This is a genomic window from Vibrio sp. 10N.247.311.49 (genome assembly GCF_041467655.1).
GTDB classification, from domain to species: domain Bacteria; phylum Pseudomonadota; class Gammaproteobacteria; order Enterobacterales; family Vibrionaceae; genus Vibrio; species Vibrio crassostreae_C.
Window position 1 is genome coordinate 57672 of the sequence record NZ_JBFSVA010000010.1, and the last position, 57671, is coordinate 115342.

General features: G+C 46.2%; 51 protein-coding genes (2 of these 51 cut by a window edge). 28 read left to right on the top strand and 23 right to left on the bottom strand.

Annotated features, from left to right (window positions below):
* The 3 genes from yihI to hemN all read left to right on the top strand — a co-directional run.
* A protein-coding gene (gene yihI, locus AB6E54_RS11845; protein ID WP_017060163.1) for a Der GTPase-activating protein YihI crosses the window boundary here: on the top strand, positions 1-493 show its 3' portion. The gene continues 65 nt to the left of window position 1, outside the view; only the last 493 of its 558 coding nucleotides appear in the window; its start codon lies off the left edge, out of view; its stop codon occupies positions 491-493.
* Between the two features lie 6 nt (positions 494-499).
* Entirely contained in the window at positions 500-988 is a 489-nt protein-coding gene (locus tag AB6E54_RS11850) for a DUF2489 domain-containing protein (protein WP_017060164.1), read from the top strand.
* Positions 989-1272: 284 nt separating this feature from the next.
* The gene (gene hemN, locus AB6E54_RS11855; protein ID WP_017065810.1) at positions 1273-2664 is read left to right on the top strand and encodes an oxygen-independent coproporphyrinogen III oxidase; all 1392 of its coding nucleotides are present in this window, start codon (positions 1273-1275) and stop codon (positions 2662-2664) included.
* 83 nt (positions 2665-2747) lie between these two features.
* Here hemN and AB6E54_RS11860 read toward each other — a convergent pair whose 3' ends face one another.
* The 5 genes from AB6E54_RS11860 to glnA form a co-directional block, all read right to left on the bottom strand.
* Complete coding sequence (locus tag AB6E54_RS11860) at positions 2748-5330, bottom strand: EAL domain-containing protein (protein ID WP_372105863.1); 2583 nt, start codon at positions 5328-5330, stop codon at positions 2748-2750.
* 108 nt (positions 5331-5438) lie between these two features.
* Positions 5439-6842 carry a nitrogen regulation protein NR(I) gene (gene glnG / locus AB6E54_RS11865; RefSeq protein WP_372105865.1) on the bottom strand — a complete coding sequence of 468 codons (1404 nt, stop codon included), beginning with the start codon at positions 6840-6842 and terminating at the stop codon, positions 5439-5441.
* 121 nt (positions 6843-6963) lie between these two features.
* Positions 6964-8040, bottom strand: a complete 1077-nt coding sequence (gene glnL / locus AB6E54_RS11870; RefSeq protein WP_019826501.1) for a nitrogen regulation protein NR(II) — start codon at positions 8038-8040, stop codon at positions 6964-6966.
* A 168-nt stretch (positions 8041-8208) separates the two neighbouring features.
* Complete coding sequence (locus tag AB6E54_RS11875; protein WP_372105867.1) at positions 8209-8772, bottom strand: DUF4124 domain-containing protein; 564 nt, start codon at positions 8770-8772, stop codon at positions 8209-8211.
* Positions 8773-8986: 214 nt separating this feature from the next.
* The gene (glnA, locus tag AB6E54_RS11880; protein WP_017059221.1) at positions 8987-10396 is read right to left on the bottom strand and encodes a glutamate--ammonia ligase; all 1410 of its coding nucleotides are present in this window, start codon (positions 10394-10396) and stop codon (positions 8987-8989) included.
* A gap of 562 nt (positions 10397-10958) precedes the next feature.
* Here glnA and typA point away from each other — a divergent pair.
* On the top strand, positions 10959-12794 hold the full coding sequence (gene typA, locus AB6E54_RS11885) for a translational GTPase TypA (protein WP_102394310.1): 1836 nt from the start codon (positions 10959-10961) through the stop codon (positions 12792-12794).
* A gap of 144 nt (positions 12795-12938) precedes the next feature.
* On the opposite strand, the gene AB6E54_RS11890 is transcribed toward typA, so the two are convergent.
* Entirely contained in the window at positions 12939-13469 is a 531-nt protein-coding gene (locus tag AB6E54_RS11890; RefSeq protein WP_065585028.1) for an AAA family ATPase, read from the bottom strand.
* 31 nt (positions 13470-13500) lie between these two features.
* A complete protein-coding gene (locus AB6E54_RS11895) occupies positions 13501-14142 on the bottom strand; it encodes a DUF2959 domain-containing protein (protein ID WP_029235101.1) in 642 nt (213 codons plus the stop codon).
* Between the two features lie 204 nt (positions 14143-14346).
* Here AB6E54_RS11895 and AB6E54_RS11900 point away from each other — a divergent pair, with 204 nt between their 5' ends.
* From AB6E54_RS11900 to AB6E54_RS11910, 3 genes are read left to right on the top strand one after another with little or no spacing between them, the layout of a single operon-like run.
* Positions 14347-15288 carry a virulence factor BrkB family protein gene (locus AB6E54_RS11900; RefSeq protein WP_229648024.1) on the top strand — a complete coding sequence of 314 codons (942 nt, stop codon included), beginning with the start codon at positions 14347-14349 and terminating at the stop codon, positions 15286-15288.
* Entirely contained in the window at positions 15260-15694 is a 435-nt protein-coding gene (gene dtd / locus AB6E54_RS11905; RefSeq protein WP_004735590.1) for a D-aminoacyl-tRNA deacylase, read from the top strand. The genes AB6E54_RS11900 and dtd overlap by 29 nt, the downstream gene beginning before the upstream one ends.
* Positions 15695-15710: 16 nt before the next feature.
* Complete coding sequence (locus tag AB6E54_RS11910) at positions 15711-16646, top strand: bifunctional GNAT family N-acetyltransferase/hotdog fold thioesterase (RefSeq protein WP_102332597.1); 936 nt, start codon at positions 15711-15713, stop codon at positions 16644-16646.
* A gap of 44 nt (positions 16647-16690) precedes the next feature.
* On the opposite strand, the gene AB6E54_RS11915 is transcribed toward AB6E54_RS11910, so the two are convergent.
* The 4 genes from AB6E54_RS11915 to hslR all read right to left on the bottom strand — a co-directional run bounded on the left by AB6E54_RS11915 (position 16691) and on the right by hslR (position 22077).
* Positions 16691-18661, bottom strand: coding sequence for an AsmA family protein (locus tag AB6E54_RS11915; protein ID WP_102332598.1), 1971 nt, complete (start codon positions 18659-18661; stop codon positions 16691-16693).
* Between the two features lie 154 nt (positions 18662-18815).
* Positions 18816-20441: a phosphoenolpyruvate carboxykinase (ATP) gene (pckA, locus tag AB6E54_RS11920; RefSeq protein WP_017062492.1), complete on the bottom strand. Its 1626-nt coding sequence runs from the start codon at positions 20439-20441 to the stop codon at positions 18816-18818.
* Between the two features lie 337 nt (positions 20442-20778).
* Positions 20779-21672 carry an Hsp33 family molecular chaperone HslO gene (gene hslO / locus AB6E54_RS11925; protein ID WP_017063067.1) on the bottom strand — a complete coding sequence of 298 codons (894 nt, stop codon included), beginning with the start codon at positions 21670-21672 and terminating at the stop codon, positions 20779-20781.
* An 18-nt stretch (positions 21673-21690) separates the two neighbouring features.
* Positions 21691-22077: a ribosome-associated heat shock protein Hsp15 gene (gene hslR / locus AB6E54_RS11930; protein WP_017062490.1), complete on the bottom strand. Its 387-nt coding sequence runs from the start codon at positions 22075-22077 to the stop codon at positions 21691-21693.
* Between the two features lie 331 nt (positions 22078-22408).
* Between hslR and gspC the strand changes: the two genes are divergently transcribed.
* From gspC to AB6E54_RS11990, 12 genes are all read left to right on the top strand, one after another.
* On the top strand, positions 22409-23290 hold the full coding sequence (gene gspC, locus AB6E54_RS11935) for a type II secretion system protein GspC (protein ID WP_017062489.1): 882 nt from the start codon (positions 22409-22411) through the stop codon (positions 23288-23290).
* Between the two features lie 41 nt (positions 23291-23331).
* Positions 23332-25356 carry a type II secretion system secretin GspD gene (gene gspD, locus AB6E54_RS11940; RefSeq protein ID WP_065585033.1) on the top strand — a complete coding sequence of 675 codons (2025 nt, stop codon included), beginning with the start codon at positions 23332-23334 and terminating at the stop codon, positions 25354-25356.
* Positions 25356-26858 (top strand): type II secretion system ATPase GspE, encoded by a 1503-nt coding sequence (gspE, locus tag AB6E54_RS11945; RefSeq protein WP_372105870.1) that lies wholly within the window; start codon positions 25356-25358, stop codon positions 26856-26858. Before gspD ends, gspE begins: the two co-directional genes overlap by 1 nt.
* Position 26859: 1 nt before the next feature.
* Entirely contained in the window at positions 26860-28080 is a 1221-nt protein-coding gene (gspF, locus tag AB6E54_RS11950) for a type II secretion system inner membrane protein GspF (protein WP_017070113.1), read from the top strand.
* Between the two features lie 88 nt (positions 28081-28168).
* Positions 28169-28612 carry a type II secretion system major pseudopilin GspG gene (gspG, locus tag AB6E54_RS11955; RefSeq protein WP_004741459.1) on the top strand — a complete coding sequence of 148 codons (444 nt, stop codon included), beginning with the start codon at positions 28169-28171 and terminating at the stop codon, positions 28610-28612.
* Between the two features lie 78 nt (positions 28613-28690).
* Positions 28691-29284 carry a type II secretion system minor pseudopilin GspH gene (gene gspH / locus AB6E54_RS11960; protein ID WP_017062484.1) on the top strand — a complete coding sequence of 198 codons (594 nt, stop codon included), beginning with the start codon at positions 28691-28693 and terminating at the stop codon, positions 29282-29284.
* On the top strand, positions 29271-29666 hold the full coding sequence (gspI, locus tag AB6E54_RS11965) for a type II secretion system minor pseudopilin GspI (RefSeq protein ID WP_048612449.1): 396 nt from the start codon (positions 29271-29273) through the stop codon (positions 29664-29666). The genes gspH and gspI overlap by 14 nt, the downstream gene beginning before the upstream one ends.
* Complete coding sequence (gene gspJ, locus AB6E54_RS11970) at positions 29653-30420, top strand: type II secretion system minor pseudopilin GspJ (protein ID WP_017063073.1); 768 nt, start codon at positions 29653-29655, stop codon at positions 30418-30420. The genes gspI and gspJ overlap by 14 nt, the downstream gene beginning before the upstream one ends.
* Positions 30404-31453, top strand: a complete 1050-nt coding sequence (gene gspK, locus AB6E54_RS11975; protein ID WP_017062481.1) for a type II secretion system minor pseudopilin GspK — start codon at positions 30404-30406, stop codon at positions 31451-31453. Before gspJ ends, gspK begins: the two co-directional genes overlap by 17 nt.
* Entirely contained in the window at positions 31422-32651 is a 1230-nt protein-coding gene (gene gspL / locus AB6E54_RS11980) for a type II secretion system protein GspL (RefSeq protein ID WP_102332601.1), read from the top strand. Before gspK ends, gspL begins: the two co-directional genes overlap by 32 nt.
* Before the next feature lie 20 nt (positions 32652-32671).
* On the top strand, positions 32672-33160 hold the full coding sequence (locus tag AB6E54_RS11985; protein ID WP_102332602.1) for a type II secretion system protein M: 489 nt from the start codon (positions 32672-32674) through the stop codon (positions 33158-33160).
* A gap of 1 nt (position 33161) precedes the next feature.
* Positions 33162-33941 (top strand): type II secretion system protein N, encoded by a 780-nt coding sequence (locus tag AB6E54_RS11990; RefSeq protein ID WP_372058093.1) that lies wholly within the window; start codon positions 33162-33164, stop codon positions 33939-33941.
* Positions 33942-34060: 119 nt separating this feature from the next.
* Here AB6E54_RS11990 and cysQ read toward each other — a convergent pair whose 3' ends face one another.
* The 4 genes from cysQ to AB6E54_RS12010 form a co-directional block, all read right to left on the bottom strand.
* On the bottom strand, positions 34061-34888 hold the full coding sequence (gene cysQ, locus AB6E54_RS11995; RefSeq protein WP_017062477.1) for a 3'(2'),5'-bisphosphate nucleotidase CysQ: 828 nt from the start codon (positions 34886-34888) through the stop codon (positions 34061-34063).
* Between the two features lie 36 nt (positions 34889-34924).
* Entirely contained in the window at positions 34925-35476 is a 552-nt protein-coding gene (gene nudE, locus AB6E54_RS12000; RefSeq protein WP_019826462.1) for an ADP compounds hydrolase NudE, read from the bottom strand.
* A 298-nt stretch (positions 35477-35774) separates the two neighbouring features.
* A complete protein-coding gene (gene nfuA / locus AB6E54_RS12005) occupies positions 35775-36359 on the bottom strand; it encodes a Fe-S biogenesis protein NfuA (RefSeq protein ID WP_102332663.1) in 585 nt (194 codons plus the stop codon).
* A 109-nt stretch (positions 36360-36468) separates the two neighbouring features.
* Complete coding sequence (locus AB6E54_RS12010) at positions 36469-37182, bottom strand: ComF family protein (protein WP_170962812.1); 714 nt, start codon at positions 37180-37182, stop codon at positions 36469-36471.
* 93 nt (positions 37183-37275) lie between these two features.
* Here AB6E54_RS12010 and bioH point away from each other — a divergent pair, with 93 nt between their 5' ends.
* Positions 37276-38052 (top strand): pimeloyl-ACP methyl ester esterase BioH, encoded by a 777-nt coding sequence (bioH, locus tag AB6E54_RS12015; protein ID WP_017063077.1) that lies wholly within the window; start codon positions 37276-37278, stop codon positions 38050-38052.
* A 355-nt stretch (positions 38053-38407) separates the two neighbouring features.
* Complete coding sequence (locus tag AB6E54_RS12020; protein ID WP_017063078.1) at positions 38408-38881, top strand: hypothetical protein; 474 nt, start codon at positions 38408-38410, stop codon at positions 38879-38881.
* A gap of 126 nt (positions 38882-39007) precedes the next feature.
* Here AB6E54_RS12020 and AB6E54_RS12025 read toward each other — a convergent pair whose 3' ends face one another.
* Positions 39008-41338, bottom strand: a complete 2331-nt coding sequence (locus AB6E54_RS12025) for a Tex family protein (RefSeq protein WP_102332604.1) — start codon at positions 41336-41338, stop codon at positions 39008-39010.
* 663 nt (positions 41339-42001) lie between these two features.
* Entirely contained in the window at positions 42002-42484 is a 483-nt protein-coding gene (gene greB, locus AB6E54_RS12030) for a transcription elongation factor GreB (protein ID WP_017062470.1), read from the bottom strand.
* Positions 42485-42662: 178 nt separating this feature from the next.
* Here greB and ompR point away from each other — a divergent pair, with 178 nt between their 5' ends.
* Both ompR and envZ read left to right on the top strand, forming a co-directional pair.
* Positions 42663-43382, top strand: coding sequence for a two-component system response regulator OmpR (gene ompR, locus AB6E54_RS12035; RefSeq protein WP_008218409.1), 720 nt, complete (start codon positions 42663-42665; stop codon positions 43380-43382).
* A gap of 153 nt (positions 43383-43535) precedes the next feature.
* Entirely contained in the window at positions 43536-44831 is a 1296-nt protein-coding gene (envZ, locus tag AB6E54_RS12040) for a two-component system sensor histidine kinase EnvZ (RefSeq protein ID WP_102332605.1), read from the top strand.
* A 276-nt stretch (positions 44832-45107) separates the two neighbouring features.
* Here envZ and recG read toward each other — a convergent pair whose 3' ends face one another.
* The 4 genes from recG to gmk all read right to left on the bottom strand — a co-directional run bounded on the left by recG (position 45108) and on the right by gmk (position 50545).
* Positions 45108-47186 carry an ATP-dependent DNA helicase RecG gene (gene recG / locus AB6E54_RS12045; RefSeq protein WP_372105872.1) on the bottom strand — a complete coding sequence of 693 codons (2079 nt, stop codon included), beginning with the start codon at positions 47184-47186 and terminating at the stop codon, positions 45108-45110.
* Between the two features lie 177 nt (positions 47187-47363).
* On the bottom strand, positions 47364-49490 hold the full coding sequence (gene spoT, locus AB6E54_RS12050) for a bifunctional GTP diphosphokinase/guanosine-3',5'-bis pyrophosphate 3'-pyrophosphohydrolase (protein WP_017062467.1): 2127 nt from the start codon (positions 49488-49490) through the stop codon (positions 47364-47366).
* 39 nt (positions 49491-49529) lie between these two features.
* Positions 49530-49802, bottom strand: a complete 273-nt coding sequence (gene rpoZ, locus AB6E54_RS12055) for a DNA-directed RNA polymerase subunit omega (RefSeq protein ID WP_009848003.1) — start codon at positions 49800-49802, stop codon at positions 49530-49532.
* Positions 49803-49921: 119 nt separating this feature from the next.
* The gene (gmk, locus tag AB6E54_RS12060) at positions 49922-50545 is read right to left on the bottom strand and encodes a guanylate kinase (protein WP_017062466.1); all 624 of its coding nucleotides are present in this window, start codon (positions 50543-50545) and stop codon (positions 49922-49924) included.
* 766 nt (positions 50546-51311) lie between these two features.
* Between gmk and AB6E54_RS12065 the strand changes: the two genes are divergently transcribed.
* The 3 genes from AB6E54_RS12065 (at position 51312) to AB6E54_RS12075 (ending at position 53852) form a co-directional block, all read left to right on the top strand.
* Entirely contained in the window at positions 51312-52682 is a 1371-nt protein-coding gene (locus tag AB6E54_RS12065) for an NCS2 family permease (protein WP_102332606.1), read from the top strand.
* A gap of 221 nt (positions 52683-52903) precedes the next feature.
* Entirely contained in the window at positions 52904-53329 is a 426-nt protein-coding gene (locus AB6E54_RS12070; RefSeq protein WP_102332607.1) for a phosphate-starvation-inducible protein PsiE, read from the top strand.
* Positions 53330-53639: 310 nt separating this feature from the next.
* On the top strand, positions 53640-53852 hold the full coding sequence (locus AB6E54_RS12075; protein ID WP_004735656.1) for a cold-shock protein: 213 nt from the start codon (positions 53640-53642) through the stop codon (positions 53850-53852).
* A gap of 327 nt (positions 53853-54179) precedes the next feature.
* On the opposite strand, the gene AB6E54_RS12080 is transcribed toward AB6E54_RS12075, so the two are convergent.
* Complete coding sequence (locus tag AB6E54_RS12080; protein ID WP_048618554.1) at positions 54180-55046, bottom strand: YicC/YloC family endoribonuclease; 867 nt, start codon at positions 55044-55046, stop codon at positions 54180-54182.
* A gap of 248 nt (positions 55047-55294) precedes the next feature.
* On the opposite strand from AB6E54_RS12080, the gene rph reads away from it, so the two are divergent.
* Together rph and pyrE are read left to right on the top strand one after the other, a co-directional pair.
* Entirely contained in the window at positions 55295-56011 is a 717-nt protein-coding gene (rph, locus tag AB6E54_RS12085; RefSeq protein WP_009847983.1) for a ribonuclease PH, read from the top strand.
* A gap of 107 nt (positions 56012-56118) precedes the next feature.
* Positions 56119-56760 carry an orotate phosphoribosyltransferase gene (pyrE, locus tag AB6E54_RS12090; protein WP_017059267.1) on the top strand — a complete coding sequence of 214 codons (642 nt, stop codon included), beginning with the start codon at positions 56119-56121 and terminating at the stop codon, positions 56758-56760.
* A gap of 138 nt (positions 56761-56898) precedes the next feature.
* On the opposite strand, the gene lpxL is transcribed toward pyrE, so the two are convergent.
* Positions 56899-57671 carry the 3' portion of an LpxL/LpxP family Kdo(2)-lipid IV(A) lauroyl/palmitoleoyl acyltransferase gene (gene lpxL, locus AB6E54_RS12095; RefSeq protein ID WP_102332608.1) on the bottom strand. Its footprint extends 208 nt past the window's final position, so only the last 773 of its 981 coding nucleotides appear in the window; its start codon lies beyond the right edge, outside the window — the gene reads right to left on this strand; the stop codon is at positions 56899-56901.

A 57671-nucleotide genomic window follows, 5' to 3' on the forward strand; every position in this document is an offset into this window, starting at 1 on the left:
TAACCGTAGTGAATCTGATGTTGAAGGTCGTGAACGTAAGCGTGTTAAAAAGCGTAAAGGCCTTAAGTCTGGCAGCCGTCACTCAGATGGTAGCGAAGCAAAACAGCGTAAAGCTGCACAAGCTCGTGATCCACGTTTAGGCAGCAAGAAAAAAATTCCGCTGATCGTTGAACCAGCGAAGAAGCCGACTAAACAAGAGCGCAAGCTATCTAACGAACAAGAGTTAGAGATGCTTGAGAATGACGCTCAACTGAACACACTCCTAGATCGTATCGAAAATGGTGAAAACCTAGGTGCTGGTCTACAGAAGTTTGTTGATGAGAAACTTGATCGTATCGAACACCTAATGGGCCGCTTAGGTCTACTAGAGCCAGAAGACGATGAAGAAGAGATCTTCGAAGAAGCACCGGTTGCCTCTAAGAAGAAAGCGAGCTCTGACGAAGACTTGCTATCTCAATTCGAAGATTTCGATTTAGACAGCTTTAAAGGTTAATAGCCAGTGAACGTAACCTTATTAGCAATTGCTGGTGGAATTATCATTCTCGGCTTGGGCTCTTACGCAGGTTACCTTCTACTTCAAGTGAAGAAGCAGACGGAGTTGCAAAAGCAGCATCAAGCACTAGCCATTGAAAAACGCAACGCGACGATTTACGAAAACGTAAATACTTTGTGCTTAGCGGGCATTCAAGGGCAATGTGACTTACCTGAGATCAGTATCCGAGTGTGTATCATTATGGATAATGTTCAGGGTGATGAGCGTGTCGATTTTGATTCTGAGTATCCTGCTCTTTCTGAGCTGTACCATATCGTAAAAGATATGGCTCGCGGAGAGGCAAGACAGGAACTGACGAAGAAAGAGCGCATGCAGCAGAATCTCACGCGCCATAAGGCAGAGACTCGCTTGAATGATGCGGTCATTGAAGATCTGAAAAGGTTGCAAGAGAAGGTTAAACCTCTCAACAACCAAATCAACATTCAGATGATCTAGTCGCTAAGACTATTTAAAATAGAGGCTTGTTTAATACAGGGTGTTCTTGAGACACCTTATCTTTATAGATAGTGTTAAATGAGCCTTCTTACCTTTTGCGTCTCGTTAATCCCGACGCTTTGTTAGTGATCAAGCTAGCAGTTCTGAGTTTTTGTCTAAAAAATTGATTTTGTCTTGGAACGACCTTACAGGTCGTGTGGCAAAATAACCCGTCTATATTTTAATGTATGTAAAATGATTTGAGAGACCTTAGGTTCTCGCGGATCTAAATTGGAAATACCGCTATGTCGAGCAAGCCAGTAACAACGAATCAGCAAATCGTTTGGGATCAAGAGATCTTAAACAAGTACAACTATTCGGGACCTCGTTACACCTCATACCCAACTGCGTTGGAGTTTCATGAAGCGTTTACCGTCGCTGATTACGACATGGCGTGTACTCAGTACCCTGAGCGTCCACTCTCTCTTTACGTGCATATCCCGTTCTGCCACAAGCTTTGTTACTACTGTGGTTGTAATAAAGTCATTACTCGTCACTCGCATAAAGCGGATGAGTACCTTGATGTGATTGAACATGAAATCCGCCAACGCGCCTCTTTATTGAATGGCCGTGAAGTGACGCAATTGCACTTCGGTGGTGGTACGCCAACGTTCTTGACCAAAACACAAATCACTCGTTTGATGAGTATTTTGCGTGAAGAGTTTAACTTCACCGCTGACGCTGAAATCAGTATTGAAGTTGACCCGCGTGAGATTGAGCTAGACGTACTTGACCACCTGCGTAACGAAGGCTTCAACCGCCTGAGCATTGGCGTGCAAGACTTCAATAAAGAAGTGCAGAAACTGGTTAACCGTGAGCAAGATGAAGAGTTCATCATTGCGATGGTTAAACGAGCGAAAGAGCTAGGCTTCCGTTCAACTAATCTGGATTTGATCTACGGCCTACCAAAGCAGACTCAAGCTTTGTTCGCTGAAACATTGAAGCAAGTGTTAGAAATGAAGCCGGGCCGTTTATCGGTATTTAACTACGCACACATGCCTCAGCTGTTTGCGGCGCAGCGTAAGATTAAAGACGAAGATCTACCTGAAGCGAAAGAGAAAATGGCTATCTTGCAAGATACCATCGAGACGCTAACGGGAGCGGGTTACCAGTTCATTGGTATGGATCACTTCGCACTACCTGAAGATGAGCTAGCCGTAGCACAGCGTGAAGGTATTCTGCATCGTAACTTCCAAGGCTACACCACCCAAGGTGAAGCTGACTTAATTGGTTTCGGTGTTTCTGCGATTTCTATGGTTGGTGATGCTTACGCACAAAATCAGAAAGAGCTGAAGAAGTACTACGCTCAGGTGAATGACCTGCGTCATGCACTTTGGAAAGGTGTTGCTCTAGACAGTGACGACCTTCTACGTCGTGAAGTGATCAAGCAGCTGATTTGTAACTTCAAGCTTGATAAAACAATGATCGAATCTGAGTTCTCGGTTAACTTTAATCGCTACTTCAAAGAAGATTTAGAGCTTCTACAAACTTTTATCAACGATGAGTTGGTTGAAGTCGATGATAAAGAAATCCGCGTGACTTTGCGTGGCCGTTTGCTGATCCGTAACATCTGTATGTGTTTTGATAAATACCTACGTGCCAAGGCTCGCCAACAGCAATTCTCTCGCGTTATCTAATCGCTCGATAGAGAATAGAACAATAAAAAATGCCAGCATCATGCTGGCATTTTTGTATCTGACTCATTCGATTTCTGCCTGGTTTAGGTGAGACTCTCAGTGGTATTTTGTTTGACCTTGGCACTTTGCTTGGAGTTGATGAGGTCGGTAGGCCATTGGTCAAACGGAACTGGGCGACTGTATAAGAAGCCTTGAGCAAGCGGGCACTGCAGCTGCTTGAGAAGTTCAGCCTGTTGCTGTGTTTCAACGCCCTCTGCCACCAAGCTTACTTTGAAGCCCTTAGTGATGTTAACGATGGCCGCGACGATGGAGCTATCTAGGTTCTCTTTATCAAGTTTGCTGACAAAGCTGCGGTCGATCTTAAGGCAGTCGAATGGCAGTTTGTGTAAGTAAGCCAGTGACGAATAGCCGGTACCAAAGTCATCAATCGCAATTGATATCCCTAGTGCTTTTAGAGTCAGCATGTTATCGATGATGGTCGGGTCGTTGTCGACGATGCGTGATTCGGTGATCTCTAGTGTCAGGTTGCTTGCTGGCAGATTTGTGTCTCGCAACGTGCCTTTTACTTGTTCCACAAAGCCACTTTCACTCAGTTGATCGACCGACAGGTTGACGTGAATCGAGAAGTCCTTGCTCCACTTTCCTGATTCAATCGCGATGGCAGTATCTCGACACGACTTATGTAGAATTTGCTTGCCGATATCGTCAATGAGCCCGCTCTCTTCCGCGAGAGGAATGAACTCGAGTGGCGAGATCACCCCTTCATCCGTTATCCAGCGAGCTAAAGCTTCTGCTCCTATGGTCGAGCCAGATTCCAGATCAATAATAGGTTGATAAAACGGTTCGAACTGTTGAAGCTCAATCGCTCGGTTCATCCGCGCTAACATCTTGGTGCGATGTCTCGATGCTTTGCCCATTTCAAGGCTATAAATACAGACACTGGTTTTGTCTTGTTTCGCATTGCTCAATGCAATGCTGCTGCTGCGTAGCAGGAGTGTAATGTCGTGAAGATTCGAGACATTCACTATCCCCATCGATACCTTAATCACCACGCTTTCCGATTCCATTGAAAATGGGGAAGCGAAGGTTTGAAGTAAGCGGTTAGTCAGCAGCTGAACATCATCGCTTTGCGTTACGTTTGGCGCGTAGATGGCAAACTCATCACCACCAGTGCGAGCTAATAGGTACTCGGATGGCAATGTGCCTCTTAAACGAGCGGCCGCAATGATAAGCAATTGGTCACCATTGTAATGACCAAGGCTGTCATTGATGTCTCGGAAGCGATCAATACCCACTAAATAAAGTGTGCCTTTTTCGTTTGCAGGGTTTTTCTTGGCAGCGTCGATAAAGCCTTCGCGGCTGTATAGCTTGGTTAATGAGTCATAGGTAAGCTGAGACTGTAATGCTTGAAAGGAAGCCTTTAAGTTGTTGGCCATTTCATTGAATGACGCCACCAACATGCTGGTTTCATAGATATGCCCTGTCTTTGGCATGCTCGTGTCCCAATCGCCTTTAGCAAGACGCTTTGCCGCATCCGCTGTTGAAGTGATGGGTTGGGTTACGCGATTAAAGGCAATTAACCCAGCAATGACACCAATGCAACTCAGCGCTAGCCCGAGCAACCAACTGTTTCTTTGGTTTTCAGGTAATTCACCGAGTAGGTTGCTTTCAGGGATCGACATACCAATAAACCAAGTGATGCCGTGCTCATCTTCATAAGGGGTGATCTGGTTGAAGTATCGTTCGTTGTCTAGGCGAAAGCTAAAGCGCTGCACGCCCAAATTATCGATTAGGTGAAATTGGTCTACGTAGCTCGCACTTTCACGTATTACCGGGTTAGCACTCTCTGATGCCAGTAAGCGTTGGCCCTTATTAGTTTTCCCTGTTCCCCAAGAGACCACGCTACCTCCGCCCGAGTGAGCGACCAAGCGTTGCTGTTTATCAATGATATAAACAGAGGCATCCGTTTTATCTTTGAGTTCTTTGAGAAATGCATTGAAGGTATTGATCTTAATGTCGCTAACGACGACGGCTTTGAATTCGTTGTCATCATAGATAGGGGCGAGGGCAGATAAGGTGATCTCTTGGCGTTCATCTGCATTGGCATAAATTGGCGACCATGCAGCCTTTTTTTGCGTCGCAACGGGTGTGTACCAAGGGCGGACTCTCGGGTCGTAACCTGAAATCACAGATCGAATGTCTTCGCTGATCTTGCTGCCACGGTAAATGACCAGCTGATCGCTAGTACGCTCGTCTTGTACCATCAAGGTATAGCCGTTGTTAGCTTCTTTACGAAAACCGACATAGTTACCATCTTCAGAACCAAAGCCGATCACATCGAGTTGAGGTATAGCAGTGAAATGGTCTGAAAACGTATAAAGAATGTAGTCTTGGACCTTGCTAAGGTTTCCCGCTTGGTAAAGGTGGTGGTAGCCGATGTTATGGCTGAGCGAGAGGTTCGCGTGAAATGGCTTTTCTAAAAAGTTGGACAGGCTTTGATGAACATGGTCAGTAAGTGATGTTAGTTGGCGTGCACTAACATCACTCACCATCTCTTTGTAGCTTTGCTTTTGAGTGAAAACCATTACGCTCATAGTGAACAGAAAAATCATCACGAATGGCAGAACCACAGCAGTTCTCAAGGTAATTTGTGTTTTCAAAGACATCTTTAGCTACAACTTTAGTGAATGACATACCTTAATTGTACCGACACTATTCAAACCAAGCGACCCTTTTTTGGTTAAAAAAGTAGCCGCATCGAGAGTCATATCAGGTCAGTACAGTTCTTTTAGTTTACGAGTTAGGGTGTTTCTTCCCCAACCTAAAACCTTGGCTGCATCCTGTTTATGACCATTGGTATGGTTGAGTGCAGCCTCTAGCAGTATACGTTCAAACTCTGGCAGCGCATAAGTTAGTAGCTCTTTTTCTCCTGAATCAAGCGCACACTTTGCCCAATTAGCGAGCAGTTGTTGCCAGTTGTCTCCCGTCCCTGAGGTCGTCACCACTTTTTCTTCCAACAGTTCTGGAGGCAAGTCTGAAGGGAGTATTTCACTGCCGCTCGCCATGACTGTGAGCCAACGACAGATGTTCTCAAGCTGACGTACGTTACCCGGCCAATTTAGCTGGTTGAGCTTCATGATGGTCTCAGAGTGCAGTGTCTTCACTTCTACACCAAGCTCTTCAGCGGCGGATGCTAGGAAGTGGTGAGTCAGCTTTTCAATGTCCTGTTTACGTTCGCGCAGTGCCGGAATATGGATTCGGATAACGTTGAGTCGGTGGAAAAGGTCTTCACGGAAGTCGCCTTCATGCACCAAGCGCTCAAGATCTTGGTGGGTTGCTGCAACGATACGAACGTCTACCTTAACTGCAGAGTGACCGCCGACACGATAGAACTGACCATCAGAAAGTACACGCAACAAGCGAGTTTGGATATCGAGTGGCATGTCACCGATCTCATCCAGAAATAGGGTGCCGCCGTTGGCTTGTTCAAAGCGTCCTTGGCGAACACTGTTAGCGCCAGTAAAGGCGCCTTTCTCGTGGCCAAACAGCTCTGATTCGATCAAGTCTTTAGGGATTGCCGCCATGTTTAACGCAATGAATGGCTTTTTAGCTCTTGGGCTGTGACGATGCAGCGCGTGCGCGACTAATTCTTTACCAGTCCCCGATTCACCATTAATAAGAACCGAAATGGATGAACGAGACAAACGGCCAATAGCTCGGAAAACTTCCTGCATTGCCGGTGCTTCACCGATGATTTCTGGTGCGTTGGTTTCTTCGGCTACTTCGCTGGCTTGCTCGCGTTTCTGCTCTTGGCTGTGTGCGATGGCTCGCTCTACTAGAGTCAGTGTCTCATCAATATCGAACGGCTTTGGTAGATATTCAAAGGCGCCTTTTTGATAAGCATTCACCGCCGCATCGAGGTCTGAGTGCGCGGTCATAATGATCACTGGCAGGTCGGGAGAGCGCTGGTGAACTTGGTGTAACAGCTCAATCCCGTCAATTCCAGGCATGCGAATGTCGGACACCAAAACGTCCGGTGTCTCGCGCTCAAGCGCAAGCAACACGCTCTCAGCATCAGCAAATGTTTCACACTTAATATCCGCAGATGAAAGTGTTTTCTCTACTACCCAGCGGATAGAGCTGTCGTCATCGACGACCCAAACGTATCCCTTACTCATAATTCAATTCCTTTACAGCCAAATCTATTGTGATAATCATTGTTGTTTTTATGATCTCTTAATCTTTGTGTTACCGAGCTAAGCCTTTCATCTCGCTGTCCAATAGCGAGGTTCTTATGACCTAAATCGGTAGATAAATCGTGAATGTGGTGTTGCCTGGCCAGCTTTCAACATCAATTTTCCCATTGTGTTGATCGATCAGGTTTTGAGAAATCGATAGCCCCAGCCCTGTTCCACCTTCTCGTCCGCTGACCATTGGGTAAAACAGCGTGTCTTTTAAATCATCGGGGATGCCCGGACCGTTATCGCTGATCTCAATACGAGCCGCGAGTTTGTGTCGCTGCCCGTGAATATTTGCTTGATGCACCGTTCTGGTGCGAATGGTGATTTTGCCAGAATCTTGAGTCTTTAGAATCTGCGCTGCATTGCTCACGATATTGAGCATCGCTTGTTCAACCTGTGCCGAATCCATCAAGATGTCCGGTAGGCTCGGGTCGTAATCCCTTTCGATGGCGAGCGTTGAACCCGATTCGAGCTCTACGAGCTGCCTGACTTTCTCAAGTATCTGGTGAAGGTTCTCTTCTGATTTAGTCCCCGGCTTCTGTGGGCCAAGCAGACGGTCGACTAATGCTCTTAAGCGGTCGGCTTGCTCAATAATGATCTGCGTATATTCATTAAGAGACTGATCAGGAAGCATTTTCCCAAGTAACTGCGCCGCACCTCTTAAGCCACCGAGTGGATTTTTGATCTCATGTGCTAACCCGCGTACCAGCAACTTAGCCGCTTGTTGTTGTGCATGTTGGTTGAGCTCTTGGCTAAGGCGTCTTTGCTGGTCTATCTTGCGCATCTCAACCAATAACAGCGTCTCTCGCTGCCAAGATATTGGGCTAACCGTGACTTCAAGCATCAGTGGGCGGTTATCAACAACGAAGGTAACGTCACTGTCGGTAATGCTCTGGCCACTTTGTAGCGGTTGCGTCAGAAGCGCCAAATCAAGTGAAGCGTGTTGGATAAGTTGGCTCAGTGGATGATCAACGATGCGTCGTGCGCTCTGTGAAAAGAGCTGCTCAGCCGCCGGATTTGCGTATCGGACATACAATTGCTCATCGAGCATTAATGTCGAAGTCACCATATTGTCGAGAATGGCGCTGGAAAGATGGTGTGTATCTATGCTGTCGCTTTTGGCTGATCGATTCACTATTTCGTCCTTGAACTGGTGTTTTTCTCACTGCACCAAATTGGTGCGTAGCTAAGTTCAAGTATGGCGCATATCAACCAGAAGCTAAAGATAATTCATTAGAGTCGCTGAAAGCTGCTTCGATTAGGTGAAAAGTAGAGGTTATTTGGCCTCTTTTAACACATTGGCCTACTTGAGCGTCGCTCGATGTAAATACACGGTGACTGGACTAGTAGATGCAATAAGCTTGCCGCTTCTATGTGCTTGAATTGCAATGGTGTGAGTACCTCGATCGATACCTTTTAATTCCCAAATAGGCTGGGTCTGTGGGGCGCCATATCGACGGCCATCAAGCATCAATTGTAATTGCTCACCTATACCAAGCTTTCGGTTGAGTTCTATCTGAATCGGGATTAAGCCGCGATTACTACGAATGGTTTGATCATGAACTGGAGTCAACATGGTGAGGGCTAATTGAGTAGGAACCTCGCGCTTTGTGGTTTCGGTTTCTGCCTGAGTTTTAGCTGGCGTTTTAGTTGTAGAGGAAGCTGCGGCGTCAACCGGAGTCGAGGCCTCAAATTTAGGGGCGGGTGCTGAAGCTTGCACATCTGGCAGGCGAAGAGCCTCGGCATCTTGAGCGCTAGGGTTATCACTAAAGTGGAGCACGCCATCTTCATCTACCCAGGTATACACAGTTTGAGCAGAGCACGAGAGCGCGACTGTTAACCCGATTAGGAACAGTATGTTTTTCATATCTTTAGCCTCTTTTCACCGCTAGGTGATTTCACGTTTGGCGTTGGTTTTATTGTATTTAGCGCGACAGCCTCTGAGGGCTTTTGTCTAAGGTATGGTACGAGGAAGCGGGGGGAGGGAGAATATAAAAAAGGCCCGCCTGCGAGGCGAGCCTAATATTTAGTCAGCGATTCTTACAAGGTTGCAGTAAGAAATGGCTTATCTCTACAGGAGATTAAACTGAGTAGTACAGTTCAAACTCAAGTGGGTGTGTAGCCATGTTCACGCGTTGTACGTCGTCAGATTTCAGAGTGATGTAAGAATCGATGAAATCGTCAGAGAATACGCCGCCAGCTGTTAGGAACTCACGGTCTTCGCTAAGCGCTGCTAGAGCTTCTTGTAGAGATTCTGCAACTGTTGGGATTTCAGCTGCTTCTTCTGCAGGAAGGTCGTATAGATCTTTATCCATAGCTTCGCCTGGGTGAATCTTGTTCTTGATGCCGTCAAGGCCAGCCATAAGCATTGCTGAGTAGCATAGGTATGGGTTAGCTGCTGGGTCACCAAAACGTAGCTCGATACGACGTGCTTTAGGGCTTGGTACTACTGGGATACGGATAGAAGCAGAACGGTTACGTGCTGAGTAAGCAAGCATTACAGGTGCTTCGAAACCAGGTACAAGACGCTTGTACGAGTTAGTTGATGGGTTAGCAAACGCGTTGATTGCACGAGCGTGCTTGATTACACCACCGATGTAGTAAAGAGCCATTTCAGATAGGCCGCCGTACTTATCACCAGCAAACAGGTTAACGCCGTCTTTTGCTAGAGATTGGTGAACGTGCATACCAGAACCGTTGTCACCAACTAGTGGCTTAGGCATGAATGTCGCTGTTTTACCAAATGCGTGAGCAACGTTGTGTACAACGTACTTGTAGATTTGAGTTTCATCAGCTTTCGCTGTTAGCGTGTTGAAGCGAGTAGCGATTTCGTTTTGACCCGCAGTTGCTACTTCATGGTGGTGAGCTTCAACAACTAGGCCCATCTCTTCCATTACTAGACACATTGCTGAACGGATGTCTTGAGATGAATCTACTGGAGCTACTGGGAAGTAACCGCCTTTAACGCCAGGACGGTGACCTTTGTTACCGCCTTCGAAGTCAGAACCTGTGTTCCAAGCTGCTTCTACGTCATCGATCTTGAAGAAAGAACCAGACATGTCGTTTGAGAACTTAACGTCGTCAAATAGGAAGAATTCTGGCTCTGGACCAACTAGAACTGTGTCTGCGATACCTGTAGAACGTAGGTACTCTTCAGAACGTTTAGCGATAGAGCGTGGGTCACGGTCGTAGCCTTGCATTGTTGCAGGCTCAAGGATGTCACAACGGATGTTTAGTGTTGCGTCTTCTGTGAATGGGTCCAGTACAGCAGATGCTGCGTCTGGCATCATTACCATGTCAGATTCGTTAATGCCTTTCCAACCAGCTACTGAAGAGCCGTCAAACATTTTGCCTTCTTCGAAGAAGTCTGCATCAACTTGGTGAGAAGGAATAGAGATATGCTGCTCTTTACCTTTTGTATCAGTAAAACGTAAGTCGATAAATTTAACTTCGTTCTCTTGGATCAGGGATAGTACATTTTCTACTGACATCTTGGATAACCTCCAGTGTTATTAATTCGGTATTAGCTCGATTCGGTTGAAACTAGCATTGATTAATGTCTATAAGTGCATTAATCGATGCTGATTTATCTATAGCCAAAAACGTGCCAAAAAAATTATTCCATTAATTTCAATGATTTACTTGTTTTTCGGTTTTGCTTAATTTGGTTTTTGCACCAAAATGATCTCCGGGCGCACCTTGTTGGTGCAATTGTTTGTCTGTGCACCAATATGAGACATAAGCGAGCACCATTCAGCAATGAATTGCCTAAGTTGTCAATCCACTTTTGTTATTTTGCGGGAGATTTGGCTCGCCACTCGTAGGTGATACTTTTTTAGAGTCCTACGAATTTGGCTGCTCAACACTGTACTGAATCAAAGTTAAGCGGATATGAATCGCTAATAAAGAAAAAAGCCCCGGTTCAGATCACATATTTCTGGGTTTTTGTCTAGAATCTGGTATATTATTGACCGTTTTTTAAATCAAGCTAGCGGTTATTATCCAAACTTTTGAGATAAGTGACGGCTACTTTTATGAGTGAATCGAGAATCCATGTCTACTCCACAGATTGATAAGTTAAGAAATATCGCGATCATCGCGCACGTTGACCACGGTAAAACGACTTTGGTTGATAAACTGCTACAACAGTCAGGCACTCTTGAGTCTCGTGGTGAAGCTGAAGAGCGTGTCATGGATTCGAATGACATCGAAAAAGAGCGTGGCATTACCATTCTTGCTAAGAACACAGCAATCAACTGGAATGATTACCGCATCAACATCGTAGATACTCCGGGACACGCGGACTTCGGTGGTGAAGTTGAGCGTATCATGTCTATGGTTGACTCTGTTCTGCTTATCGTTGACGCAGTTGATGGCCCAATGCCTCAAACTCGTTTCGTAACGCAAAAAGCATTCGCACACGGTCTTAAGCCAATCGTTGTAATCAACAAGATTGACCGCCCAGGCGCTCGTCCTGATTGGGTTATGGATCAAGTATTCGACCTTTTCGACAACCTAGGTGCTACTGATGAGCAACTAGACTTCACAGTTGTTTACGCTTCAGCTCTAAACGGTTGGGCAACAATGACTGAAGGCGAAACTGGCGAGAACATGGAACCATTGTTCCAAGCTGTTGTTGATACAGTAGATGCTCCTTCTGTTGACCTTGACGGTCCACTACAAATGCAAATTTCGCAACTTGATTACAGCTCTTACGTAGGTGTTATCGGTGTTGCTCGTGTTACTCGTGGTTCAGTTAAACCAAACCAACAAGTAACTATCGTCAATGCAGAAGGCAAAAAACGTAACGGTAAAGTAGGTACAGTTCTTGGTTACCTAGGTCTTGACCGTCACGAAGTTGAGCAAGCTAACGCTGGCGACATCATTGCAATCACTGGTCTTGGTGAGCTGAAGATTTCAGACACTATCTGTGACGTAAACAATGTTGAAGCAATGACTCCGCTTTCTGTTGATGAACCAACAGTAACAATGACGTTCCAAGTAAACACTTCTCCGTTCGCGGGTAAAGAAGGTAAGTTCGTTACTTCACGTAACATCCTTGAGCGTCTAGAGAAAGAACTAGTACACAACGTTGCACTACGTGTTGAAGAAACTGATAACCCAGATCGTTTCCGTGTTTCAGGTCGTGGTGAACTTCACCTATCTATCCTGATCGAAAACATGCGTCGTGAAGGTTTCGAGCTAGCTGTATCTCGTCCAGAAGTTATCATCAAGAAAGACGAAGATGGCAACCTAACTGAACCGTTTGAAACTGTGACTATCGACGTGCTTGAAGAGCACCAAGGTGGCATCATGGAAAACATCGGTCTACGTAAAGGTGAGCTAACTGATATGTCTCCAGATGGCAAAGGCCGTGTTCGCATGGACTTCATGATGCCTTCTCGTGGTCTTATCGGTTTCCAAACTGAGTTCCTAACTCTAACGTCTGGTTCTGGTCTTCTTTACCACTCATTTGATCACTACGGTCCTCACAAAGGCGGCGTAATCGGTCAACGTAACAACGGTGTTCTAATCTCGAACGCAACTGGTAAAGCTCTGACTTACGCACTATTCAACCTACAAGAACGTGGTCGTCTATTTGCTGAGCACGCGGATGAAGTATACGAAGGTCAAATCATCGGTATTCACAACCGTTCAAACGACCTAACAGTAAACTGTCTGAAAGGTAAGCAGCTAACGAACGTTCGTGCATCTGGTACTGATGAAGCACAGGTTCTTTCGCCACCTATCCGTCACACTCTAGAGCAAGCTCTTGAGTTCATCGACGAAGACGAACTAGTAGAAGTAACGCCAGTAAGCATTCGTATCCGTAAGAAGCTTCTTACTGAAAACGAACGTAAGCGTGCAGCACGTCCAGCTAAGGCTTAATTGCCAGCTGACTAGCTTCTTGCTAAGTAGATAAGAAAGCCCCGAGTAGCCTAGCTGCTCGGGGCTTTTGTTTTTTAGTTTGTTTAGATACGGTTAAACGAGATTTCGTCATCCTCAAGAGGGAGGAACGACCGAGTTGGGGATCTAGCTTTTGATACCTAAGTAACGCTCAACGAATTGAAGCCGTTCTTCGACTGGCATAAACGGCACTTCAACCACCTCATAACCAAGTTCTTGGTAGACTCTTTCTAACGCGTGGTGAATCTCTAACGCCTCCTCAAACGGATAAGGTCTCACATCATCTTGGACATAAATTGAAGCCTCAGGGCGACAGAACAACACTTGGGGGTGATAACCTTGGCTCGCTTCTCGGTAGGTTGTGTTTATCTCTAGTTTCGCCTGAGCCAAGTAGCCACAGATATCTGGAATGGCGCGATCGAGAAAGGCAACAGGATGCTGACTGGCTTGGTCTTTGTGTTCGCTCATGACGGTTAAACATAGGCGAGCAAAGCCTGGAAGGTCTAACCAAGGTAAGATACCGTTCTCAAGTTGACTCTGCTGTTCGATTAACTGGCGAGAGGACTCAGCGAATATCGGGTAACCCATGTCACCCAAGGCATTAATTAGTGTGGTTTTACCAGCCCCTGGGCCGCCAGTAACAATGATTGGGTTCATACGGGTTTATCTTAATTCGCTTCTAATGGCACTACTTCTGATTGAGTTGAGCTAGGAATTTATCCGACTCTGCTATTGCCGCATTCATCTGCTCTATTGCATAGGCGATGTCTTTTTCTAAGCTCATAAACTCACCTTGCAGCGAGCCGACAGCGCTCGCATTGAGGTTGTGCTTCAAGTAAAGCGTGTTGTCGCGAAGGGTATTGAGCACTGGGTCCATTTTCTTCTCGGCGCGCTTCATTGCTGACAGCATCGTTTGGTAAGACAATTTAGTTTCACGAAGTTTTTGCTCGCTCGAGCGGCGCAGTGAATCACTGGTGTAGAGATCTAACTCACTCTGCCACTCTTCAAACAGCGCATCCGACACATCTTCAATCGCAGCAATGCGGTCACTGACATTTTGCGCGGCTTTCTCGCTGTCTTGGTATTTATCATTGATTTGGTTGTACATGTCTTCAAGGTCGCCGCCACTGAAATTAGTCAGGCTACTCAAGGCTTCAAGTGCGCTGGTAAACTCTTCCTGAGCATCCTGCTGCGACTCTTTAGCGTCTTCCACTCTATCGACCATAATGTCACGCTTGTGGTAACCCACTTGCTCCATTGCGGAGTAATAAGCTGATTGGCATCCAGTAAGAGTAAAAATAGAGAGGACTATAACTATTAAATAAGGCATCCTAGTTTCCTATAGTTAAATAATATCAATCGTAGTAAATAACTGCCCAACCTAGCTTGTTAAAATGCTCGATAACGGCGTTAGAATTTTTGATTGTAGAATAACTACTTATCAAAAAATCTGCCTTGTTCTCAAGCCTTTTTCCTGCGCTATTTTTGAACATTTACTTACTGTGATTAATATGTCGGAATATTAATTAGGACTATGAACGAGTTACAAGGGAGTTACAAGTTGAAGATAAAAAAGGTCGCCACACTCAGTATTCAGTTTTCTCGCTATCTTTTGGCGCGAATGACGCACGATAGAGTCAACGTGAATGCGGGCTACTTGGCGTACATTACTTTGCTCTCGATCGTACCGATGTTGACGGTTCTGCTCTCTATCTTGTCATCATTTTCCATCTTTGCTGATGTTGGTATCGTGATTCAAAACTTCGTTATTATCAACTTTGTTCCAGCGTCAGGAGATGCGGTGCACGGTGCCTTGCTCGAGTTTGTTGCCAACACGGGTAAGATGACGGCGGTCGGTAGTGTGTTCTTGTTCATTGCGGCACTGATGTTGATCTCGAATATCGATAAGAACCTAAACTACATCTGGCGTGTTAATGAGAAGCGACGTGCGGTATTGTCGTTCTCAATGTACTGGATGGTGCTAACACTTGGGCCGATCTTGGTTGGGGCGAGTATTGCTGCCACTTCGTATGTGACATCGCTCAGTCTGCTACAAAATGAAGTCGTATCTGGCGCCTTTAATACCGTAATTCGCAAACTGCCTTTGATTCTCTCTTTCTTTGCGTTTTTCGGTCTGTACCTGTTGGTTCCCAACAAAAAGATACACTTTTCTCATGCGGCTGCAGGTTCTCTAGTGGCGGCTCTGTTGTTCGAACTCAGTAAGAAAGGCTTCGCGGCCTACATTACTCAATTCCCTTCTTACCAGTTGATTTATGGCGCATTGGCGGCGATTCCCATTCTTTTTGTCTGGGTTTATTTGTGCTGGTTGATTGTGCTGGTGGGTGCTGAGGTGACCGCTGCATTGGGTGAGCAGGAACAGTGGAGTGACTCGAAAGAAATGGTACACTCTTCGGATAACGACAAAATCACAGAGCAAGGAAACAACAGTGATAGCACTGATCCAGAGAGTAAGTGAAGCTGCCGTCCGTGTTGATGGCGAAGTAGTTGGTGAGATTGAACAAGGCTTATTAGTTTTGTTAGGCGTAGAAAAAGGTGACGACGAAGCCAAAGCCAAACGTTTGATGGAACGAGTGACCACTTATCGTGTCTTTGGAGACGAAGACGATAAAATGAACCTCAACGTGAAGCAAGTAGAAGGTAAGGTATTAGTGGTGTCTCAATTCACTCTGCCGGCCGATACCAAGAAAGGGACTCGAGCAGGGTTCTCTCGTGGTGCTCACCCAGAAGATGCTGAGCGTCTTTATAACTATTTCTCTGACCAGTGTGAATCAGTGTTACCAACGGAACGTGGCCGATTCGCAGCCGACATGAAAGTGTCTTTGGTTAATGATGGCCCAGTGACATTCTGGCTGCAGGTTTAGGCTTAAAGGAATAAGCATGTTTAAACTCATAACACCAACCACCGAAAATCAGCTAAACAAGTATTACCATTTTCGTTGGCAGATGCTCCGTGAACCTTGGCGAATGCCGGTAGGTTCTGAGCGCGATGAATATGACCCAATGAGTCACCATCGCATGATTGTTGATGGTCGTGGTCGCCCGATGGCGATTGGTCGTCTGTATATCACCCCAGATCTGGAAGGTCAGATCCGCTATATGGCGGTGAAGAAATCTCGCCAAAGTAAAGGCATGGGTTCGTTGATTCTAGTCGCACTTGAGTCATTGGCTCGCCAAGAGGGTGCTAAGCGCTTGGTGTGTAATGCACGTGAAGATGCGATCTCATTCTATGAGAAGAATGAATTTGAACGTCGCGGTGAGATTAACGATCAACGTGGCCCTGTGCGTCACCAACAGATGGTTAAGCATCTTGACCCAATGGCAGACGTTCTGCGTAAGCCTGAGTGGTGTAATGAGCTTCAGCAGCGCTGGGAACATCAGATCCCGATCAGTGACAAGATGGGCATCAAGATCAACCAATACACGGGTTACCAATTTGAGTGTAGTGCTCAGCTGAATCCCAACTTGAACCCGCATAATACCATGTTTGCAGGCTCTGCCTTTACCTTAGCGACCTTAACTGGTTGGGGGATGACTTGGTTATTGATGAAAGAACGCGGGCTGACCGGTGATATCGTGCTGGCAGACAGTAATATTCGTTATCGTCACCCGGTTGAGCAAAACCCTGTTGCCTCTACTTCATTGGATGGGATCAGTGGTGACTTGGACCGCCTTGCGTCAGGAAGAAAGGCACGTATCATCATTCACGTGACCATTCATAGCGGCGATGTGGAAGCGGTAGAGTTTACGGGAACCTATATGCTGATCCCTGATTATAAGAAAATACTATCGACGGATAGCAAGGCGAGTGAATAACTTCACGCTCGCTTGATGATAGATAGAATTATTGACTGAAAGCGCTACTCCTGAGGAGTGGCGTTTTTTTGTTGGCAGTCGTTAATCTCCGAATACTCAGCTTGGGTGAGCTTTCCTGAGATTTGATGACATGGGTCCGATAGGGTAATCGAGAGGGTGTGTTGCTCGGCTTTAAGCAAGTCGAGTTCTCCAGAAGCCTCGCCATTGAGCGTTTGAACCCTTTGTTCGCCTTGCTCTGCTGCTGACGCACCAATAATGTGCATCGGTTCGAGAGTGAAGCGCCCACGGTCAAAATGCGCATTAAGCTCTGGAATTTCAAACACGTTATCAGTCGATGTTTCAGAAAGCTTGTCATTAAAGGTCATCACACCCTGGCGAACGCTGCCAGTGAGTTGCCCTGTGGTTGAGTAACCGAGCATCAGTGAGTCGCCATATAAACCTGCGGCTTGAAGTTCAAACTCGCCATAGCCGGTTGCATCGAGTGGTAATTCAAGTCGCTGCAGCATGGGTGCTATCGGTAACCCATCGACAGAAATATCTAAGCTCCATGGCTTGCTGATTTGGTTAAAATCGAGCGTTGCATTGGCTTCAATGTAGCCATTCCTGAGTGGCGCAAACAGACGTGTCAGCGTCCATTTCCCTTGTTCGCTATTCATCTCAACCACAGGCTGTGCGCTGAGAATATTTTGATAGCTGGCATCATTGGCGCTCGCCATCAGCTTCCCTTGCCACAGACCCAGTTTTCTATCTTGCAGTAGTTGAACTTGATGCCCCTCGACATGTAATCCTGAGACCTGCCAGTAAGGTTGTTGTGCGAGTTGGATAAGTTGACTGCGTTCTATGTTAAGTCGGTTAATCTCGACGTTCTGGAGCTGTGTGAGCCAAGGTAATAGGCGAGCGGCCGGTAGAGGGCTATCTTGGTTTTCGGTAATCCACTTGATGCCTTGCAGGTCGAGCTGCGCTAATTGAATGCTGCTAGGGGTAACTTCGCCATTGAGCTGAACAGTGCCCTGCAGCAATTGAGTATAGAAATCCTCAATCAGAATCCGGTTTGCTTCTAGGTTGAGCTTTAGGCTTGGCTCGATGAACATGTCATCATCAATGGTCACTCCTTCTGCCTGTAGAGAAAAAATGGCTTTCTGTTGTTTCCAGATTTCAAAAGGCAGTTGGATATTTTCTAATGAGGCATCAAAGGCAGCGAGGTGGCCATCTTGCCACTCTACGTCGCTACGCAGAATATCTAAGCTATTGATGTGATTAATCTTAATGCCTGCAACATCCCACTCTTTGCTTAGTAGGTTTTGGGTCTGTTTCTGATTGAGTCGTAATCCATCGACGGTCACGTTCACCAACGACCAATCTTGTTGATACTGCTCTGCTTGACCGGAAATCTTGGCGCCACGCCAGTCAAATGAAGCACCATAAAGCGTGCTATCGCTAGGTTTTAAGTCTAGGTCAATCAACAGATTATCGAATGCTTCACCTTGCCAATACAGTTGTGAGGCAGAGAGTTGGGTTTTTCCATAAGGTAGCAGCGAGTTATCGTTGTTCCACGTTGGGGCGGAGATCTGCAGGTCGATGCCTCGCGCATTAAACTCTGGCGTCGAAAAGTCGAGATTGTTGATGGCCAGCTGGTGGAGCTTGATGTTTGGTTGGGTAAATAAAGAAGTCAGTGTTTTTAGATCGTCTGCCTCTAATTGTAGGCCGCTGATCAAAACAGATTCAAAGACCAGTTTGGCCTCTGTCATCGAGCTGGGGCTGAACCAAAGATCGATCTTGTCGATATACAGAGGTGTTTGCTTTTCTGGTTGGCTTTGGGTAATGCCCATTAAGGTGATGTGATAAGGCGCCTGATACTCAACATCTTCAATGAATACAGGTTGTTCAATCGTATGTTTGATAAAAAAGTTGGCAACATCCGCACGGTATTGGGTCTGCAGGCTTAATAGCAGCGCTGCGATAGTTGCAACGGCGATAGCCAACACAATGCCGAACACCATGAATACCTTTTTCATTCCCTGAAAGCCTTAAATTTCAATAGTCTTAAAACAGAGTGGAACAAAAAGGGTCAAGCATCAACAAAAAAGCCCCTCAAAAGAGGGGCTTGCTACAAAAATATCATTTTAAATTGGGCGTTTGCTTTTGGCTAAGCCCGAGCAGATGGTTGGATTAGTCCAGTTGAGGACCAGCTGCAACCAGTGACTTACCTTCAGCGTTGTCTGTGTACTTATCAAAGTTGTTGATGAAGCGCTCGGCTAGATCTTTCGCTTTGCTTTCCCATTGTAGAGGGTCAGTGTACGTATCGCGTGGGTCAAGGATCGCTGGGTCAACATCGTGCAGCGCTAGTGGCACTTCTAGGTTAAACATAGGGATAACCTTAGTTTCAGCGTTGTCGATTGAGCCATCTAGGATAGCGTCGATGATGCCTCGCGTATCTTGGATAGAGATACGTTTACCAGTACCGTTCCAACCTGTGTTCACTAGGTAAGCTTCAGCGCCAGCTGCTTCCATACGCTTCACAAGCACTTCAGCGTACTGAGTTGGGTGGAGAGTTAAGAATGCCGCACCAAATGCAGCAGAGAACGTTGGCGTTGGCTCAGTAATACCACGCTCAGTGCCCGCTAGTTTTGCAGTGAAGCCAGATAGGAAGTGGTACTTCGTTTGCTCTGGAGTCAGTTTAGAAACGGGTGGCAGTACACCGAATGCATCAGCAGTCAGGAAGATAACCTTTTGAGCGTGACCGGCTTTTGATACTGGTTTAACGATGTTATCGATGTGGTGAATTGGGTAAGAAACACGAGTGTTCTCAGTTTTTGAACCGTCATCAAAATCGATAGAACCATCACCACGAACTGTTACGTTTTCTAGTAGTGCATCACGACGGATTGCATTGTAGATTTCAGGTTCTGCTTCTTTAGATAGACGAATCGTCTTCGCGTAACAACCACCTTCGAAGTTGAAGATACCATCGTCATCCCAACCGTGCTCATCATCACCGATTAGCTCACGCTTAGGATCGGTTGAAAGCGTAGTTTTACCTGTACCAGATAGACCGAAGAAGATGGCTACATCGCCTTTCTCGCCGACGTTTGCACTACAGTGCATTGAAGCAATGCCTTGCAGAGGAAGCAGGTAGTTCATCATTGCGAACATGCCTTTCTTCATCTCACCGCCGTACCAAGTACCACCGATGATTTGAACGCGCTCTGTTAGGTTGAAAGCAACGAAGTTTTCAGAGTTTAGACCCTGCTTTTCCCAGTTAGGGTTAGTTGTTTTAGCACCGTTCATTACCACGAAATCAGGTTCGAACGTTGCTAGCTCTTCGTCAGTTGGACGAATGAACATGTTCTTAACGAAGTGCGCTTGCCACGCTACTTCAGTGATAATACGCACGCTTAAGCGCGTATCAGGGTTAGCACCACAATAACCGTCGATGACAAACAGGCGCTTGCCAGATAGCTGAGTTGTCACAAGCTCTTTCAGCTCATTCCATACTTCAGTTGTAATCGGTTTGTTGTCATTTTTGCCTTGATCTGACCACCACATGGTATCGCGGGTCGTGTCATCTTTAACAATGTACTTATCTTTTGGTGAGCGGCCAGTAAAGATACCAGTGTCTACCGCAACAGAGCCTAGTTCCGTTACTACGCCTTTTTCGTAGCCTTCCAAACCTGGCAGTGTTTCTTCAACGAATAACTGCTCGTAGCTAGGATTACGAAGAACTTCAGTAACGCCAGTCAGTCCGTGCTTAGTTAGATCAATTTGTGCAGCCTTTGTATGTTCCATAACGGTCATAGGTGCTCCTTGTAGGATATTTTGTAGGGATTTTGTATTAATTTTTTATTGTTATCTGCTCACCATGCTAGCAACGAGACTCGGGGGAAACAGGGATATAGCTCAAAAAATATCCATATTAGCCATGGGGTTTTAAGCGTCTCGTCACATATTGGCCCGACTAGTCTATCCTGTACGCAAACCTTTGCGCTAGGGGCGAGAACATTATTAATTGATTAAAATTAAGCGGTGATTTTATTACGAGATGTTACGGAGTTTGCGCTATTTTGATCACAAAAAAGGCCAGCTGAGTGCTGACCTTTTTGGGGTAAATTACGTGTTTTTGGTACGCCGTAAATTAATGAACCGTATTGCTGCCTTTATCTGCTGCTTCTGCGTACAGTGCATCAACATCATTCTTGTCGAACGAGTAGTTTGTGCCACAGTAATCGCAGTGTAGACCAACGCTTCCTTCGGTGCTTAGGATGTCGTAGATCTCTTCTTGAGCAACAGTAATGATTGCTGCTGCACTTCGATCGCGTGAACAGCCACAGAAGAACTCAACCGGTTGTGGTGTGAATAGCTGTACTTTCTCTTGGTTGTACAAACGGTAAAGCAGTTCGTTAGCTTCTAAAGTGAATAGCTCTTCGTTTTTCACGGTGTCTGTTAGTTGCTCTAGGTGCTCGAAGTCGTCTGGAGTACCGGTGCCGTCAGGCATTACTTGTAGCAACATACCTGCAGCGTGTGCTTTGCCTTCATGCTCGCCAGTGCGCAGCCATAGACGAGTCTTAAGCTGTTCAGAGTTAGCGAAGTAGCCTTCAAGCACTTGTGCAAGCGTGTCACCTTCAAGACCAACGATACCTTGGTAACGCTCACCTTTCTTAGGATCGATAGTGATCACTAGATGACCTTTACCCATTAGGGCGTGTAGACCTGCGTCGTCTGCGATATCGCCTTCAAAGCGAGCAACACCACGGATCTTCTGATCGTGATCGCCATTGATAACTGCTAGAGATACTGGGCCGTCACCTTGCAGCTGCATCGTGATAGAACCTTCAAACTTTAGGGTCGCCGTTAGTAGCGTCGTTGAAACCAGTAGCTCACCCAACAGCTTTTGTACTGGAGCTGGGTATTCCTTGCTAGAAATAATCTGTTGGTACGCTTCGTCCATCTGTACCAATTCACCACGTACTGATAGGTCTTCAAATAGGTAGCGATTTAAAACATTACTTGTAGACATTGGGTCTGCCATTTGGCTATTCCTTCTAGCTTATTGAGTCTTGAACTTGATGATGTCACGACGTTGCTTTTTATCTGGGCGACGTTCTGGTGCTGGGCTATGAGCATTTAGCTTGCGCTGTTGTGCAAACTCTTCTCTTTTTGCCAAGCTTTCGGTGGTTTCTTCATAGAGGGTTTGAGCGATCGGGGCTCCACCACGATGGGCTGAGATTTTCTCGATCGTTACCGTCTTTTCTTCATTACCTTGGCGCAGTGTAATCACAGCCCCAAGTTCGACAATTTTACTTGGCTTGCTGCGCTGACCATTATAGTGGACTTTGCCACCATCGACCATGTTGCGAGCAATAGACCGGGTTTTGTAAAAACGAGCTGCCCACAACCATTTATCGAGTCTGACAGCTTCATTAGCAGTTTTCATATAGGGCTGTGCCTTATTAAGTGAGAAATGAATGCGGTTTAACTGTAACGAACAGTGCGCAACATGTTTTTGATGATGCTTATCACATTAAGTAGAAGCTTAAAGTGGAGGCGGTTGGCATTTTTTTCAAGTCATAATACAAAATAGCCATGTTATGCCGATTTATCGATTTGCTATGATATAGTTCAGGATCTTATTGCTTAAATAAGCTTGGTATCGAACGAATGAATAAAAAAGCTGAAAGTTTAATGATTTGCAGCGTTTGTCGTCATGAAAAGGGACTAGGAAAGTGAACTTTTTAGAGCTCAAAAATCGCGTAGGGAATTCTCCTATGTTGAGCCGCTTATTAGAGAATGGATTTGTACTTCAGCAGAAACTAAGCTTAGCGACCTGTTGTGTATTGATTGCAGCTTCCGCATGGATCTTAGGGCAGCTTGCATGGTTTATCGAACCTGCTGAGCAAACTATCGCGCCTTGGACAGCAACGGCTTCATCGTCTTCAGCACCTCAATCGACCCTTGATATCTCTTCTTTGCAGCAGAGCAACATGTTTGGTGCTTACAACCCAAGCACGCCCGCTGTGGTTGAACAGCAAGTTATCCAAGATGCGCCTAAGACGCGATTAAACCTCGTTTTAGTGGGTGCAGTCGCGAGCTCGAATCCAAAACTGAGCTTAGCGGTGATCGCCAATCGCGGCACGCAAGCGACCTACGGAATTAATGAAGAGATTGAAGGCACTCGAGCCAAGTTAAAAGCGGTATTAATCGACCGCGTTATCATTGATAACTCAGGACGAGACGAAACCTTGATGCTTGAAGGTATTGAGTACAAGCGTTTGGCTGTATCAGCGCCTGCGCCACCTCGTAGCTCTTCTTCGGTTCGTGGTAATAATCCGGCTTCAGCAGAAGAGAAGCTTGATGAAATTAAAGCGAAGATAATGAAAGATCCGCAACAAATCTTCCAATATGTTCGACTGTCTCAGGTGAAGCGTGACGATAAAGTGATCGGTTATCGTGTGAGCCCTGGCAAAGATTCAGAACTTTTTAACTCTGTTGGGCTCCAAAACGGAGATATTGCCACTCAGTTAAATGGACAAGACCTGACAGACCCTGCTGCTATGGGCAACATATTCCGTTCCATCTCAGAACTAACAGAGCTAAATCTGGTGGTCGAGAGAGATGGTCAACAACATGAAGTGTTTATTGAATTTTAAAACTTTGCGTCTAACGAAGGACGAAAGTGTAGGAGAAGTACGTGAAGCATTGGTTTAAGAAAAGTGCATGGTTATTGGCAGGAAGCTTAATCTGCACACCCGCAGCCATCGCGAGTGATTTTAGTGCCAGCTTTAAAGGCACTGATATTCAAGAGTTTATTAATATTGTTGGTCGTAACCTAGAGAAGACGATCATCGTTGACCCTTCGGTGCGCGGAAAAATCGATGTACGCAGCTACGACGTACTCAATGAAGAGCAATATTACAGCTTCTTCCTAAACGTATTGGAAGTGTATGGCTACGCGGTTGTCGAAATGGACTCAGGTGTTCTTAAGATCATCAAAGCCAAAGACTCTAAAACTTCGGCGATCCCCGTTGTTGGTGACCGTGATTCAATCACTGGTGATAGCGTAGTGACGCGTGTAGTGACGGTTCGTAATGTATCGGTTCGTGAACTTTCTCCTCTGCTTCGTCAACTAAACGACAATGCAGGCGCGGGTAACGTTGTGCACTACGACCCAGCCAACATCATCCTTATTACAGGCCGAGCGGCGGTAGTAAACCGTTTAGCTGAAATCATCAAGCGTGTTGACCAAGCGGGTGATAAAGAGATTGAAGTCGTTGAGCTAAAGAATGCTTCTGCGGCAGAAATGGTACGTATCGTTGATGCACTAAGCAAAACCACAGATGCCCAAAACACACCAGCCTTCCTACAACCTAAATTAGTTGCCGATGAACGTACCAATGCGATTCTTATCTCAGGTGACCCTAAGGTACGTAGCCGTTTAAGAAGGTTGATTGAACAGCTTGATGTGGAAATGGCAACCAAGGGCAACAACCAAGTAATTTACCTTAAATACGCCAAAGCAGAAGATTTAGTCGATGTGCTGAAAGGCGTGTCGGACAACCTGCAATCAGAAAAGCAATCTTCAACCAAAGGCAGCTCATCGCAACGTAACCAAGTGATGATCTCCGCTCACAGTGATACCAACTCGTTGGTGATTACCGCACAACCGGACATCATGAATGCGCTTCAAGATGTGATCGCACAGTTGGATATTCGTCGTGCTCAAGTATTGATTGAAGCCCTAATTGTCGAGATGGCAGAGGGTGATGGCATTAACCTTGGTGTGCAATGGGGTAACCTTGATACTGGTGCTGTGATTCAGTATGGCAACACAGGTGCGTCAATCGGTGGCGTAATGGTTGGTTTAGAAGAAGCGAAAGACACTGAAACGACCACCGCAGTCTATGATGATAATGGCGCCTTTTTGCGTAATGAAACGACCACAGAATCCGGTGACTACTCAACGTTAGCTTCTGCTCTTTCTGGCGTTAATGGCGCGGCAATGAGCGTAGTGATGGGTGACTGGACTGCCTTGATCAGTGCAGTAGCGACCGATTCAAATTCAAATATCCTATCTTCTCCAAGTATCACCGTGATGGATAACGGCGAAGCGTCGTTCATTGTGGGCGAAGAGGTGCCTGTTTTAACTGGCTCGACCGCAGGCTCAAGTAACGATAACCCATTCCAAACGGTTGAACGTAAAGAAGTGGGTATCAAGCTAAAAGTCGTGCCACAAATCAATGAAGGTGACTCAGTTCAGCTGCAAATAGAACAAGAAGTATCGAACGTATTAGGCGCAAACGGGGCAGTAGATGTTCGTTTTGCTAAGCGTCAGCTAAATACGTCAGTGATTGTTCAAGACGGTCAAATGCTGGTGCTGGGTGGCTTGATTGACGAGCGAGCGCTGGAAAGTGAATCTAAGGTGCCGTTCTTGGGCGATATCCCTGTTCTAGGACACCTGTTCAAATCAACCAGTACTCAGGTTGAGAAAAAGAACCTAATGGTCTTCATCAAACCAACCATTATTCGTGATGGTATGACAGCCGATGGTATCACGCAGCGTAAATACAACTTCATCCGTGCTGAGCAGTTGTACAAGGCTGAGCAAGGACTGAAATTAATGGCAGACGATAACATCCCGGTATTGCCTAAATTTGGCGAAAGCATGAATTACCCGGCTGAACTTCAAGCCTTCATTGATCAGATGGAAACAGAATAATGGCTGAATTGGTAGGGGCGGCACGTACTTATCAGCGCTTGCCGTTTAGCTTTGCGAATCGCTATAAGATGGTGTTGGAGTATCAACATCCAGAGCGCGCACCGATACTTTATTATGTTGAGCCACTGAAATCGGCGGCGATCATTGAAGTGAGTCGTGTTGTGAAAAATGGTTTCACGCCACAAGCGATTACTCTCGATGAGTTTGATAAAAAACTGACCGATGCTTATCAGCGTGACTCGTCAGAAGCTCGTCAGCTCATGGAAGACATTGGTGCTGATAGTGATGACTTCTTCTCACTAGCGGAAGAACTGCCTCAAGACGAAGACTTACTTGAATCAGAGGATGATGCACCAATCATCAAGTTAATCAATGCGATGCTGGGTGAGGCGATCAAAGAAGGTGCTTCGGATATTCATATCGAAACCTTTGAAAAGTCACTTTGTATCCGTTTCCGAGTTGATGGTGTGCTGCGTGATGTTCTAGCGCCAAGCCGTAAACTGGCGCCGCTGCTCGTGTCACGTGTAAAGGTTATGGCGAAGTTGGATATTGCAGAAAAACGCGTGCCACAAGACGGTCGTATTTCTCTGCGTATTGGTGGTCGAGCGGTCGACGTTCGTGTATCAACCATGCCTTCATCACACGGTGAGCGTGTGGTAATGCGTCTGTTGGACAAAAACGCCACTCGTCTAGACTTGCACAGTTTAGGTATGACAGCAGAAAACCATGAAAACTTCCGTAAGCTGATTCAGCGCCCACATGGCATTATCTTGGTGACCGGCCCTACGGGTTCGGGTAAATCAACAACCCTGTATGCTGGCCTGCAAGAGCTCAACAGCAATGAGCGAAATATCCTTACCGTTGAAGACCCAATCGAATTTGATATTGATGGTATTGGCCAAACACAAGTGAACCCTAAGGTTGATATGACCTTTGCGCGCGGTTTACGTGCCATTCTTCGTCAAGATCCCGATGTGGTTATGATTGGTGAGATACGTGACTTAGAGACCGCTGAGATCGCTGTTCAAGCCTCTTTGACGGGTCACTTAGTTATGTCGACCCTTCACACCAATACAGCAATTGGTGCGATCACGCGTCTACGTGATATGGGCATTGAACCTTTCTTAATCTCTTCTTCGCTGCTGGGTGTTTTGGCTCAGCGTTTGGTTCGTACTTTGTGTAACGACTGCAAAGAGCCTTATGAAGCCGACAAAGAACAGAAAAAACTGTTTGGATTGAAGAAGAAAGAGAGCCTGACGCTTTACCATGCGAAAGGTTGTGAAGCGTGCGGCCATAAAGGTTATCGAGGCCGTACCGGTATTCATGAACTGTTGATGATTGATGATTCAGTCCAAGAGCTGATTCATAGCGAAGCAGGTGAACAGGCGATTGAAAAAGCAATTCGTGGCACAACACCAAGTATTCGAGATGATGGCTTGAGCAAAGTTCTGAAAGGGGTAACTTCCCTAGAAGAAGTGATGCGAGTGACCAAGGAAGTCTAGTATGGCGGCATTTGAATACAAAGCACTGGATGCCAAAGGCAAAAGTAAAAAAGGCTCGATTGAAGCGGATAACGCTCGTCAGGCTCGCCAAAGAATCAAAGAACAAGGCTTGATGCCGGTTGAGATGACCGAAGCTAAAGCTAAAACGACGAAAGGTGCACAGCCTTCGACCAGCTTTAAGCGTGGTATCAGCACGCCAGACCTTGCTTTGATTACTCGCCAAATTTCCACCTTGGTGCAATCAGGCATGCCGCTAGAAGAGTGCTTGAAAGCCGTGGCGGAGCAATCTGAAAAGCCACGTATTCGAACCATGTTACTGGCGGTTCGTTCGAAGGTAACGGAAGGTTATTCGCTAGCCGATAGCTTGGCTGATTACCCACATATCTTTGATGAACTGTTTAGAGCCATGGTCGCGGCTGGTGAGAAATCGGGTCACTTAGATGCGGTATTGGAGCGACTGGCTGATTACGCAGAAAACCGTCAGAAGATGCGCTCTAAGTTGCTGCAAGCGATGATCTACCCTGTGGTGCTGGTGGTGTTTGCGGTGACGATTGTTTCGTTCCTGCTGGCAACCGTGGTACCTAAGATCGTTGAACCGATTATCCAAATGGGCCAAGAACTTCCTCAATCGACACAATTTTTATTGGCATCGAGTGAATTTATCCAGAATTGGGGCATCCAATTACTGTTGTTGATCATCGGTGTGATTGTGTTGATTAAGACCGCTCTGAAAAAGCCGGGTGTTCGCATGAGTTGGGATCGCAAGCTATTAAGCATTCCACTGATCGGCAAGATCGCGAAAGGAATTAATACCTCTCGTTTTGCTCGAACACTCTCTATCTGTACCTCGAGTGCGATTCCTATCCTTGAGGGGATGAAGGTTGCGGTTGATGTAATGTCGAATCACCATGTGAAGCAACAAGTACTGCAGGCGTCAGACAGTGTTAGAGAAGGGGCAAGCCTGCGTAAAGCGCTCGATCAAACCAAACTCTTCCCTCCAATGATGCTGCATATGATCGCCAGTGGTGAGCAGAGTGGTCAGTTGGAACAGATGCTGACAAGAGCGGCGGACAACCAAGACCAAAGCTTTGAATCTACCGTGAATATCGCATTAGGTATCTTTACGCCAGCACTTATCGCTTTGATGGCAGGCTTAGTACTGTTCATTGTGATGGCGACTCTGATGCCGATGCTTGAAATGAATAATTTGATGAGCGGCTAACCTACCGCTTATAAGACGTTAGTTTTTGGATTAACGAGAAGAAGGACATTATTACCTTCAACTCGCTGTCTGTAATTTGGAGAAAATAATGAAAAATAAAATGAAGAAACAATCAGGCTTTACTCTACTCGAGGTGATGGTTGTTGTGGTTATCCTTGGCGTATTGGCGAGCTTTGTTGTACCTAACCTATTGGGTAATAAAGAGAAGGCAGACCAACAAAAAGCCATCACTGATATCGTGGCGTTAGAGAACGCGCTAGATATGTACAAACTGGATAACAGCGTTTACCCAACAACGGATCAAGGTCTTGATGCATTGGTTTCTAAGCCAAGCAGCCCAGAGCCTCGTAACTACCGCGACGGTGGCTACATCAAGCGTCTGCCAAACGACCCATGGGGTAACGAGTACCAATACCTAAGCCCTGGTGATAACGGCACTATTGATATTTTCACTCTTGGTGCTGATGGCCAAGAAGGTGGTGAAGGTATTGCTGCGGATATCGGCAACTGGAACATGCAGGATTTCCAATAAGCATCAGCTTATTGTTTGATTCGTTATTGTTGCTTGATACGTTATTGATGGTAGGACGTAAACAGATGGAGTCTAAAGGTGAAAACTAAGCAAACACAGCCAGGTTTCACCTTAATTGAGATTCTTTTGGTGTTGGTATTACTGTCAGTAACGGCGGTCGCGGTGATCGCGACCATTCCTACCAATAGCAAAGATGTTGCTAAAAAATACGCTCAAAGCTTTTATCAGCGAGTTCAATTACTCAATGAAGAGGCTATTTTGAGTGGTTTGGATTTTGGCGTTCGTGTTGATGAAAAGAAATCGACCTATGTACTGATGGCGCTTAAGTCCGAAGGCTGGCAAGAAGTCGATTTTGAAAAAATCCCCTCTTTAACTGAACTACCGGAAGAACTCGCATTGTCACTGACCTTAGGTGGTGGCGCATGGGAAGACGATGATCGGTTGTTCAACCCAGGAAGCTTGTTTGATGAAGATATGTTTGCTGATCTTGAAGAGGAAAAGAAGCCGAAACCACCACAGATCTACATCTTGTCGAGTGCTGAAATGACGCCATTTGTATTGTCGTTTTATCCAAATACCGGAGACACCATACAAGATGGTTGGCGTATTCGAGTATTGGACAATGGTGTGATTCGACTGCTAGAACCGGGAGAAGAAGATGAAGAGGAATAACCGTTCTCCTTATCGTTCTCGTGGTATGACCCTTGGTTCTCGAGGAATGACGCTGCTTGAGGTATTGGTTGCACTCGCTATCTTTGCGACTGCGGCGATCAGTGTGATTCGTGCTGTTACTCAGCACATCAATACCCTCAGTTATCTCGAAGAAAAAACCTTCGCGGCGATGGTCGTTGATAATCAAATGGCTTTGGTGATGCTGCATCCTGAGAAGCTAAAAAAAGCGCAGGGCACACAAGAGTTGGCCGAGAGAGAGTGGTTTTGGAAGGTCACGCCAATCGATACTAGCGATGATTTATTAAAGGCGTTTGATGTGAGTGTGGCAACCAGTAAACAAGCTTCTCCAGTGGTCACGGTGCGCAGCTATGTGGTCAAGTAAAAGCGTGTCGTTAGCTCAGAGCAAGTCGCTAAGTAAGAGCATGTCCGCCAATAAGCGTGTGCCTCGTAAACAAGGACTATCTTCGAAAGGGAGAGGCTTTACCTTAATTGAGGTTTTGGTCTCGATCGCTATCTTTGCCACGTTAAGCATGGCGGCTTATCAGGTAGTAAATCAGGTTCAGCGCAGCAACGAGCTTTCAATCGAGCGCAGTGCTCGTTTAAATCAACTGCAACGTAGCTTAGTCATTTTAGATAATGATTTTCGCCAGATGGCGGTGCGACAATTTCGTACCAACGGTGAAGAAGCATCATCTAAGCTGATCTTAATTAAAGAGTATTTACTGGATTCCGACAGCGTTGGCATCATGTTTACTCGCCTTGGCTGGCATAACCCACAGCAGCAGTTTCCTCGCGGAGAAGTCACCAAAGTGGGTTACCGCATTAAAGAAGAAACGCTTGAGCGTGTGTGGTGGCGCTACCCCGATACTCCTGCAGGACAAGAAGGTGTGATTACGCCTTTGCTTGATGATGTTGAAAGCTTGGAATTCGAGTTTTATGACGGAAGCCGCTGGGGGAAAGAGTGGCAAGCCGACAAATCGCTACCGAAAGCGGTAAGGTTAAAGCTAACCTTGAAAGATTATGGTGAGATAGAGCGTATTTATCTCACCCCTGGTGGCACGCTAGATCAGGCCGATGATTCTTCAAACAGTGACTCTTCAAGTAGTAATGAGGGGAATAATGACTCATCGAACTAATAAGTTTGCACTGACAAGGTCTGCCATGGGGCGCAAGCAGCGAGGTGTTGCGCTGATCATTATCCTGATGCTACTGGCGATAATGGCAACCATCGCAGGCAGTATGTCGGAACGCCTGTTTACTCAATTTAAGCGCGTGGGCAATCAACTGAATTACCAACAGGCTTACTGGTACAGCATTGGTGTCGAAGCGCTGGTGCAAGACGGCATTAGGCAAAGCTACAAAGACAGTGATACCGTCAACTTGAGTCAACCATGGGCGTTAGAAGAACAGGTATACCCGTTGGATTATGGTCAAGTTAAAGGCCGTATTGTTGATGCTCAGGCATGTTTTAATCTCAATGCGTTGGCTGGTGTGGCGACGACTTCAAGTAACCAAACACCTTATTTAATTACGGTTTGGCAAACCTTGTTGGAAAACCAAGATGTTGAGCCTTATCAGGCCGAGGTTATTGCACATTCAAGCTGGGAATTTGTTGATAGTGATACCCGAACCACCTCTTCAGCTGGTGTAGAAGACAGTACTTATGAGGCGATGAAGCCATCTTATTTGGCAGCGAATGGCTTAATGGCCGATGAGTCCGAGCTACGCTCGGTTTATCAAGTCACTGGTGAGGTGATGAATAAGGTTCGCCCCTTTGTTTGTGCTCTGCCGAGCGACGATTTCCGTTTGAATGTGAATACTCTTACGGAAAAGCAGGCGCCGTTATTGGAAGCGATGTTTGCCCCCGGCTTAAGTGAATCGGATGCCAAACAGCTGATAGACAAACGCCCATTCGATGGTTGGGATACGGTGGATGCGTTTATGGCTGAGCCTGCTATTGTGGGTGTGAGTGCCGAAGTCAGCAAAAAAGCGAAAGCATATTTAACTGTAGATAGCGCCTATTTTGAGCTAGATGCAGAGGTATTAGTTGAGCAGTCACGTGTACGTATACGGACGCTTTTCTATAGTAGTAATCGAGAAACAGTGACGGTAGTACGCCGTCGTTTTGGAGGAATCAGTGAGCGAGTTTCTGACCGTTCGACTGAGTAGCGAACCACAAAGCCCTGTGCAGTGGTTAGTTTGGTCGACAAGCCAACAAGAAGTGATAGCAAGCGGTGAACTGTCTAGCTGGGATCAGCTTGACGAGTTAACGCCTTACGCTGAAAAGCGCAGCTGTATCGCTTTATTGCCGGGAAGTGAATGCTTAATTAAGCGTGTTGAGATCCCGAAAGGTGCTGCTCGCCAGTTCGATTCTATGCTGCCGTTTTTATTAGAAGACGAAGTCGCACAAGATATCGAAGACTTACACCTGACTATTTTAGAGAAAGACGCAACGCACGCGACAGTGTGTGGTGTGGAACGTGATTGGCTTAAGCAGGCGCTGGATACTTTCCGCGAAGCGAACATTATCTTTCGTAAAGTATTGCCTGATACCTTAGCGTTGCCTTTAGAAGATCAAGGCATCAGTGCGCTGCAGATCGACCAACATTGGTTATTGCGTCAAAGCAACTATCAAGCAGTGTCGATCAATGAGGCGTGGCTAGCGATGTTCTTACAAAGCGATTGGGTTGCCTTAGATGACGAAGAGCAATCACCAACGATTTTTAGCTACACCGCACTGCCAAGTGATGACGTTCAACTGCAAAGTGGCATTGAGTGGCAAGCTAAACCTGCTGAACTGGTGATGTCTTTACTGAGCCAACAAGCCATTACAAGTGGCGTAAACTTACTGACTGGCACCTTTAAAACCAAATCTTCATTCAGTAAGTACTGGCGTGTATGGCAAAAAGTAGCGATCGCAGCTTGTTTGCTGGTGGCGGTGATCGTCACTCAGCAAGCCTTAAAGGTTCAGCAGTACGAAGCACAAGCCGAAGCGTACCGAACGGAGAGTGAACGTATCTTTAGAGCGGTGCTGCCTGGTAAACAGCGTATTCCGACGGTCAGCTACCTTAAGCGCCAGATGAACGATGAAGCTAAGAAGTATGGTGGCTCGGGTGATGGTGATTCCTTACTTGGATGGCTAGCGTTACTGCCAGAAACTTTAGGACAAGTGAAAGCCATCGAAGTGAATAGTATTCGCTACGACGGCAACCGCTCAGAGGTGAGATTGGAAGCGAAAAGTACTGACTTCCAATATTTCGAGACTGCGCGAGTGAAACTTGAAGAGAAGTTTACCGTTGAGCAAGGGCCATTGAATCGTAATGGTGATGCCGTATTTGGCAGCTTTACTCTTAAACCCCATCAATAACCTGCGTAAGGAGATCAGTGATGAGAAATATGATTGAGCCACTCCAAGCGTGGTGGACTTCAATAAGTCAAAGAGAGCAACGACTAGTGATTGGTTGCTCAATTCTATTGGTGGTCGGTGTCGTTTATTGGGGGCTAATCCAGCCACTCAGTCAGCGAGCTGAACTTGCGCAGACCCGTATTCAAAGCGAGAAGCAACTACTGGCTTGGGTAACCAATAAAGCCAATGAAGTGGTTGAACTACGAGGCAGTGGCGGCATTAGTGCCAGTCAACCTCTGAATCAATCTGTGCCAGCTTCTATGCGTCGCTTTAATATCGAGCTAATACGCGTGCAACCACGTGGCGAAATGTTGCAAGTGTGGGTAAAACCTGTGCCTTTTAATAAGTTCGTTGACTGGCTAACATACCTGAAAGAAAAACAGGGTGTGGAGGTTGAGTTTATGGACATTGATCGCTCCGATAACCCAGGGGTTATTGAGGTCAACCGACTACAGTTTAAACGAGGTTAATGTGAAACGCGGTTTATCTTTGAAGTTAGGTTTACTTTTTGGCGGCATCTTTATTGTCTTTTTCTCGGTTAGTCTGTTGCTGCATCTACCGGCCTCTTTTGTACTCAAACATGCACCGGCTGTGCGTGGCTTGAATATTGAAGGTGTTGAAGGAACGGTTTGGCAGGGCAGCGCCAATAATATCGCCTGGCAGCGTGTTAATTACGGTTCAGTACAGTGGGACTTTCAGTTCTCTAAACTCTTCCAAGCCAAAGCTGAATTAGCGGTTCGTTTTGGTCGTAATAGCGACATGAACTTGTCAGGAAAAGGGCGTGTTGGGTACAGCATGAGTGGTGCGTATGCGGAAAACTTAGTCGCATCAATGCCCGCTGCTAACGTGATGAAATATGCTCCAGCCATTCCAGTCCCGGTTTCAATTGGTGGAAAGGTTGAGCTGATGATCAAGCATGCGGTTCATGCTCAACCTTGGTGTCAGTCTGGTGAAGGTACTGTGGCTTGGTCTGGTGCTGCAGTCGATTCACCTGTTGGTTCATTAGACCTTGGTCCTGTGATTGCGGACATAACCTGTGAAGACAGTACAATTGCAGCCAAAGGCGTTCAGAAGAGCACTCAAGTAGACAGTGAGTTCTCAGCGAGTCTAACATCTAACCAGCGCTACACATCTGCAGCGTGGTTTAAACCGGGTGTTGAATTCCCGCCAACGATGCAAAATCAGCTTAAATGGTTGGGTAATCCTGATAGCCAAGGTAAGTACCAGTTTACTTATCAAGGTCGTTTTTAGCTAAACGGCTAAGGGTCACTAAATTACGAGATATAAAAAACGGGCACCTCACTGAGGTGCCCGTTTTGTTTGTTCTGAGAATCTAGAGGATATCTGACAGTTAAAGGGAGCAAACTCGCCTAGTCTTTGCCTTGCAAAATTTCTACCCACGGTAAATCTGCATCACCGAGTACAATGAAGTTCGGGTTTTCTAGCGTTTCTCTTTCATTGTACGAAAGCGGTTCTAGTTGAGTACTTAAGATACGTCCGCCAGCTTCTTCAACAATGCACTGCGTTGCGGCGGTATCCCACTCTCCGGTTGGTCCAAGGCGCAGATAACAATCCACAGCGCCTTCTGCGACTAAACAGGCCTTAAGCGCTGCTGAGCCTAGAGGAACCAAATCATAATTCCATGCTGAGCTCATACGGCTAGTGATGCGATTGATGTCCTGGCGACGGCTGATCGCCATGGCGATTGACTGGTTTGGCAGCTCGTGACGATGCGTTTTGATTTTCACGCTGTCATTAAGGTCTGGGATCTTCCAAGCGCCTTTGCCACTGTAAGCGTAATAGCTCACACCTGAAACGGGTGCGTATACCACGCCCATCACTGGCTTGTTATGCTCGATTAGGGCGATAATTGTCGCGAAATCACCACTTCGTGCGATGAACTCCTGGGTGCCGTCCAGTGGGTCAACTAACCAGTAGCGATCCCATTGAGAGCGTTGCTCTAGGCTGATGTCGGCGTCTTCTTCGGATAATACGGGAATATCAGGCGTCAATTCACTGAGTTTTTTTAATATCAGCTTATGTGCTGCAAGATCGGCACTGGTTACTGGAGTGTCATCACTCTTAATGAACTCTTCGTAATCCTTTTTCTCGTAGATCTCTAAGATGAGTTGACCAGCAGAGCGAGCAATCTCAATGACAGAGGGTAGGAGGTGAGACAAATCTTTTGTTATTGGCATAAATGTTCTCTTACTCTTAGAGCGAGCCTGAATGTTCTAGTTATTGTTTAATACACGAAGGCTTAAAAGCAGGGCTGTAATACTCCGAGCCTCACAGAAATCGAGATGTGTTAACAGTTCTTCGGCTTGAGCAAGTGGCCAGCGCACAATATCGAGAGGCTCTGGCTCATCACCTTCTAGCTTTTCTGGGTAGAGGTCTTCTGCAATAAACAGCGTCATTTTGCTAGAGAAGTAAGAGGGTGCAAGGATCACTTCCTTCAGCGGAGTAAGCTTGTTGGCACCGAAGCCTATCTCTTCTTTGAGTTCGCGAACGGCGGCTTCGTTTGGCTGCTCACCTGGATCGATAAGCCCTTTCGGAAAGCCCAGTTCATAGCGTTCTGTGCCCGCTGCGTATTCACGCACCAATAGAATGTCGCCTTGTTCAGTAATCGGAACCATCATTACTGCGTTGCGGCCACTAGGCTTCATGCGTTCGTAAGTGCGCTGTTCGCCGTTTGAAAAGCGTAAATCGAGAGACTCGATAGAGAATAGTTTTGATTGAGCGACAGTTTGCTGAGCCAAAATCTCTGGCTTGGTCCTTTTTGTCATTGCGCTCGCTCCTTAGCTCATTGGAATTCTTTCTTATAAAGTCATTCTAATATAGGGGAAATGACGTTGAGTTCCTAGATCCGAGTTTTCATATCCTAGAATTATTAGAGCAGGAACCGATTGCGATCACTTGAATACCTTACTCAAGATGGTAACCAACCGAGAATTCGGGTTATTTCGTTCGGGAATACAAGAGCATAGTGAGATCGTGTTCGAGCGTATCTGTTTAGCCCTAAAACAAAAAAGGTTGATGCTTGCGCATCAACCTTTCAAATAACAACTAACACTAAATCAGTGATTAGTAGTAAGAGTGCTCACCACGATCGTGCTCAGTTGCATCACGAACAGCAGTCAGTTCACCTTCAAACTGTTGAAGAAGTTCTTTCTCGATGCCTTCTTTTAGCGTTACATCAACCATAGAACAACCGTTACAACCACCACCGAATGCTACAATAGCTGCGCCGTCTTCAGTGATTTCTACCAAGCTAACGTGACCGCCGTGACCAGCAAGTTGTGGGTTAACTTGTGTTTGAATTGCGTATTCAACACGTTCTACAAGTGGTGCATCGTCTGCGACTTTACGCATCTTAGCGTTTGGTGCTTTAAGCGTTAGCTGAGAGCCCATTTTGTCAGTAACGAAGTCAATTTCAGCTTCATCTAGGAACGGTAGGCTTAGCTCATCTACGTATGCACAGAAAGCTTCGAATTTAAGCTCTGTGTCAGACGCTTCGATAGCATCTGTTGGGCAGTAAGAAACACCACACTCTGCGTTTTGTGTACCCGGGTTTACCACGAACACACGAATGTTTGTACCTTCAGGCTGCTGTGACAGCAGATTGGCAAAGTGAGTTTGAGCTGTTTCTGTAATAGTAATATTTGACACGACGAATACCTGAGTAGATTTGTAGGTTATTAGCGCCATTCTACTCCTGTCAGATTTGTAATTCAGCCCTTTTTTGTTGGATTGCTGTACAAGTAGTGATTCACAGCTTTTATCCAGAGGGCTCAGGAGTGCGGCAGATGCAGTAAATATCAATCCTTTTAACGTCCACTTCAAGTAGTAATTGGCATAATTGATACACAGTACTGCCGGTGGTTACAACATCATCAATTATCGCGACGTGAGAGGGGATAGTTCCTTGAACGTCTTGTTTTCGCAGCGCAAAAGCGCTCTTTAGATTGTGTAATCGTGCGGATTTAGTCAGCCCCTGCTGGGAAGCCGTTGAGCGAATTCGACGAAAGAGCACATCACTTTCAACGCCAAGCTCTTGAGCCGTGTAGTCGGCTAGCAGCTTACTTTGATTAAAGCCGCGATGAGTATATCGACGCCAATGCAGCGGCACGCTGGTGATCAGCGGAGCAGGATATTCGATACGTGATGCCAATAGCTTAGATAGATCACGTGCAAACCAAAACTTATCAGCGTACTTCATTTGCTGAATGTAACCTGCTGTAGGGAAGGTGTAATCGCCGACACAGTAGAGGCGATGCCAAGGTGGAGGTTGAGATAAGCACTGTCCGCACTGCTCTACTGTGAGCAGTGTTTTTAAACCACATCGTTGGCAGCGTGGTACTGGCTGAAAGAGTTTGAGACAAGAATTGCACCATCGAGGATGTGTATCACTGGGCAGTTTATCAAGTTTGCACAGGTGGCATTGAGGTGTGACCAGACGTGGTGTGTGTTTTTGTAGCCAATCGGATAACATAGCTCGTGATGCTTTTGGGTTATGGTGTTCCTTTTGCTCACCATACTGAAAAGCGCGGATTATCGCTGATGGAAAAAGTAGGGAATATTGAGAATGAGTGACGCGTTATATTGGCATGTTTCTGGGCAAGGGCCTGATTTAGTACTGGTTCACGGCTGGGGAATGAACGGTGCGGTATGGCAACAAACCGTTAATGCATTACAAGCTGATTTTCGAGTGCATGTTGTCGATTTACCAGGGTATGGACACAGCGCGCACTGCCACGCTCAAGATCTTGAAGAGATTGCTCAGCAGCTTTTGGCCGAAGCACCAAAGCAAGCGATTTGGGTGGGTTGGTCACTTGGAGGCTTGGTCGCAACGCACATGGCTCTCCATCACTCAGATTACGTGAGCAAGCTGGTGACTGTCGCCAGTTCTCCCAAATTCGCCGCTGCAAAAGAGCCCGTGTTATGGCGAGGCATTCAGCCCAACGTATTAAGCGCATTCACCGAGCAACTGGTTGAAGATTTCCAAACCACCATCGAACGCTTTATGGCATTGCAAGCCATGGGCAGCCCTTCAGCAAGGCAAGATGTAAAACAACTCAAGCAAGCGGTGCTGTCTCGCCCGTTGCCGAACCCTGACTCATTATTGGCAGGATTAAAGATGCTGTCGGATGTCGATCTGCGTGAACAACTGCCTGAGATTTCAGTACCAATGCTACGCTTGTATGGTCGATTAGATGGATTGGTGCCAATCAAGGTTGCGAAAGACTTAGGCACAGCCTTGCCTCATACCGAGCAATACATATTTACCCAGTCTTCGCATGCACCGTTTATGACCGAAGCGGATGCCTTTTGCAGTGAGCTTGTCAGCTTCGCACAAAAATAATTGCTAAATATATATCCGGCTTGGTCGATATATAAGCTAATACCAATCACAGTAAGTAAGTGTTCAAAAATAGCGTAGGTAAAAGGCTTGAGAACAAGGCAGCTTTTTTTTGACAAGTAGTTTCGATAAGTAGTTATTCTACAATCAAAAAATTTAACGCCGTTATCGAGCATTTTAACAAGCTAGGATGATCAGTTATTTACTACGATTGGTATAACACCAACGTGTTGCTTGATACTCAGACCTAACTCTCTCCTGAGCTGATTGCGCTAAGTTGGGCTATGCCTGTTGTGCTGACTCACAGTACAACAGCGTTATAGCAAAAACGATGGGCGATTCTTGAGGAGAGTTCGCGATGATTGTGTCACCTGCAACTGCAGTGAGTGTGCCACTAATCGCCCCGTCCGTTAATGTGCAAACAGAGCAAGTTGCGCGTGATAATAGAGTCCGAGAGCCTGTTGCTCCCGCAGTAGCATTGGCGAGAACCAATGCAGAGCGTAAGGTAAAATCAGACGATAAACGAAGGCAGCAGTCGGCTTGGGATCCTTCAGACCATCCAGGTTATGAAATGGAGAACGAGTCAGAGGCCAATTCGGTTAGCCAAGAAGAGCCACAAGACCCTTTTGATCGGCTGTTCAGCTTATTGGCACTGAAAACATACAGTGCTGATCAAGGCAAAGGTTATACCATGCGTTTCCGCCTGCCAAAGCATGTTTTAGATGCGGCGATTCAGGAAGGACAGATGGAGAAACGACGTAAGGTCATAAAGTATCATTATGGTCATGCTGTTGCGCCTCATGCTCCATCAGAGATGTTGGTGGTCTTATAAATCAAAAGTTTACGAGTCAACCAAGCTTCGATGTCTTTTTTGAACACATAATAAAAAAACCTGCATACCCTAAGGGATGCAGGTTTTCTGTTTTAAGCACATCAGCTTTTTAGATGAGCTAATGGATTACTTTTTCGCTTTAGCAAAAGCGGCAGCGAATGCTCCACCCATTGCAGCGTTTTGTTGCGGCTCTTCACGACGGCGTTGGCCACCTTGCGAGTTTTGATTCGAGCGGTTTTGTGTACGAGGTGCACTTGAACGTTGAGCACGGTTGTCTTGTCCAGGCTCGTCCTTCATACGCATGCTCAGTGCAATACGTTTACGCTGAACATCCACTTCCATCACCTTCACTTTCACGATGTCGCCCGCTTTAACCACTTCACGTGGGTCAGAGACAAAGCGATCGGTGAGCGCTGAAATATGCACTAAGCCATCTTGGTGAACACCAATATCAACGAAGGCACCAAAGTTAGCCACGTTCGATACCACACCTTCTAAAATCATGCCCGGTTCTAGATCTGAAACACTGTTTACGCCATCGGCGAAGGTTGCAGTCTTAAATTCAGGGCGAGGGTCACGGCCCGGTTTATCGAGCTCTTTGATGATGTCGCTGACCGTTGGTACACCGAAGTTCTCATTGGTGTAATCGATGGCGTGTAAGCCACGTAAGAAGTCTGTGTTACCCACCAGAGATTTGATGTCTTTGTGGTTTTTCTCAGCGATGCTTTTCACTACTGGGTAAGCTTCTGGGTGAACCGATGATGCATCCAGTGGGTTTTTGCCATCCATAATGCGTAGGAAGCCGGCACACTGTTCAAAGGCTTTTGGACCTAAACGAGCCACTTTCTTCAACGTAGTGCGCGCTTCAAAACGACCATTCTCGTCACGGAAATCCACGATGTTCTGAGCAATGGTGCTAGACAGACCAGCAACACGAGTCAGTAGCGCAGCCGAAGCGGTATTCACATCAACACCAACCGCGTTTACACAGTCTTCGACAATCGCATCTAGGCGCTTAGCGAGCATAGTTTGGCTCACATCGTGTTGGTATTGGCCCACACCGATCGATTTAGGGTCAATCTTCACTAGCTCTGCCAGTGGATCTTGCAGACGACGAGCAATAGACACCGCACCACGAATTGATACATCCATGTTCGGGAACTCTTTTGCAGCTAGTTCAGACGCGGAATACACCGATGCGCCCGCTTCGCTAACAATGATCTTTTGCGCTTTTAGGTTGCCGCGTTTAATTACGTCAGCCACAAAGCTGTCGGTTTCGCGTGAAGCCGTACCGTTACCAATCGCAATCAAATCAACATTGAATTGACGAACCATCTGCTCAACCACGTGTGCCGATTTGTCGTATTGCTTTTGAGGTGGGTGAGGGTAAATAGTTTCTGTTGCCAAAACCTTACCGGTTGAATCCACGACAGCGATTTTCGAACCGGTACGTAAACCTGGGTCCAAGCCTAAGGTTGCTCGAGGACCAGCTGGCGCTGCCATGAGTAGGTCTTTTAGGTTGGTTGCGAATACTTCAATCGCTTCGATCTCTGCACGCTCTTTCATTGCGCCCATCAATTCAGTTTCCATGTGCATAGAAACCTTGATGCGCCATGCCCAGCTAATCACTTGCTTACGCCAAGCATCCGCAGGAGCACTGCTCAGAGTAATGCCGTAGTGATCAGAGATAATGTTCTCACAGTAAGAACCACGAGCGCCTTCTTCTTGCTCAGGATCGGCATTCATCGCCAGTGTTAGGAAGCCTTCATTGCGGCCACGCAGCATGGCAAGTGCACGGTGAGACGGCACTTTGCTGAGTGTTTCGTTGTGCTCGAAGTAGTCTTTGAACTTCTCGCCTTCTTGCTCTTTACCTGTCACTACACGAGCGACTAGCTCTGAGTTGCGTGTTAGGTGTTGGCGAATCTTTTCTAGTAGGTTTGCGTCTTCCGCAATGCGTTCCATGATGATCGCACGAGCACCATCGAGAGCAGCTTTGGTATCGGCAATGCCTTTATCGTTGCTGATGAAGTTCGCCGCTTCCGTTTCTGGATCGTGCTGCGGTTCATTCCACAGTGTGTCGGCAAGTGGTTCTAAGCCCGCTTCAATCGCGATCTGGCCTTTAGTGCGACGCTTTGGTTTGTAAGGTAGGTATAAATCTTCTAGACGAGTCTTGCTGTCGGCTTGAGTGATATCACGCTCGAGTTCTGGCGTGAGTTTACCTTGGTCTTGAATCGACTTAAGAATCGTTTGGCGACGATCATCAAGCTCACGAAGGTATGAAAGGCGACTATCAAGGTTACGTAGCTGGGTATCGTCTAAGCCACCCGTAACTTCTTTACGGTAGCGGGCAATAAAGGGAACGGTATTACCGTCGTCAATTAGGTTGACTGCGGCAGTGACTTGCTCAGAACGGACATTCAGTTCTTCAGCGATCAGTCGACAGATAGCTTGGCTCATCCGATGAATCTCTTATTTAATATCATGACAAATACATGGGGGTGAGCGTACGCTTTTTCTAGCTTTGGCTGTGTAATTATCCTGTCAGAAGTCGAATTTCCGTTTCTGATACCCGCTTTGTGCGAGATCTCTTACAAGTGATGTGAGAGTAAGTCGCTTTAGACCGATGAAATCGTCTTGATGTTACACTAAGTTGCTGATTTTATTTGATTGTGTGTTTGTGGGCGTATTTCTCACCTGAAATGTTTTTTAAGACTATCTAGGAAACACGGCCATTTGCCGTAATATTTAACTTGTCGACAGGGAGTTGGCAGGAACAGGAAAAAGCCTAATGGACTAGGTATCTTCAGGATGAAGATTTGATTACTTAGGATGAGTGGTCAGCAAGGAAGTGATAATCTCTGGATGAGATTCGCCAGTCAGGATGACAGGCTAGAATGGACACCGCTAGGATGGCGATGAACAAAAAGGAAATTGGTTAAAGGATTTAGCCACTATCAAGGAAAGATGCAGGGAGCACCTTATCTCGAAGAGATAAACAGTAGCCGGATTGCTGCGATAGAGACTTAACCCCGCTAGGCGAAAGCCTTGCGGGGTTTTCTTTTATCTGGAGTTTGGGTTTGCTGAACACTCAGTTTATCGCTAAGTGTTTATTAAGTTTGGTTATTCGTTGTCTGCGTAGCGAATCGAGTTAATGAACCACTCTTTGTCGCCTTCCGGTGTTTTTACCGTAAACTCGTCATCTACTTCTTTCTTGAGCAGAGCTCTAGCCATTGGTGAGTCGATAGAGATATAGCCTTTAGCATCGCCGTAGATCTCTTCTGGGCCGACAATTCGAAACTTCTTAATTTCCCCATCATCATTCTCAATTTCGACCCAAGCACCGAAAAATACCTTACCTTCTTGTTGTGGCGAGTAATCAACGATCGTGACATCAGGTAGGAACTTTCTTAAAAAACGCACTCGGCGATCGATCTGACGAAGTAGACGCTTATTGAAGGTGTAATCTGCGTTTTCTGAGCGATCTCCAAGGCTTGCCGCCCAAGTGACTATCTTAGTAATTTCAGGGCGTTTCTCGTGCCATAAGTGGTCATGTTCTGCTTTGAGCTTGTTATAACCTTCTCGAGTAATAAGTTTGGTTTTCATAAATCTGACTTAATGAAATGATGATCTAAGATAGAATATATAGAAAGGCAACATACGTTAACAATTATTTAGGCGACTTTTTCTCCAATAATGTTACATTTTTAATGTCTTATACCAATATACAATTTACCAAGAATGCTTAACCTTAGGTTTAAGCTTTAATAGGTGGAACCATTACATGCAAGAAAACTACAAAATTTTAGTGGTCGATGACGATGCTCGTTTACGTGCACTGTTAGAGCGCTATCTGTCAGAGCAGGGCTTTCAAGTGCGTAGCGTGGCAAACAGTGAGCAGATGGACCGCCTGTTAACCCGTGAAAATTTTCACTTGATGGTATTGGATTTAATGTTGCCGGGCGAAGATGGTCTATCGATCTGTCGTCGTCTACGAAACGCAAACAACTCGCTACCAATCCTGATGCTTACTGCAAAGGGTGATGAAGTGGATCGCATTGTGGGCTTGGAAGTGGGTGCTGATGATTACCTGCCAAAACCATTTAATCCACGTGAACTGCTTGCTCGTATTAAAGCTGTACTGCGTCGCCAAGTCATTGAAGCACCGGGTGCACCAAGCACAGAAGAGTCTGTGGTTGAGTTTGGTGAGTTCCGCTTGAACTTAGGTACTCGCGAAATGTTCCGCGGTGAAGAGCCAATGCCGCTTACTTCGGGTGAATTTGCGGTTCTTAAGTCCTTGGTAACGAATGCTCGTGAGCCAATGTCTCGCGATAAGCTGATGAACATGGCTCGTGGCCGTGAGTATTCAGCAATGGAACGTTCTATCGATGTTCAGATTTCACGTCTGCGTCGTCTAGTTGAAGAAGATCCAAGCAAACCTCGCTACATCCAAACGGTGTGGGGCTTGGGTTATGTATTCGTTCCAGATGGCAAAGCTGTGTAATTCAGCTTAATAAGCTCTACAGTAGCTTTATCGATTCTGTGAATCTTACGGGTCATCTCATTAATATGCGATGGCCCGTTTTCTATTCAGCACAATGGTTTAGAGTTATAGTCATATAACACTTTCTTTATCTTTCTACATCTCGGGTACCCCATGCGTATACGTAGCTCCTTTACTCAGTCGATAGTGCTTTTCTTAACGCTATTGGTCGCTAGCCAAATTTTTTCTTATTACGCGGTGTTTAACTATGCGTTGATGCCAAGTTTGCAGCAGTTTAATAAGATTTTGGCTCACGAGCTAAACCTGGTATTGGACCAAGGCAGTGATATCGAGATCGATGCGCCATTGCGTCAGCGTGTGCTTGAACAGCTCGGGGTAACCGTTCACGCCAAGGACAGCGAAGCGGCGGGTGAGTATTACCATGCGGTCGCAATCGACCTGATGAGTGAGGAGATGACCAAGGAGCTGGGTTCTGAAACTGAAGTGCGGCTGATCTTGGGTAAAGAGAGCTATGTGCTTTGGATGGACATTGCGCAGTTACCCAACTCTTTAATTCGTATTCCGTTATCAGAGCTGCAAGAAGAGGATTTTGCACCACTGTTTCGTAACAGTCTGATCATGGCGCTGTTGATTGTCGCAGGTGGTTGGCTGTTTATCCGATTGCAAAACCGTCCGTTGATAGCGCTAGAGAAAGCGGCGCAAGGTGTCGGGCGAGGTGATATTCCACCGCCATTGCCAGTTCAAGGCGCACAAGAGATTCGCTCGGTAACTCGAGCCTTTAACCAGATGTCGAAAGGCATCCAAGAGCTAGAAGAAGACCGCGCCTTGTTGATGGCGGGTATCAGCCATGATTTACGTACTCCGTTAACGCGTATTCGCTTAGCGACTGAGATGATGTCACCAGAGGATGCCTACTTAGCTGAGGGGATTATCAGTGATACCGAAGAGTGTAATGAAATCATCAGCCAGTTCATGGATTACCTAAAGCCTGTCGACCGAGATTCATTCCAAGCGGTGTTTGTCGATGATATTGCTCGTGAGGTATCGAGCTCTGAGGGTGGCTACGAGGTTCAGATTGAAACCGATATTCCAGAATCGATGAAGCCAGCGCTAGGTAATCCGATCGCGATGAAGCGTGCTGTGAGCAACTTGGTGGTGAATGCGCTGCGTTACGGTAATGGTTGGGTCAAGGTATCAACTGGTATGACGGCGGATAACAAGCTTGCTTGGGTGACGGTAGAAGATAACGGGCCGGGTATTCCACAAGACCAGATCGGAAAGCTGTTTGAACCTTTCACGCGTGGTGACACGGCTCGTGGTAGCGAAGGAACGGGCTTGGGCTTAGCAATTGTGAAACGTATCGTTAGCCAGCATCAAGGTGCTGTTGTGGTCAATAACCGCAGTGAAGGTGGCTTAAAAGCGCAGATCAGTTTCCCGGTTAAGCCCTAGTTATCATCGGTCCGTTTGATGACGATAAGTTCGGTTCGAGGAACGGTTAAGAGATCCCCGACTCGGTCATTCTTCCCTCTCCGAGGATGACGAATTGCTAACCATGGACTTTGATGATGAAAGTTTACTTTGATCGTCATTCCCTATCGTGAGGAACGAGCGAATAGGGAATCTCGCTCTTGCTTGATGAAAGTAACGCACACTAAAAAGGCTTCCTTGAGGAAGCCTTTTTTACGTTTGAATACGGTCTCAGTGTTAACTATGCCTTAGTGTTAACTACGCCTTAGAGTAAACATCGCGTTCACCCAACCAACGGTTGATGATCGCCTTAGCATTGTCTGGGTAGCTATCGTGAATATGACGCGCAATACGCTGCACTTCAGGTATCAAACGTTGGTCACGAATTAGATCGGCGATCTTGAAATCAGCCAAGCCAGTTTGTTTGGTACCGAGCAATTCACCGGGGCCACGGATTTCTAAGTCGCGCTGTGCAATCACAAAGCCATCGTTACTTTCACGTAGCACACCTAGGCGTTTCTGAGCGGTTTTAGACAGCGGAGAGTGATACAACAATACACAATGACTTGCGACCGAACCTCGGCCGACACGGCCACGCAGTTGGTGCAGTTGCGCTAGGCCAAGACGTTCTGGGTTCTCGATGATCATTAAGCTCGAATTCGGAACATCCACACCAACTTCAATCACGGTTGTCGCAACCAATAGATGCAGCTTGTTCTCTTTGAACTCTCGCATCACCGCTTGTTTCTCGGCGGGTTTCATACGGCCATGGACTAAACCAATTTTTACGTCAGGCAGTTTGCGTTGTAGCTCTTCTGCTGTATCAGCTGCAGCTTGAGCTTCCAGTACTTCCGATTCATCAATCAGCGTACATACCCAGTAGGCTTGTTTGCCTTCATTGAGACACGCATTTTTCACACGTTCAACAATGTCATCGCGCTTGGTATCAGGAATTGCCACGGTTTGAATTGGGGTTCGTCCCGGTGGCAGTTCATCAATAATCGAAGTTTTGAGGTCGGCATAGGCCGTCATTGCTAACGTTCGTGGGATTGGGGTAGCGGTCATGACCAACTGATGGGGGTAGTAGCCTTGCTTTGCGCCTTTCTCACGTAGCTCTAATCGCTGGTGGACACCAAATCGGTGCTGTTCATCAATGATCACTAAACCAAGGTTTTTGAACTCGACATGCTCTTGGAACAGGGCATGAGTACCGACCACCATTTGCGCTTCGCCACTGGCAATACGTGTTAGTTCAGTTTCACGAGCTTTGCCTTTGAGCTTACCTGCTAGCCATCCAACTTGAATACCCATTGCCTCAAACCAGTTGGCAAAGTTAATCGCGTGTTGTTCTGCGAGTAGTTCAGTGGGTGCCATAAGTGCTACTTGTTGACCGTGTTCCAATGCGCGAACCGCCGCCAGTGCAGCGACTAAGGTTTTACCAGAGCCCACATCACCTTGCACTAAACGCATCATAGGATGCGGCTTTTCCAAGTCAGCTTCGATCTCTTTGGTCACTCGTGCTTGGGCATTGGTTGGTGAAAACGGCAGCTGAGCCAGTAGCTTATCTTTAAGGGTGTTTACTGGAGGAAAAGGCATTGCCTTGTCTTGCTGCCCTTTGCTACGAACAGACAACATAGACAGGTTTTGAGCCAGTAACTCTTCCATAATTAGGCGCAGTTGCGCAGGGTGCTTGCCTTCATCAAACAGCTCTAGGTCAATGCCCGGGGGCGGCCTGTGAATGGTATGCAGTGCTTGTGCGAGGGTAATTTGGTGGTCGTATAAACCTGATGGGAGAAGCTCGTTAACTGCGGCCTTGTCGATTAGCTCTAAGGCTTGATCGGTAAGATTACGCAGCGTGACTTGTCTTAGCCCTTCGGTGGTTGGGTACACCGGAGTCAGATTGGCTTCAACGTCTGGCTGTTGCCTCGGCGCAAAGAATTTGTAGTCAGGGTGGACGATCTCAAGCCCCATATTACCGCGCTTGATCTCACCATAAGCATGCACTTGTTTGCCTTCGGTAAAGTTATTCTTCATGCCTGCAGTGAAGTTGAAAAAACGCAGTGTAATAGTGCCATTACCATCACTGATCTTTACTGCGAGCATCTTACGTTTACCGAAAATGGTATCGACGTGCATTACCTTGCCTTGCACTGCTGCCCATAAACCAGCATGCAGTTTTACGATTGGATAGATACGCGTTCGATCTTCATAGCGCAAAGGCAGGTGAAATAGCAGGTCTTGTACATTGTTAAGCCCAACCTTCTCTAGTTTCTCTGCGACTTTAGCGCCGACTCCAGATAAAGAGTTGAGAGGGATAGCAGATAAAAGCTGTGACATAACAAGGCTCATAAACGTAAGAGAGATGATCTATTCAAGCATTTTACTGGATTTTTGTACAGGCAGGAATGGGAGGGAGCGCGGTAAATACTAGGATTACGGTTATAAAAATCCCCTTAAGCGATAAAGCATTAAGGGGATTTAAATTCTTGGCAAAACTATTATCAAGTTTAAACGTTAGTTCTTACGACGTCTTACTTTCAGCGCGTGTGGCATCACACGTAGCTTTTTCATAATACTTGCAAGATGAACACGATCTTTGGTGGTCAGCAAGATAGTCACTGTGTACAGGCGTCCATCACGTTCTTCAGTTGAAATACCGTGAATGTTCGAGCCTGTTTTCGAGATAACGTTAGTTAACTCAGCCAGTGCACCTTGGTGATTCTGCAGATCAACCTGAAGTTCAGCAGTGAACTCTTGGTCGTAATCGTCAGACCATTCAACCGCCATGTATTTGTCTGGTTCTTTCTGGTAACCACGAACGTTTGGACACGTTTCACGGTGAACCACAAGGCCACGACCTGGCGATACATGGGCAATGATGTGATCATCTGGAATTGGGTGACAACAGTTAGCGAACGTCAGTAGTAGACCTTCAGCACCACGGATAGCCAATTTCTTCCTTGGTGTGTCGCTGTTGTTTTCCACTTCAGTCAGTTCGTCAGCATCACCCAGTAGACGACGAGCAATAACGATACTCATCAGCTCACCAAGACCAATCGATGCCAGTAAGTCTTCAACATTGTCTAGGCGAAGATCAGACAATACGTGGTCGATATTCTCTTGGCCGATATCGCCAATAGAGTGTTCGCCAAGTGCATGATTCAGTAGACGACGGCCTAGCGTGATCGACTCTTCACGACGCATCGTTTTCAGAACCTGACGGATCTTAGTACGCGCACGTGATGTCACCACGTAGTTGAGCCATGCTGCATTCGGACGTGCGCCCGGAGCACTGATGATCTCAATAGTTTGACCGTTCTTCAGCGATTTGCTGAGTGGGTAAGGGTTCATGTCTACACGAGCACCTACACACATGTTGCCGACATCGGTATGCACCGCGTAAGCAAAATCGACCGCTGTTGCGCCTGCCGGAAGCTCGACAATGCGACCCTTCGGCGTGAACACGAAGATCTCATCTGGGAACAGATCAGACTTAACGTTTTCAATGAATTCGAATGAGTTACCCGCGCTTTGTTGCAGCTCAAGTAAGCTCTGCATCCAACGTTGTGCTTTAACCTGTGCGGTTGTGCCATTACTGCTGCGTGAGCCGTTGCCTTTGTAAGACCAGTGCGCTGCGACACCTTTGTCTGCCATTTGATCCATATCTTCAGTACGGATCTGAACCTCAACTGGCACCCCGTGAGGGCCGATCATTGACGTGTGCAGAGATTGGTAGCCGTTGGCTTTTGGTACCGCAATGTAATCTTTCATGCGGCCAGGGCGAGGCTTGTACAGGCTGTGAGCCTGACCAAGTACGCGATAACAAGTATCTGGGGTATCAACCACGACGCGGAAAGCGTAGATGTCCATAATGGTGTGGAAGCGCTGCTCTTTAGTTTTCATCTTGTTGTAGATGGAGAACAGGTTTTTTTCACGACCAAGTACGCGAGCAGGCAAACCGACCTCTTCAAGGCGGCCTTCAATTTCGCTATGGATACGTTGGATCATTTCCTTACGGTTACCACGCGCAGCTTTCACTACGTTTTTAAGTACGCGATAACGGTTAGGATAGAGGGCTTCAAAGCCCAGCTCTTCTAGTTCGGTCTTGATGTTATGAATACCAAGACGGTGAGCTAGTGGAGAATAAATCTCTAGGGTTTCACGAGCAATACGACGCTTTTTGTCAGGACGAAGTGCCCCAAGCGTGCGCATGTTGTGAGTACGGTCAGCTAATTTGATCAAGATAACGCGGATGTCTTGCACCATGGCGAGAACCATCTTGCGGAAGTTCTCTGCTTGCGCTTCTTTGCGATCACGAAATTTAAGCTTATCCAGCTTAGATACACCATCAACCAATTCAGCAACGGTATTGCCAAATTTTTCCTCTAGATCTTCTTTAGTGACATCACAGTCTTCGATGACATCATGAAGCAGAGCAGCTTGCAGGGTTTCGATATCCAGACGCATTTCTGCCAGGATTCTTGAAACAGCTACAGGGTGGATAATGTATGGTTCACCGCTTGAGCGGGTTTGCCCTTCATGGGCGTCTCTCGCTACCACATAAGATTGACGCAGAGCCTCAATTTGAGGCTCTGTTAGGTATTCTTGGGCAACGTCTTTGAGGCTATCGAATAGATACAAATTAAAGGCCCGGAAGGTTAATTAGTTCGAATGACGTTCTTAACGAGTGTGAGCGATGCTGCTTACTGCTGCAAGTTCAGCTGCTTCTTGCTCTTGTTGCTCTTGACGCTCACGAGCATCTAGTACGTCTTTAGTGATAAGACCTTCTTCGATTTCGCGAAGAGCGATAACCGTTGGCTTATCGTTTTCTTCAGGCACTAGTGAATCTTTACCGCCAGTTTGCATTTGACGTGCGCGGCGAGCCGCAATAAGAACTAGGTCGAAACGGTTGCCAACTTTTTCAACAGCGTCTTGAACAGTTACGCGTGCCATGAGGACTCCAAATAGTAATTAACTAATAAATTTTTGATGACGAGAAAGTATACAAGTTTAACTAGATACTTTCTAGATCACCGTATACTTATCTCAATAGAAAATCTAGGGGATCTAGATTATTCCGCTAATAAAGCAGTAAGCATGCCGCTGTATTTCGCTGCTTGCTTATCTTCTTTTAAGCGCTCCGCACGAATGATAGCTCTGAAGTCCATTAGGGCTGCATCAAAGTCGTCATTCACGATCACATAATCATATTCTGCATAGTGAGAAATCTCTGATTTTGCTTCGCTCATGCGTTTCGCAATAACTTCGTCGCTGTCTTGACCGCGAACATTCAAACGACGCTCTAGCTCACCATTTGATGGTGGAAGAATGAATACACTCTTCGCTTGAGGCATTTGTTCACGGATCTGACGAGCACCTTGCCAGTCGATATCTAGGAACACATCGATACCGCGGTTTAGGTTTTCTTCAATCCAAACGCGTGAAGTACCGTAGTAGTTGCCGAACACTTCAGCGTACTCTAGGAATTCACCTTTAGTAATAAGGTCTTCAAAATGATGCTTCTCTACGAAGTGGTAGTGAACACCATTTTCTTCACCAGGGCGCATACCGCGAGTGGTGTGTGAAACAGATACCTTCATTGCGTAGGTTGGATTGGTTTCTAGCATTGCTGAGATCAAGCTCGACTTACCTGCGCCACTAGGTGCAGATACGATGTAAAGAGTACCTTTGCCCATCTGTATATTTCCACTGTTGGTTGGATTGAGTGGAGGCAATAAACCTACACTTTAAAAGATAGCACTGACTCTAATTTTTGTTCCGATGGCGCATCTACTAATTGTGCCGTTGGTTACGTCTATAAAGAGATAACGAGTAAAACTAATAGAAGCAACTGGTGAAAATTAGGTCAGAAAAATGGAGGCGAAGAGTAGCATATTTAGATGATTGAGAACAACTGGCTTGATCGTTATTTATCAGCAAATGATCTTCTCAAAGATCTTTGTATAAATGTAATGACTCGTCATCGGTACTTTTTTATGTGATCTGGACAAAATTTGTTGAAGTTTTAATCTCAATCCTTACAATCCGCGCAAACGATTAAATGCTGTATATATCTAGGGTCTGTTGACCTTTCGCGATGGAGTTTTGTTCGAGAAAAAATCGTTTTAGGCGCGGCAAGGAGTTTGTAGCCTAGTATTCTAAGTAAAGACTCCTTAACAAAGCATAAAACGATTTTAGCCGAACCCTTCGGGCAGCGTTTGTTGGTGATTTCTACTGCGTTATCGACTTCTTATGTAGGCTAGCTACACTTCAAAGTCTCTGCCTTGTAGAAATCCCCAACAACTCGCTGCAAAAATCATCTCGAAGGGCCAACAGACCCTACTAGACTAGATGTTTCTACTACCGAGCCTACCTTGGTGACTACAGTTTTTAGTGTAGAGACCTCTCTATTCTCACAGCATTTGAATCACCAAATTCTTAATTTATTGCATAGGTTTTGTTGTGAGTACCGATTCCACCCTGAAAGCCCAGAACACCTCTGGCTCGCTTGATTCGATGTTTAAAATCACTGAAAGAAAAACCACGATTGGCACTGAGCTGTATGCGGGTTTCATTACTTTCTTGGCGATGAGTTACATTCTGGCGGTTAACCCAGCAATTTTGGGTGATATTCCAGGCATGGACAAAGGTGCCGTGTTTACTGCAACGGCTCTGTCTGCGGCAATCGCAACCCTAATTATGGGCATTTGGGGCAACTACCCTGTAATGCTAGCGCCGGGCATGAGTATGAACGGCTTTTTCAAAGGTCTGCTGTTAAGTGGATCTGTTGCCGTGCTTTGGAATGAAGCGCTGTTCGGTATCTTCCTATCTGGTATTTTGTACCTTGCGTTCTCATTGACCAATATTCGTAAATCGATGATTGAATCGATTCCTGAAGATTTGAAGTTGGCGATTACCGTGTCTCTCGGACTGTTCATTGCTTTCTTAGGTCTTAAGAATGCGGGCATCATCGTTTCTAACCCATTCGTATTGGTAGGCTTAGGCGACATTTCTGATCCACAAGTGATCATCGCTTACGTGAGCATCTTCATCGCACTGGGTTGTATGGTTCGTGACATCAAGCTAGCAACGTTCATCTCATTCGTTTCTGCTATCGTGTTGACGATTCTTGCTGACGTCTTCATGGGCACTTCAAACGCACCAATCCCAGAGCAGTTCATTGCTATGCCACCAAGCATGGCTGGCAGCTTCGGCGCTATCTTCGATTTCTCTGCTTTCACGCCAGAGAAAATGTTCGACCTACTGTTCATCGTACTTATCTTCTTGATTGTCGATTTCTTTGATGGCTTGAGCACCATTGTCGGCGTTGGCCGTGATGCGGGTATCATCGATAAAGACGGCAAGGTGCCAAACGCGAAATCGGCTCTAGTAGCAGATGCGGGCGGTACTGTGATTGGTTCAATTCTTGGTACCACATCGATCACTGCTTTCTCTGAGTCTGGCATCGCTTCTTCTCAAGGTGCAAAAACGGGTTTGGCAGCAGTCATGGTGGCTGGTCTGTTCCTAATCTCGCTATTCCTATACCCAATCTTCTCTATCTTCTCGGCTGCAATGGTTGCACCGGCGATGGTAGTAGTCGGCATCTACATGGTAGGTCGTCTTGGTCAGATCAACTGGGAAAAGAAAGAGTCACGCATTGCAGCCTTCTTTACCATCATGTTCACAGTGCTAAGCTTCTCTCCAGCGAACGGTATGGCGATGGGCTTCATCAGCTACGCATTCACAATGGTTGTGGCAGGTAAGCGCAAAGAAGTACACCCGCTTATCTACGGACTGTGTGTGGTGTTCTTAACTTACCTGATTCTGCTTTAAGGCTAATTAGTCACTAAGAAGTCGCTAAGTAAAAGACAAACAGATGGCTCTGCAGTGAATGCGGGGCCATTTTTGTATTTGTTGCTTTTTACCGTTGCTTCTTAATGTTGGTTACCGATGAGTTGATGGCGTTAGCCTAAAGTCGGTGCTTTGACAGTACGCGACTTATATTGATGCATGCTATTGTAGAGACTGGATTAATTATTTTTTGAAGAGTGACTATGCCTTCTCACTTACCTAAATCTTTTAGTAAGCCGTTTTTAAAAGTATTCTACATTATGGAAGCGGTATTGCTGGTGGCGATCACGCTCGCGACCTTGTTTGCGATGGTCGAAGAGTTCATGCATGTCTTCGCTGAACGCCGAGTGCAATTGACCGACATTCTGCTGATGTTTATCTATTTAGAAGTGTTGGCGATGGTTCAGCAGTTTGTGATGAACGGTAAGATCCCAGTGCGATACCCAATCTATATCGCGATGATGGCGATTGCTCGTTACATCACTTTGGGCATGAAAGAACTCGATGCGGTATTGATCGTTTGGTTATCTTTAGCGGCATTTATCTTAGCAGCAGCAACTCTGTTGATTCGAGTCGGTCACCATTACTGGCCATATGTCGATCTCAGAACTAAGCAGCCGGACGAGTAAATTTTTTGAGATCAAAGTCTTACAAATCAAGCCCGGTGACCTAGCTGGGCTTGAATTCAAGCCAACCGAACAAAAAAACATCAATTATTTTCAAATAAAGCTTTACAACCCGACCCAGATCACCAAGAATGGCCTCGCTCTGTTTTCAGAGTTATTAAATGAAACATCAGTTGTAAAGTAAAACCCTTAGTATTGCTTCATTGTTATTCTCAGTGTTTCCCTTGGCTTCATAGATACATTAAATAATTCAAGCTTTCAGCGCATCGCACTTTTGGCGATTAATTTTTTATTTTTATATAAGGGACACATCATGTCTAACAAAACAAACGGCGTAGTAAAATGGTTTAACGAAGAGAAAGGTTTCGGTTTCCTAACTCAAGACAACGGCGGCGCTGACGTATTCGTACACTTCCGTGCAATCGCTTCTGAAGGTTTCAAGACTCTTAAAGAAGGCCAACAAGTGTCTTTCGAAGTAGAGCAAGGCCAAAAAGGTCTTCAAGCTGCAAACGTTGTAGCTCTATAAGATTTTAAGTCGGCGCAGGTTGCAACAGCAACTTGCGTCACTTTCTTCCTTAAATCTTTCCCCTTTAGTTCCACCTGTAATACCCCCTTCAAAATATTCTAAAATCCTTTGCTACATCCGCTTCTCTGTTCTATCTATAGCTGTATCTATCTCTTGCTCCAAACAAATCTCCTGCGTAACAACCTGCTCACTTACTCATCCTGATTGGCATTATTGTATCCATAAAAAAAGCCCCTAAAACTAGGAGCTTATCTTGATCTAATCAACACGGTTAGTTAATCAACACTGATTCAGTTAATGGCTATTCAGCGTGTTACTGACAAACTGTTATTCAATATTCTGAATTTGCTCACGCATCTGTTCGATAAGAACCTTAAGCTCTACGCCTGATGCTGTGATGTCTGTGCTGATAGACTTAGACGCTAGCGTGTTTGACTCACGGTTGAACTCTTGCATCATGAAGTCTAGCTTACGGCCACAAGCGCCACCTTTCTTCAGTACTGCATTTGCTTCTTTCACGTGAGAATCTAGACGGTCTAGCTCTTCTGCTACGTCTGACTTCTGCGCAAGTAGGATAAGCTCTTGCTCAACACGAGAACCTTCAAGTTCGATTTTCGCATCTTCAAATTTGGTAAGAAGACGCTCACGTTGCCACTCTAGGATCTCAGGCATGCGTGCACGAACTTTCACTACTTCTTCAGTGATTGCATCTAAGCGCTGTACGATTAGCGCCTTCATGTTCTCACCTTCACGAGCACGAGCATCAATGAACTCTGCGATAGCATCGTTGAATGCTTCAAGTAGGTCTTTGTTGATGGCATCCATGTCTTGCTCTGGCGTTTCCATCACACCAGGCCAGTTCATGACTTGGAATGGGTTCAAACGGCTCTCTTCGCCAGTCATCGTCATTACTTGGTTCGCCGCATTGATTACTTGCTGAGCCAAACCTTCGTTAATGCTTAGTTCTCCCTTTGCAGCAGGGTTTGCTTCAAAGCGTAGGTTACATTCAACCTTACCGCGTGCAAGACGCTTACGGAAACGCTCACGCAAGATTGGCTCTAAACCACGGAACTGTTCAGGCATACGGAAGTAAGTTTCTAGGTAGCGTTGGTTTACACTACGGATTTCCCATACTGCTGTGCCCCAATCGCCTTTTACTTCTTTGCGTGCGTACGCGGTCATACTATAAATCATCGAATTTTCCTGTCTTTTATCATTCTGAAAATAACGCGCACGCATAGTATCACGATATGGTGTGCTCTCGAAGCCTGTCGCTTTTCACTGTAAATAGCCTTTCGTGATAAATAGCTTTGAACGGTAAATAGATTTGCACGATAAACTGCTATATAATCTTGCCCCAATCAAAACTGTCTCACCCCTTTCTTAGGTGATGCACTCTTTCGATAGTAAATCACTTCAGACTGTTAATAAGGTAGATACCAATGCGTCCAAATGACCGCGCTGTAGATCAAATTCGTCCAATTAAAATTACTCGTAACTACACAGCTTATGCTGAAGGTTCTGTATTAGTTGAGTTCGGCAACACTAAAGTTCTATGTAATGCGACGGTAGAAGAAAACGTACCGCGTTGGTTAAAAGGCCAAGGAAAGGGTTGGGTAACGGCTGAATACGGCATGCTGCCACGTGCAACGCACACTCGTAACCGTCGTGAAGCGGCGAGCGGCAAGCAAGGTGGTCGTACGATGGAAATCCAACGTCTGATCGCTCGTAGCCTACGTGCTGTTGTTGACCTGAAAGTAATGGGTGAAATTATGATCACTGTCGATTGTGATGTTATCCAAGCAGACGGCGGTACTCGTACTGCTTCTATCTCAGGTGCAAGCGTTGCAATGGCTGATGCTATCAACAGCCTACTAGCAAGCGGCAAACTGAAAAAGAACCCAATGAAAGGCCACGTAGCGGCAGTTTCAGTGGGCATCGTTGGTGCACAAGCACTGTGTGACCTTGAGTACGTTGAAGACTCAGCAGCCGATACCGACATGAACGTTGTAATGACGGAAGACGGTAAGATGATTGAGATTCAAGGTACCGCAGAAGGCGAACCGTTCAGCCACGAAGAGTTGATGCAGCTTTTAGCCCTGGCTAATAAGGGCATTGCCGATATCGTCGAAGCGCAGAAAGCTGCGTTGGCCGACTAGTCATTTTTAATAGCTCCCAATTTGGGGGCTATTTTTTTGTCTGTAAAACCTGAAAGGGTGGTACAGGGCGTAAGTTAAGTTTTATTGAGTAAACATAGAGGATGAGCATGAAAGCATATCAACGTGAATTTATTGAATTTGCACTAGAGAAAGAAGTACTTAAGTTTGGTGAGTTTACTTTAAAGTCTGGCCGCAAGAGCCCTTACTTCTTCAATGCTGGATTGTTTAATACAGGTCGTGACCTAGCGCGCTTAGGTCGCTTCTACGCAGCAGCATTGGCTGATTCTGGCATTGAGTTTGATGTACTATTTGGTCCTGCATACAAGGGTATCCCAATTGCAACGACGACAGCGGTTGCACTGGCAGATCACCACGATGTAGATACGCCTTACTGTTTTAACCGTAAAGAAGCGAAAAACCACGGTGAAGGTGGCAACCTTGTCGGTAGCGCGCTTGAAGGTCGCATCATGTTAGTGGACGACGTGATCACTGCAGGTACTGCGATTCGTGAGTCGATGGAAATCATCCAAGCAAATGGCGCTGATTTAGCGGGCGTGCTTGTTGCTATCGACCGTCAAGAGAAGGGCAAAGGCGAACTGTCTGCGATTCAAGAAGTTGAGCGTGACTTCGGTTGTGCGATTATCTCAATCGTTAGCCTGACTGACTTGGTGACTTTCCTTGAAGAGAAAGGCACCGACGCAGCGCATCTAGAGTCAGTAAAAGCGTACCGCGCTCAATATGGTATCTAATGCCTGAAGTTTTGAACCTGATGGTTTAGATCCCTAGGTTTAGAATTTCAAAACGAGAAAGGCCCGAGAGATAAATATCTTTCGGGCCTTTTACTTTTCTATTGAGGTGAGCTGCTTTCTTATCTGAAGATAGGTGCTCTATTTGTAACGAATGCCGCGTTCAGCTTCTGGGTCTTCCATAGTCTTAAATCGCTTGTGCAGCCACATCCACTGTTCTGGTGCTCTTAAGATAATCTTCTCAAGGTAGCGGTTCATGTAGGCGGCAGCCGCTTTCTCATCTTTCTGCGGGTAGTTTTCTTCGATTGACTCATCAGCCATGATTTCATATTTGCCGTTGGCATTTCTAAAACCAGACCCCGGAACAAGTGCACATCGGCTCGTATAAGCCAGAATACTGGTGCCTGTTGTGGTACACGCATCTTCTACTGCGAAGAAAGGCACAAACACAGATTTGTTACGGCCGTAATCATGATCCGGTAGGTAGAAAAGGATCTCACCCTGACGCAGGATTCGAATCATACGCTTCACGTCTTTACGGTGAATCAGGCGGTTGCCGTTCTGAGTACGACCACGGTATTGAATGAATTCATAAGCCGGATTGTTGTGCGGGCGATAAACACCTAAACCTGAAATACCGAGAACAGCCATTGCTCGCGCAGTGATCTCTAGGTTTAAGGCATGCACACAGCATAGAAGAACACCTTTACCGTTAGCTTTGTGCGTACGCAGTGTTTGGGTGTCTTTATCTACTAGGATGCGCTTGAAGCGCCACGTAGGCCAAAACCAGGTAATGCCGGTTTCGATGAGTGCCATACCTGTGTTCTTAAAGTTCTCACTGACCATTGCCGCGACTTCATCTGCTGGCTTGTCTGGGAAGGCGAGCTCCAAGTTACGTGTTGCTACCGCGACGC

What these genes read in the sequence shown, in the direction of transcription:
- rpoZ (WP_009848003.1), bottom strand. Translation starts at nt 49,802, where the DNA reads ATGGCACGCGTAACTGTTCAAGACGCTGTTGAAAAAGTTGGCAACCGT.
- gspK (WP_017062481.1), top strand. Translation starts at nt 30,404, where the DNA reads ATGACTCATCGAACTAATAAGTTTGCACTGACAAGGTCTGCCATGGGG.
- hslR (WP_017062490.1), bottom strand. Translation starts at nt 22,077, where the DNA reads ATGAAAACTGCTAATGAAGCTGTCAGACTCGATAAATGGTTGTGGGCA.
- AB6E54_RS11875 (WP_372105867.1), bottom strand. Translation starts at nt 8,772, where the DNA reads ATGAAAAACATACTGTTCCTAATCGGGTTAACAGTCGCGCTCTCGTGC.
- AB6E54_RS11860 (WP_372105863.1), bottom strand. Translation starts at nt 5,330, where the DNA reads ATGTCTTTGAAAACACAAATTACCTTGAGAACTGCTGTGGTTCTGCCA.
- AB6E54_RS12020 (WP_017063078.1), top strand. Translation starts at nt 38,408, where the DNA reads ATGATTGTGTCACCTGCAACTGCAGTGAGTGTGCCACTAATCGCCCCG.
- greB (WP_017062470.1), bottom strand. Translation starts at nt 42,484, where the DNA reads ATGAAAACCAAACTTATTACTCGAGAAGGTTATAACAAGCTCAAAGCA.
- glnG (WP_372105865.1), bottom strand. Translation starts at nt 6,842, where the DNA reads ATGAGTAAGGGATACGTTTGGGTCGTCGATGACGACAGCTCTATCCGC.
- gspE (WP_372105870.1), top strand. Translation starts at nt 25,356, where the DNA reads ATGGCTGAATTGGTAGGGGCGGCACGTACTTATCAGCGCTTGCCGTTT.
- gspJ (WP_017063073.1), top strand. Translation starts at nt 29,653, where the DNA reads ATGTGGTCAAGTAAAAGCGTGTCGTTAGCTCAGAGCAAGTCGCTAAGT.
- AB6E54_RS12010 (WP_170962812.1), bottom strand. Translation starts at nt 37,182, where the DNA reads ATGTTATCCGATTGGCTACAAAAACACACACCACGTCTGGTCACACCT.
- AB6E54_RS12080 (WP_048618554.1), bottom strand. Translation starts at nt 55,046, where the DNA reads ATGATTTATAGTATGACCGCGTACGCACGCAAAGAAGTAAAAGGCGAT.
- glnA (WP_017059221.1), bottom strand. Translation starts at nt 10,396, where the DNA reads ATGTCAGTAGAAAATGTACTATCCCTGATCCAAGAGAACGAAGTTAAA.
- AB6E54_RS11895 (WP_029235101.1), bottom strand. Translation starts at nt 14,142, where the DNA reads ATGCCTTATTTAATAGTTATAGTCCTCTCTATTTTTACTCTTACTGGA.
- ompR (WP_008218409.1), top strand. Translation starts at nt 42,663, where the DNA reads ATGCAAGAAAACTACAAAATTTTAGTGGTCGATGACGATGCTCGTTTA.
- AB6E54_RS11985 (WP_102332602.1), top strand. Translation starts at nt 32,672, where the DNA reads ATGAGAAATATGATTGAGCCACTCCAAGCGTGGTGGACTTCAATAAGT.
- AB6E54_RS11910 (WP_102332597.1), top strand. Translation starts at nt 15,711, where the DNA reads ATGTTTAAACTCATAACACCAACCACCGAAAATCAGCTAAACAAGTAT.
- typA (WP_102394310.1), top strand. Translation starts at nt 10,959, where the DNA reads ATGTCTACTCCACAGATTGATAAGTTAAGAAATATCGCGATCATCGCG.
- AB6E54_RS11890 (WP_065585028.1), bottom strand. Translation starts at nt 13,469, where the DNA reads ATGAACCCAATCATTGTTACTGGCGGCCCAGGGGCTGGTAAAACCACA.
- AB6E54_RS12075 (WP_004735656.1), top strand. Translation starts at nt 53,640, where the DNA reads ATGTCTAACAAAACAAACGGCGTAGTAAAATGGTTTAACGAAGAGAAA.
- nudE (WP_019826462.1), bottom strand. Translation starts at nt 35,476, where the DNA reads ATGACAAAAAGGACCAAGCCAGAGATTTTGGCTCAGCAAACTGTCGCT.
- rph (WP_009847983.1), top strand. Translation starts at nt 55,295, where the DNA reads ATGCGTCCAAATGACCGCGCTGTAGATCAAATTCGTCCAATTAAAATT.
- AB6E54_RS11900 (WP_229648024.1), top strand. Translation starts at nt 14,347, where the DNA reads ATGAACGAGTTACAAGGGAGTTACAAGTTGAAGATAAAAAAGGTCGCC.
- cysQ (WP_017062477.1), bottom strand. Translation starts at nt 34,888, where the DNA reads ATGCCAATAACAAAAGATTTGTCTCACCTCCTACCCTCTGTCATTGAG.
- gspG (WP_004741459.1), top strand. Translation starts at nt 28,169, where the DNA reads ATGAAAAATAAAATGAAGAAACAATCAGGCTTTACTCTACTCGAGGTG.
- AB6E54_RS12070 (WP_102332607.1), top strand. Translation starts at nt 52,904, where the DNA reads ATGCCTTCTCACTTACCTAAATCTTTTAGTAAGCCGTTTTTAAAAGTA.
- recG (WP_372105872.1), bottom strand. Translation starts at nt 47,186, where the DNA reads ATGTCACAGCTTTTATCTGCTATCCCTCTCAACTCTTTATCTGGAGTC.
- pyrE (WP_017059267.1), top strand. Translation starts at nt 56,119, where the DNA reads ATGAAAGCATATCAACGTGAATTTATTGAATTTGCACTAGAGAAAGAA.
- envZ (WP_102332605.1), top strand. Translation starts at nt 43,536, where the DNA reads ATGCGTATACGTAGCTCCTTTACTCAGTCGATAGTGCTTTTCTTAACG.
- hslO (WP_017063067.1), bottom strand. Translation starts at nt 21,672, where the DNA reads ATGGCAGACCCAATGTCTACAAGTAATGTTTTAAATCGCTACCTATTT.
- gspI (WP_048612449.1), top strand. Translation starts at nt 29,271, where the DNA reads ATGAAGAGGAATAACCGTTCTCCTTATCGTTCTCGTGGTATGACCCTT.
- AB6E54_RS11915 (WP_102332598.1), bottom strand. Translation starts at nt 18,661, where the DNA reads ATGAAAAAGGTATTCATGGTGTTCGGCATTGTGTTGGCTATCGCCGTT.
- gspF (WP_017070113.1), top strand. Translation starts at nt 26,860, where the DNA reads ATGGCGGCATTTGAATACAAAGCACTGGATGCCAAAGGCAAAAGTAAA.
- bioH (WP_017063077.1), top strand. Translation starts at nt 37,276, where the DNA reads ATGAGTGACGCGTTATATTGGCATGTTTCTGGGCAAGGGCCTGATTTA.
- gmk (WP_017062466.1), bottom strand. Translation starts at nt 50,545, where the DNA reads ATGGGCAAAGGTACTCTTTACATCGTATCTGCACCTAGTGGCGCAGGT.
- pckA (WP_017062492.1), bottom strand. Translation starts at nt 20,441, where the DNA reads ATGACCGTTATGGAACATACAAAGGCTGCACAAATTGATCTAACTAAG.
- hemN (WP_017065810.1), top strand. Translation starts at nt 1,273, where the DNA reads ATGTCGAGCAAGCCAGTAACAACGAATCAGCAAATCGTTTGGGATCAA.
- gspC (WP_017062489.1), top strand. Translation starts at nt 22,409, where the DNA reads ATGTTGAGCCGCTTATTAGAGAATGGATTTGTACTTCAGCAGAAACTA.
- AB6E54_RS12025 (WP_102332604.1), bottom strand. Translation starts at nt 41,338, where the DNA reads ATGAGCCAAGCTATCTGTCGACTGATCGCTGAAGAACTGAATGTCCGT.